Source organism: Pantanalinema sp. (assembly GCA_036704125.1).
Lineage (GTDB): Bacteria > Cyanobacteriota > Sericytochromatia > S15B-MN24 > UBA4093 > JAGIBK01.
Genome location: DATNQI010000036.1, coordinates 1 through 55,808 on the forward strand (window position 1 = coordinate 1; position 55,808 = coordinate 55,808).

Below are 55,808 nucleotides of genomic sequence, written 5' to 3' on the forward strand. Positions count from 1 at the left end.
GTCGTCCGTGGCGACGAGAATTTTCATTGCAACCTCCTTCAGGGCTGATACCATCATTGTCCGCCCTCGCCTCGTTCGGGGATTCCGAATAAACTACGCGATGCCCCTCGCGCGGCATGGGGCGCTGACGCGAAGAAGAACGAACGGAGACGCCATCACGTTGAGCACCCACTATCTGCACACCAAGCTACGCGTTCACGACCTGGAGGCGGGGATCCGATTTTACCAGGAAGCTTTCGGCTATGAACTCCGCAAGCGCAAACCAGGCCCCGAGGGCAGCGAGATCGCCTTCGTTTCGCTTCCGGGCGACCAGACCGAGCTGCAGCTGGCCTATTACCCCGATGGGGACGCCTTCGAGGTGCCGGCCCTGATGCTGCATATCGCCTTGAAGGTGAGCGACGTCGAGGCGGCGGTGGCATCGGCCGTCAAGGCCGGAGCGACGCTGCGATCGGGGCCCTACGCGTTGCCCTCGGGTTCAAGGGTGGCCTTCGTGCGCGATCTCGACGGTTACGACCTCGAGCTGATCCAGAAGAGCGAGTAGGAGGAACGATCCCGGTGCGTTTGATCAACCAGCACGATATCCCGTGGCAGGAGAAGCGCTCCAAGAGCGGCAAGTACCAGCTGGCGCAGAAGGACCTGTCCCTGGCGCTGGGGGGCAAGAAGGACACCGGTACCTGGGGCGGCGGCCATCCTTTCGACGTCGCCTTGGTGAGAGTCCCGGAAGGAGCCAGGAACTGGCCGCTGCACACCCACACGACGCAGTGGGAGTTCTACGTGGTCCTCTCGGGGAGGGGGAGCGTCCGCTCCGACGATGGGGCGCATCCGGTCAAGGCCGGGGACTGCTTTCTCCTGGCGCCCGGAGAGTCCCACCAGATCGCTAGCGAGGGCGACGGAGATCTGATCTTCTACGTGATCGCAGACAACCCCCAGGCGGATATCTCGTACTACCCCGAATCGGACAAGTGGTTCATCAAGCCGCAGCGCAAGACCTTCCGCCTCCAGGAGGTCGGTTACTACGACGGCGAGGAGTAGCCGAGTTTAGCGAGGGGCGCTTTCTTGCGCCCTTTCTGCATTGATGAGTGGGGTCATTCGCTCGAAGAAAGGGCCGATGAAGACGCGCCGATTCATCCAGTTGACGTAAGTCATGCTTCCAGATGCAGCGACGAGCCCACGCAACACGGATGAGCCGCTGTTGTCCCAGAAGCCTTTCCCCGCATCCGGCACGAAGAGGGCATAGCCTAGCGCAAGGGCCCACGTTCCGAGCATCATGTAGGTTCCCATGTTGCAATGGAACCGTATGGTATCCACTGTTTCCAAATAGCCTTTCGTCTCCTCGCTCTTCAGGTCGGATAATGGACGCCGCGTCCCGTCTTGCATGGTTTCGAGATAAGCCACGGCATCTTGAGCGCCGAAGAACAGGCTTTCGGCTGCACGCCCGGCAAGGTACGGATCCTTGAGCATGAACGAGGCCGTGGCTGGCGCTGCCATGGCGTTCGGGACCTGAATGGACGTCAGGAGGGTCAGAGCGAGCAGTGTCGCGCGTGTTTTCATCGAACCTGAAACCTGTCTTGGTGATTGCTGCGTTTTTCTTGATTATCGTATCCGATTATATCGGTGCTCGCTCGAGGGTCCATGCTTGGCGTCCGATTGGGAAGCCTCAGCCTCAAGGCGTTCCTTGAGGAGACGGCGGCAGGTTGATCGACTCGGAAGCGAGCCGCTGCAACGGCAAGGTGAACCAGAAGCGGCTGCCGCGTCCGAGCTCGCTCATCACTTCGAGACGCCCCCCATGGGCCTCCACGATGGCCTTGCAGATGGCCAGCCCTATCCCGAGGCCACCTGCCTCGCGCGTGGTGCCCATGTCCGCCTGATGAAAGCGGACGAACAGGCGTGCCAGGACTTCGTCCGGGATCCCGATCCCCGTGTCGCTGATCTCCGTGACCACCTCGTTCCCCACGATGCCCGCGCGCAGCGAGACCTCGCCGCCGCGTGGAGTGAACTTGACGGCGTTGTCGACCAGGTTGTGGATGACCTCGATCACGCGCTCTCCGTCGATCACGAACTCGCCGGGCACGTCCACCGTCGTGCTCAGCGAAATCCCTTTCTCGGCTGCCTTGGCCTCGAGGTCGCGCAGGGCTTCGTGGACGACCGGCGCGTACTCGGTCGCAGAGCACGCGAGCTGGAATTTTCCGGCCTGGATGCGTCCCAGCTCGATCAGGTCCTTGACCTTGGCGTTCATCCGGGCGGCGCCGGAGAGCACCTGGTCCAGGTAGCCGCGTTGCGCATCGCTCAGGGGGCCCGCATCACCCTCGGCGAGCATGGTGCCGAAGCCGATCACCGAGCTGAGCGGGGTGCGAAGCTCGTGGCTGAGGGTGGCCAGAAACTCGTCCTTGTGGCGGTCCGCCTGGCGCAGCGCACGGTTGGCCTGCTCGAGCTCCTGAGCCCTGCGGGCAAGTTCGCTTTTCGTTCGCTTGAGCGCCGCTATCTCGCTGCTCAGCCGCGAGGTGAGGCCGCTGATCACCAGCCCGATGCCCCCCATGACGGCAAACGTGAGCAGGTAGCTCAGGTCGTAGACCCTGAGGGTGAGATAGGGCTCGGTGAAGAAGAAGTTGAAGGCGAGGACCGCGAGGATCGACGCCAGGGTCGCTGCGCCGAGGTCGCCCCGCAAGGCCACGGGAAGCAGGCCGAGCAGGTAGAGCATGATGAGGCTGGCCTCAGGCACCCTGCCGAACAGCAGCCTGTCCACGAGGGTGCAAAGCGCCATCGCGCCGAAGGCCCAAGCGTACGCGCGCCAAGGCGGCCGATCCCCGGCCTCAGAGGGACTGTCCGCCCCGATCCAACCGGTTATCCAGGGCTGAACCCGTGCCGCCTCGTCGGGCTTTTTCCCGGGCATCGGCGGCCTATTTCAGGACCTGAACGGGGCCGTGGTCGTCGCAGTGCCCCTCGTGCTCGTGGTGGAGTCTGCCGTTGACCACCCGGTCCTGGTGATCGCCGTGCGGGACCATGGGCTGGCCCGGATCGTGTACGGCGCAGGCGACCTGCTGGCAGGCGTCGGGATTGCGGTCGGTGACCGGGATGCTGCCTTCGTCCCAGTGCTCGCCGTGCTGGCGATGCAGGTGGCCGTCGTGCAGGTAGCCCGTCTCGTCGGCCCACTGGACCCTCAGGTGGCCGCAGTCTTTGCCGTGCTGGTGGTCGTGGCGCTGGTGGGTCTTGCATGCGGTGGTCATCGTGAAGCCCTCCTTTTCAGTGGCGGATGGGGTGCGGGTGGCGCGCGACGCGCGCGATCTCGTCCAGGAGCGCCGGGATCCCCGTGCCGTGCAGGGCGGAGATCAAGAGGGGGCGGCTCACCTCGCCCGCGAGCGAGCGGATCAGCGTCGGGGCGTCGATCATGTCGCGCTTGTTGATGACCGTGATGATCGGCTTGCCCGCGACGCCCAGCTCGTCCAGGACCTCGAGCACCGTCCGCACCTGCTGCTCGACCTCGGGATGGCTGCCGTCCACCACGTGGATCAGGGCGTCGGCCTCGACCACCTCCTCGAGGGTGGCGCGGAAGGCCGCCACCAGCAGGTGGGGCAGGTGCCGGATGAAGCCGACCGTGTCCGAGACCAGCGCCACGTCGCGACTCGGCAGCACCAGGCGCCGGGTGGTCGGGTCCAGGGTCGCGAACAGCCTGTCCTCGGAAAGCACCGAGGCCCTCGTCAGGGCGTTCAGGAGGGTGGACTTGCCCGCGTTGGTGTAGCCCACGAGCGCGAACTGCGGCAGGTGGGAGCGCCCGCGGCGCAGCTGGGCCCGGTGTCGCCTCAGCGCCTGGACCTCCCGCTCGAGGTGGGTGATCCGCGCGCGGATCCGGCGGCGATCGCTCTCGAGCTTCGTCTCGCCGGGGCCCCGGGTGCCGATGCCGCCGCCCAGGCGAGAGAGCGCCTCGCCCGTGCCCGTCAGCCGAGGCAGGCGATAGCTGAGCTGCGCCAGCTCCACCTGCAGCTTGCCGTCCCGGGTGTGGGCCCGCTGGGCGAAGATGTCGAGGATGAGCGCGGTGCGATCGACGACCTTGACCCCCACGATCCGCTCGAGGTTCGCTTGCTGGCTGGGCGAGAGCTCGTCGTTCACCAGCAGCGTGGTGGCGCCCTGCTCCTGGCACATCAGGGCGAGCGCCTCGGCCTTGCCGCTGCCGACCAGCGTCGCGGGATCGGGGCGGTCGCGCTTCTGGAGCACCCGCCCCAGCACCTCGGCCCCGGCGGTCAGGGCCAGCTGGTCCAGCTCGTCCAGGCTCGCCTCGGCGGCCCCGGGATCCTGGTCGGGCGTCTGGAGGCCGACCAAGAGCGCCTTCTCCTTGCCGGTCTCGACGGCGATCGCGCGGTTGTAGCGCGCGAACTCTCGCTCGATCTCGTCCACGAGGAAGGCCACGTCGACGGTCTCGAGGGTCTCGCGCAGCGAGCGGGGCTCGTCGAGGCGCCAGAGGTGGCCCTCGGCGTCGGCGAGCGGCGAGAGGGTCGCCATCCAGACCAGGGAGCGCGTCAGGTCGGTGGCCTCGGGCTCGACGACGGCGATGAGGTCGAGCCGGTGGCGCTGCAGCAGCACCAGCTCGGCGCGCCCGATGCCGCCGCCCTTGCTGCGCACGACGACGAGGCGATCGCCCGAGAGCCGGGCCGCCCCCAGCCGCTCGATCTCGCTGGGCAACTCCAGGCGCCCGTCTCCGACCACGACGCGCTGCAGGTGGCCGCGGCGGGAGACCTGGAGCGCGATGTCGCGGTTGAGGCGCTGCGCGATTTCCGCGGTCCTTTCCACCAGCTCGTGGGTCACCAGCTGACCGGGCGGCACGCGCCGCAAGGTCAGCCGTTCGAGGACGCGCAGTTCGCTGGGCTTCAGGCCACGCAGGTTTCCGGACAGCCTCTCCATCGGCACCCGCCCTTTCTTGCTGCTGGGGCGCGAGAATGTGCTGCGGAGTATAGGTGCTCCGGCGCGGCCCTACCACCGATGCCAGGCCGCTTTGCGCCGGGCGCGGGTCAGTACTGGTTGAGGGTGCCCCACTGCCGGGCCTTGCGCTCGGCCAGGGCGAAGGCGGCGATCCCGAGGCCCAGGAAGACGGCGGTGTTGATCGCGAGGCTCGTGACGGCCCCGCTCGCGAACAGCTTCGAAAGCGGCACGCCCGTGACGGCGAGCTCCTTGAGGACCAGAAGGGCCTTGGTGAAGGGGAAGTTGTTCACGAAGCCCGACATCCAGCCCGGCAACGCGTTGAGGGGCAGGATGGCCAGGCCGAACACCAGCATCACCGCGAACTGGGAGAGGGTGGCGACCTTCTTGTAGAGCAGGGCCGCGCCCCCGAGCATCAGGCCGATGCCCTCGGTGCCGAGGTACATCAAGGTGAGCAGGATGGCGAAGCCCGGCACGTTCAGGTGGAAGCGCACGCCGGTGACGAAGGTCGCGATCGCAAGCACCAGGGCGAAGCGCGCGAGCATCTCGACGTACGAGGCGAGGTCACGCATCAGGACGATGACGACCAGAGGAGGCGGGCTGAGCGCGGCCTGCTCGAGGGTGCCGGTCTGCACCTCGTCGGCCAGAAGCTCGGTGGCGTTGCCGATCCCGTTGATGGCGATGTAGGTGATGAGCAGGCCCAAGAGGCGCTCCATCTGACCCGTCTCGAAGCCGGGAAGCGCCGAGGCCCCCATTCCGCCCATGGCGCCGAAGCCGAAGTAGATCATGAAGGCGAAGCCCAGGTTCCACACCAGGCGGCTGACGAGCTCGAACGGGTAGCGGGTGAGAAGGATGAACTCGCGCTTGAGTTCGGCCCAGAAGAGGTTCAGGTAGCTCATGCGATCCCTTCGATGACGCGGCGGTAGATGGCCTCGAGGTTGGTCTCGTGCTGCTGGATGCCGATCAGCTCGACGCCGCCCTCGCGCAGCGGGTCGAGCGCGCGGTAGAGGAGGCCGGCGTCGCCTTCGGGCAGGGTGAAGCGGGACACCCCCGCCTCGCTGGTGAGATCCAGGCCGCCCAGCGACGCGATGGCCGCGCGCAGCCCGGGCGAGAGCTCGCCGCGCAAGCGCACGTCGTAACCGGGCGTGCGGTGGGCGTCCATGAGCTGGTCGAGCGATTGCAGGGTGGCGAGCTTGCCGCCCGCGATGATGGCGATCCGGTCGGAGAGCGCCTGGGCCACCTCCATCTGGTGGGTGGTCAGGATGATCCCGCAGCCGTCGTCGGCGATCGCGCGGACCGTCTCCTTGAAGGTCGACGCCGCCACCACGTCCAGCCCGAGGGTCGGCTCGTCCAGGAGCAGCACGCGCGGCTGGTTGACGAGCGCGATGGCGATCGCCACGCGCTGCTGAAGCCCGCGCGAGAGCTCGCCCACCCGCTTTTTCAGGTGATCCTGAAGGTCGAGGCGCTCGATCAGGGTGTTCGTGCGGTCCTTGAGCCCGGGCACCCCCTTGAGGGCGCCGAAGTAGTGCAAGTTCTCCTGGATGGTCAGCTTCCAGTGAAGGTTGCGGTTGCCTTCGAGCACCGCGCCGAGTCGCTGGACGGCCTGCGTCCGGTGCTTCACCACGTCGATGCCAGCCAGGGTGATCCGGCCCGAGGTCGGCAGCAGCAGTCCCGCGATCATCTTGAGGGTCGTGGTCTTGCCCGCGCCGTTGGGGCCCAGCAGGCCGAGGATCTCGCCCGGCTCGACGTGGAAGCTGACGCCCCGGACCGCGGTGTGCGCCGCTCGGCCCAGGCGGGCGGGATACACCTTCTCGAGGTCCTGGATCCGGAGACCCGCTTCGACGGCGAGCGGGGCGGCGCCGGCGACGGCCGGCTGGGTGGCAAGGTTCATCTGGTGGCACACGCTTTCAGCTCGGGGACATCCCCCCATCATAGCCGAAGGCGGGCGTACAAGGAAGCTCCTTATCTTTTGTCACGGGAAGGTCGAGGGGCGTACTCGCTTGCTGCCTGCGATCAGCGCGAAGACCACCAGGCCGACGGCGAACACGACCGCCCAGCCGATCGGAGGCGTCCGCTGCTCTCCCGCGATGGCCACCAGGCCCCACACCAGCGCTGCGTCGAAGGCCCAGTCCCGATTCAGGAAGCCCATCGCGGCGCCGAGCCCCCCCATCGCGAGGATGGCGAGCGCCGCCCAGGCCACCGGCGGCAGGAGGAAGGACCGCACGCCCATTTCGTCGGTCATCACGCCCGTGACGCTTAGCACGGTCGCGATCGAAAGCCATCCGAGGTAGAGGCCGAGCGGCCAGCTGACGCAGAGGCGCTGGGCCACTCCTTTCGCCTGCTCGCCCTGGAAGCGCCGGTAGGCGAAGGCGGCGCCTGCGAGCATGCCGATGACGAGCCCCATGGCAAGCGGCATCTGCTCGTAGGCGATTGCCACGGGCCACAGGGCGCCGCAGGCCATGGAGACGAGCATGGGGGCGCGGGTCTCGGCGAGGCGCGCACCGCGCGGGTGGATGGGGATCCACTGGTAGGCGGCGTAGGCCCCGAGGCCCAGGAAGATGAGCCCCCAGATCGAGAAGGCGTAGGGCGCGGGATCCAGGTAGAGGGGGGCCCTCGTCTGGCTGACCTCCTGGATCGTCCGGGGCAAGAGGGCAGAGCTGAACGCGTTGAGCACGAGCATGGCGAACCACGCCCCGAGCACGCCGTAGCGTAGCCAGGTTGGCCCTTGATGGCGCCGGGCCTCTTCGAGGAAGCTCGGGTACCAGATGTGCCGAAGCACCGGGGTCTTCTTCTGAGGAGACTTTTGCATGGGGGCCTCCTTGACGCGAAAGTCGCCTCAGTATGGCTCCGATGGGGCAGGGTTCAACGGGCAGACACCGGTCCTTGGGCTATCATGGAGGCGCTGGTTGCCGACAATCGAAGGGAGGGCCCGTCATGGCTGCGCGTAGCGAGTGGGAGAAGATGGTCGAGGGCGAGATCTACGACGCCTACGCGCCCGAGCTGGTCGAGGGCCGCAAGCGCGCGCGCGGCCTGCTGCGGCGCTACAACGCATCGACCGAGGAGCAGGGGCCCCATCGCCTCGACCTGCTCAAGGAGCTGTTCGGTTCGATCGGCGCTCGCCTCGAGGTCGAGCCCCCCTTTCGCTGCGACTACGGCACCAACATCCACGCGGGCGACGGGGTCTACATGAACTTCGACTGCCTCATCCTGGACTGCGCCGAGGTACGCATCGGCCGCAACGTCATGTTCGGTCCCGGCGTCCACGTCTACGCCGCATGCCATCCCGTGGAGGCCGAGATCCGGATCCAGGGGCCGGAGTTCGCGCGCCCGGTCACCATCGGCGACAACGTGTGGATCGGCGGGCGCAGCGTGATCTGCCCCGGAGTGACCATCGGCGCGAACACCACCATCGGGGCGGGAAGCGTGGTGACGCGCGATATCCCGGCGAACGTCGTGGCCGCGGGCAACCCCTGCCGGGTGATTCGCTCCCTCTGAGGCGCCCGAAGGCCCGCATTCTCGCGCTGCACGCTACAATGGAGCGTCACCGCCGCTTCACAGGACGGACCATGAACTCCCACCAATCCCGCACGCTCGGCTGGATCTTCCTCTACGCCCTGCTCGTCGTCGCCACCTACGCCATGCTGCGACCCTTCTGGGAGGCCCTCGCGTGGTCGTTCATCCTGGCGGCGGTCTCGTGGCCCCTCTACAAGCGCCTGCACGGCGTCCTGAAGCAGCGCGACACCCTCGCGGCCGTCGTGATGAGCCTGGGGGTGATCGCCATCGTCGTGGTGCCCATGGCCCTCATCTTCAGCTCCCTGTTCGCCGAGCTGGGCCCCGCCTACGCCATTCTCAAGAACCTGCTCGTCTCGCCGCCCGCGCCGCCCGACTGGCTCTCTCGCGTGCCGGCCGCCCAGCAGGCGTGGCTGGATGCTGCCCAGGCCCTGCGGCACGGGTCGGTCCTGGGCAAGGACCTCCTGTTGCCGCTCCTGCGCCCGGGCACCCAGGCCCTCGCGCTGGTGGGCGCCAACATGGGCCAGGCGGGCCTCGCCTTCTTCACCCTGTTCTTCCTGTACCGCAACGGCGATCGCTACTTCTCCCAGGCCAAGGCCGTCCTCTCCCACCTGCTCGGCGAGCGTGCAGAGCGCCTGCTCAATCCCACCAAGGAGGCCATGCGCGCCGTGTTCGCGGGCGTCATCCTCGCGGCGGTCGCCCAGGGCATCGCGGCGGGCCTGGGCTTCGCGCTGGTCGGGCTGCGCGCGCCCATCCTGCTCGGAGTCGCCACGAGCCTGCTGGCGCTGATCCCCTTCGGGGCGGTCCTCATCTGGGGCACGGCGGCGGCGGGCCTCTTCTTCGCGGGCGCGACCGTCAAGGCCCTCATCCTGGTCGCCTGGGGCGTCGTGATCGTCAGCAGCGTGGACAACCTGGTCCGGCCGCTCGTCATCTCGGGCACCTCGCGCCTGCCCTACCTCCAGACCTTCTTCTTCATCCTGGGCGGCCTGGCCGTGTTCGGCCTGGTCGGTCTCTTCATCGGGCCCGCGGTCCTCGCGGTCTGGATGGTCCTCTGGGACGAGTGGGTGGAGGCCGGCAAGCGCGAGGCATGAGCGCCGGCTTCTCCAGGGTCACCGTCTCGGAGCGCACCGCGGAGCTTCTGCGGCACGAGCTTCGCGGGCTGGCGAGCCGCGTCGACGCCCTGGTCCGCATCGCCTGGAACTTCCACCAGGGCGGTCGCTGCGCCCCCGGCAAGCAGATCCGCCACCTGAGCGACGGCCTGTACAAGCTGCGCCTCACCGCGGCCCTGCGCATCCCCTTCTTCTTCTCGCAGGGCCCCCAGGGGGTCGCCCTCCACTTCGGCGACATCGGATCCCACGCGGCCGGCGAGGTCTGGCACCGGCAAGCACCGGTCGTCGCGATCGCCGAGGCCCTCCAGGTCGCGCCCGAGCCCATCTCGATCGAGTTCGCCGAACCCCTGTCCTCCCAGCGCCCCTGGCCCATCCGGCGCGTCTGGGATCCCGACTGGGACGAGCGCCGACGCCGCGAGCCCGATGCGGGGCTCTTGCTCGATCTCGACGAGGACCAGCGCGCCGTCGCCCTGCGCCCGGGCCCGGTCCTGCTCAAGGGCGGGGCGGGCAGCGGCAAGACCACCGTCGCCCTCTACCGCCTGATCATGGGGCAGACGAGCAGCGCCAGGGGGCAGCTCTACGTCACCTACACCCCCCAGCTCAAACATCACGCCGAGCGGCTCTACCGGTGCCTTTCCCCCGGGCGCGATCGTCCCGTGCGCTTCATGACCCTCGAGGAGGTCTGCCGCGCGATCCTGCCCGGCGAGGCCGACTTCGCGCCCGAGCGCCGGCAGACCCTCTCGACCTTCAGGCGAAGCCTCTTCGGACGCCTCAACCGCTTCATCGGGCGCGACCCCGAGCGCTACTGGGAGGAGATCCAGGCCGTCATCAAGGGGGACGAGCAGCTGCTCGCGACCCCCGAGCGCGCCTACCTCACCCGCGAGGCCTACTTGCAGAGCCCGCTGCGCACCTCCGACGAGCCGGAGGCCTTCTACCGGGTCTTCGAGGCCTACCGTGCGCTGGGGGGCTGGGACGACCTGGACCTGGCACAGGCGGCCTACCGTGTCATGGCCAGCGGCCACAACCCGCTGGGCACCTTCGACGAGCTGGTCATCGACGAGGCCCAGGACCTGACGGCTTTCCACCTGGGCATCCTCATGCGCCTGTGCGCGCGTCCGGACGGCTTTTTCCTGGCCGGGGACACCCAGCAGGCCATTCACCCCGGCCGCTTCGACTGGCTGCGCTCGCGCGAACGGCTCTACCGGTACTGGCAGATCGGCCTCGGGCGCGAGGCGGTCCTGCAGCTGCCCACCAACTACCGCTCCCCGGCGAGCGTGGTGGCCCTCGCCAACGCCATCTCCGCCTGGCGCGGGCGGGCCTTCGGGGATCCCGACGCGGCCCCTGTCGAGGCCATCAAGCAGGGAAGTGCCGTGGCGCGCCTGAGGCCGGGCGAGATCGGTCCTCTGCCCCCACCCGACCGGCTAAGCGCCCGCCTGATGATCGTCGTGGCGGACGAGGCCGCCAAGGAGGCCCTGCGCCCGCGCTTCGGCGAGGCCCCCCTCTTCACCGTCCACGAGGCCAAGGGACTCGAGCGCGAGCGGGTCGTCCTCTGGAACCTGCTCGAGGCGGACCTCGAGGTCTGGCAGCGCAGGGAAGCGGCGGACTCGCGCTTCCGGTACGCGATCAATCGCTTCAACGTGGCGATCACCCGGGCGACCGAGCAGCTCATCATCGTGGACGCCTTCCTGCCCACGGGCTGGGAGCCGCTCTCGACCCTCCCGCTGCTCGAAGGGGAGGCGGCGCTCGAGTGCCTGCAAGGCGCCATGGACGCCGCCGACGAGGCGCCGGCCTTCATCGCCGAGCGCGCCGAAGAGCTCGAGGCCCACGGCGCCCACGCGCAGGCGGCCGCCCTCTTCGAGCGCCTCGGCGCCTGGGAGCGCGCGGCGGCCTGCCATGAGGCCCTGGGGCGGTGGGACGCCGCCGCCCTGTGCTACGAGCACGCCGGAAAGTTCAAGAAGGCCGCGGCGTGCGCGGTCGAGGCGGGCCTCTGGCGCGACGCGGCCACCTACTTCGACCTTGCGGGCGACAGGCGTCGCGCTGCCGAATACCTGCTCGCGGGGGGCGCCTGGCAGGAGGCCCTGCCTCGCCTGCAAGCCCTGGGGGACGTCGCCGGCGTGGCGCGCTGCCTCGAGAAGCTGGGAGACGACGAGGCCGCCGCGCGCGCCTACGAGCAGGCGGGCGACCAGGCGAGCCGGGCCCGGTGCCTGGGCCGGATCGGGCAGGACGAGGCCGCCGCGCGCCACTTCGAGGCGTGCGGCGCATGGGCGCAGGCCGCGGCCCACTACGAGCGCGCGGGCAAGCCGATCGAGGCCTACGCGGCCTACTGTTTGGGGGAGGAGTGGCGGCAGGCCGGGCGACTCATGGCCCAGGCGGGGGACTGGGAGGCGGCCCTGCGGCACTTTAGGAGCGCCGAGGCGCCCTTGCTCGCCATGTACGCCGCCACGCGCAAGAACGACAAGAAGGCCCTCCTGCGCGCCGCGGAGCGCTTCGCGATCGCTTCGAGCGCGGAGCCCGCCGTCAGCGACAGGCCCGCCCACGAGGCGATCGCGTTCTGGCGGGCCCTGATGAGCGAGGACTTCTCCTGGGTCTGGGAGGCCGACGCGCGCGAGCTTGCGCCGGTGGCCTGGCGCATCTTCGGCGAGGTGTTCGCAGCCCAGGCCGAGCGCGCGCGGCGCATCGACTGGGCGGCGCTCGACGCCCATGTGGCGGCTGGTCGCTATGCCGAGGCCGCCGACCTGCTTTCGCGCGCCGGGCGCGTCGAGGCCGAGGCCTTCATGCGCGCTCGGGCGGGCGAGGGCTACTCGACGTAGACCGCGGTACCGCTCGCGCTCACCATGATCATGCTGCCGTCGGCCCCGATCGTCTCGTAGTCGAGATCGACGCCGACCACGGCGTTGGCGCCGGACTTGCGGGCTTCCTCGATCATCTCCTTGACGGCGATGTCCTTGGCTCGTCGCAGCTCCTTCTCGTAGGAGGCCGAGCGGCCGCCGACGATGTCGCGAATGCTCGCGAAGAAGTCCTTGAAGATGTTGGCGCCCAGGATGGCCTCGCCGCTGACCAGGCCCAGGTACTTGGTGATCTGCTTGCCGTCGATGCCGGGGGTGGTGGTGACGATCATGGTGCGTTCCTTGCGGTGAAGTGAGGGATGCACGGTCATCATACTCCAGGCGACGCCCGGGGCGCGACTTGCTAGAATGGTCCAGAGGCGGAGGAGGGAATATCGCTTGATTTCGAGGCTGTTGCGCAGGGTCGGATGGTTTTACCTGCTCGCTTTCGGGGTGGCGGTGCTGGCGCTGCTGGCCTTTGCCAGGCTCGCCGACGAGGTCCTCGAGACCGAAATGGTGCGCTTCGATCACGCCGTGCTCGCCTGGGTCCAGGCCCACGTGTCGCCCGAGTTCAGCCCCTGGGTCGTCGGCCTGAGCTGGATCGGCTCGGTGCCTGCCATCGCCCTGTTCGGCGCCCTCTTCGCGCTGGTCCTGCTCGCGCGCGCGCAGCGCCTCGATGCGGCGACGCTGGTGGCGGTGCTCACCGGCGGCGGCGCCCTCACCTTCATCCTCAAGCACGTCTTCAGGCAGGCGCGCCCCACCCACTTCCCGTCACTCGGCGGCGAGACGACCTACTCCTTCCCGAGCGGCCATGCCCTCATGTCGGTCTGCTTCTTTGGCTATCTGGCTTACTGGGTGGTCGCCCAGGCGCCGCGCGAGCCCTGGCGCTGGGTCGTGGCAGCAGGCTGCCTGGGTATTTCGGGCCTCATCGGCCTGAGCCGCCTTTACCTGGCCGCCCACTGGCCGACGGACATCGTCGCCGGGGCCCTGGTGGCCGTATTCTGGCTCGCCTGCTGCCTGTCGGGGCGGCGCTGGATGTCCACCCGCCAGCCGTAGCGCCGAGGCAAGCCCGGTGCCTCGATGGCAAGGCTCGCACAAATCCCGAGAAAAATTGGCATCGGGGCGCTACAGCCTTCGTGCGGCGCGGCGCACCATGCACGGGTCCCTATGAGCTGCGAGGCGAGGATCCATGGTTGCTTGGGCGCGGATGTGCGGCTGGTTGCTCGTCGTCATCGGCCTGGCGCTCGATGCGGCTTGCCGCGAGGGGGCGCCACGCGCCGATGGCAAGGTGCGCCTGCGCCTGTCGGGCTACGCGGGGAACCCCGCCGAGACCGATCTCATGCGCGAGCTCGTGGCCGACTTCAACGCCTCGCAGCGCGAGATCGTCGTTCGCTACGAGCCGGTGCCCGGCCAGTACTACCCCAAGCTGCTCACCATGCTCGCGAGCAGGACGGCCCCCGACGTCTTCTACCTCGACATCCTGTACTTCCAGCCGTTCCTCGCCAAGCGCTCGATCCTCAGGCCCCTGGACGACTTCCTGGCCTCCGCCTCGACCAGAACGGGCGACTTCGTCCCCGCTTTGATCGCCGCCTTCAGCGACAAGGGCAAGGTATACGGCATCCCCAAGGACTTCAACACCCTGGGGCTCTACTACAACCGCAAAAGCTTCGATCGCGCGGGCCTCGCCTATCCGACCGACCGGTGGGACCTCGCGCGCTTTCGCGAGGCCGCCGAACGCCTGACGCGGCCGCAAGGGCCCGCGCCCCGCAGCGGCTTCGCGATGCCCCCCGACAACGCGGATCGCTTCCTTCCCATCGCCGCCATGTTCGGCGCGACGCTGTACGCCCCCGACGGGGCGTGCGCGATCGCAAGCCCCCAAGGCGTGCAGGCCCTCACCTACTACGCCGCTCTGAGGCGCACGGACCGTTCGGCCATCTTCCCGTCCGAGGTCGGCGCAAGCTGGACGGGCGATGCGTTCGGGCGGGCGCAGGCCGCCATGGTCTTCGAGGGCAGCTGGCTGACGCCCTACCTCGAGGAGTCCTTTCCACGGCTCGACTACGGCCTCACCCAGCTCCCCCGAGGCCCCGCGGGCCGCAGCAACTTCCTTTTCACCGTGGCCTACGTCATCCCCCAGAGCGCGAAGCACCCCGAGGCAGCCTGGAAGCTCATCGCGTACCTGACGAACGAAGCCTCCCAGGAGCGGATCACCTTCGCGCTGCCCAGCCGCAAGGCGGTGAGCGAGCGCTTCGTCGCGAAGCACCCCGAGTACCGCGCGATCCTCTCGGCAGCGGCGTACGCCAGGCCCTACGCCTTCGGGCCCCGGGGCAACCGGGTCAACGATCGCCTCGGCCTCGCGGTGCAAGAGGTCCTGCTCGGGGTCAAGCCGCCCAAGCAGGCCCTTGATGACGCGGCCGCGGCCATCGATCGGATCAACAGGCTCTGAGCGCCATGGGCAAGCGATGGAGCGAGGCGATCGCGGGGGTCGTGTTCCTGTTGCCCTTCCTCGCGGTGCTCGTGGTGTTCGTCGGGTGGCCGCTCGTGAACGCGCTGTGGCTCTCGTTCCACTCCTACGACCTCTTCTCTGCGCCGCGCTGGGTCGGGCTCGAGAATTACCGCTTCCTCCTGAACGAGCCCGACTTCTGGATCAGCCTGCGCAACACCACCCTCTACACCCTGGTGGTCGTCTCGCTCCAGACCGCCTTCGCCCTCTTCCTCGCGCTGCTCATGGATCGCGAGATCCGGGGCAAGACCCTGTTCCGGGTGGCGCTCTTCCTGCCCTCGGTGACGAGCTCGGTCGCGATCTCGCTGATCTTCATGTTCCTCTTCTTCAAGAACGGGGGCCTCAACCAGCTCTTTTCCTGGCTGCGCCTGGATCGGCTCCTCGCGCTCTTCGGCCTTGCGGTCCCCGTCGACTGGCTCGGGGACGTCCACACGGCCCTCGGGGCGATCATGGCGCAGAACGTCTGGTCCACGGCGGGCTTCTTCATGGTCGTCTTTCTCGCGGGCTTGCAGGACATCCCTGAGACCCTCTACGAGGCGGCGCGCCTCGACGGGGCGAATGCCTGGGGCCAGTTCCGGTACGTCACCCTGCCGCTCTTGCGCCCGACGACCTTCTACGTGACGACGATTGGCCTCATCGGCTGCTTCCAGGTCTTCGACCAGGTCTACATCATGACGGGCGGCGGTCCGCTCAAGTCCACCCTCACGATCGCGTACCTGCTCTACCAGGAGGCGTTCATGAACTTCAACATGGGCTACGCGTGCGCGATCGCCTTCGTCCTGGCGACCCTCATCCTCCTCTGCACCCTGCTGCAGCGCCGGCTCCTGGGGGACTGAGCGATGCGCCGCGCCCGGGCGATCCTCCTCTACGCCGTGCTTGCGATCTTCGCGCTCGCGTCGGTGTCTCCCTTCGGCTTCGCGCTGCTCACGTCGCTCAAGGAGCCCGGGCAGGCCTTCTTGCCGGGCGTGTGGCCGCGTCCTCTCACCTTCGAGAACTACTTCGAGGTCGTGCGGACCATGCCGCTCTTCCTGCGCTGGGTCTTCAACAGCCTGCTCGTCGCGGTGGTCTCGGTCGCGCTCCTGCTGCTCCTGAGCCTGATGGGCGGCTTCTCGCTGGCGCGCATCGCGTTTCCCGGGCGCAAGGCGCTGTTCGTGGTGCTGCTCGCCTCGATGACGATCCCGAACCAGGTGCTTTGGATCCCGAACTACGTCACCCTCGCGCGCCTCGGCTGGATCGACACCTACTGGGGCCTCGTCCCGGGGCTGGTTGCGACCCTCTCGAGCGGGATCTTCATGGTCGCGCAGTTCCTCAGGGCCCTGCCGGTGGAGCTCGAGGAGGCCGCCACCCTGGACGGCCTCTCGCGCTACGGCATGTTCTGGCGCCTGATCGTGCCCCTCACCGGCCCCGTTGCCGCCACCGTGACCATCACGAGCTTCATGGCGAGCTGGAACGCCTTCGCCTGGCCTCTCATCGTCCTGAACTCGCCCGAGTGGTTCACGCTGCCGGTCGGCCTCAACTTCTTCAAGGGCCTCTACGTCACGCGCTGGACCCTCATCATGGCGGGATCCATGTTCAACACCCTGCCGGTGCTGGTGGTGTTCGCCGTCTTCCAGCGCCACTTCATCAAGGGGGTGGCCGCCACGGGACTCAAGGAGTGAGGAGGGTGCTAGAATGGTCTCTCACCCGTTACTAGCAAGGATCGACCATCGAAATGAACGTCATCGACACAGGCATCCCCGGGCTCATCGTGGTCGAGCCCAAGGTCTTCGGCGACGCGCGCGGCTTCTTCCTCGAGACCTACGCGCAGATCCGCTACGGCGAGGCCGGCATCGCGGGGCCCTTCGTGCAGGCCAACCACTCGCGATCGCGCCGCGGGGTGCTGCGCGGGCTGCACTACCAGCTGGTGCAGCCGCAGGGCAAGCTCGTGAGCGTCGCGCGCGGCGCGGTCTACGACGTGGCGGTGGACGTCCGGCGCGGCTCGCCGACCTTCGGCAAGTCCTACGGGACGGTGCTCGACGACGTGACGCACCGCCAGATGTACGTGCCGGCGGGCTTCGCGCACGGCTTCGCGGTGCTCTCCGAGGAGTGCGACTTCCTCTACCAGGTGACGGACTACTACCACCCCGCCTCGGAGCAGGGCATCGCCTGGAACGACCCTGCACTCGAGATCGACTGGCCGATCCAGGACGTGCTGCTCTCCGACAAGGACCGCCTGCACCCGCGCCTTGCGGACCAGGATCCCGACAAGCTGCCCGTCTGGGTGGGCTGAATACCGCACGCAAGCGAGACCCTCGGTGCCTTTGCCCCGGACCCTCTCCCTGCAAGCGCTGAACCGCGCGACGCTCGCGCGCCAGCTGTTGCTCGAGCGGGCGAATGCGCCGGTGGTCGAGGCGATCGAACGGCTCGCCGGCATGCAGGCGCAGATCCCCAAGCCGCCGTTCGTCGGTCTCTGGAGCCGCCTTGCGGACTTCAGGCGTTCGGCGCTGTTCGATGCCTTGCATCGCAGAACGATCGTCCGGGCGACGATGATGCGCGGCACCCTCCACTACATGAGCGCCGAGGATTATCTCGGCCTGCGCCCCGCCTTGAGCGACTTCCTGGCCCAGGCCTTGCGGGCCACCCTGCGAACGCGCCTGGACGGCCTCGATGTCGCCGGGGTGGTCGAAGCGGCGCGCGGCGTCTTTGCGGAACACCCCCATACCTTCACGGCGCTGCGCGACCGGCTCATGGAGCGCTTTACCGACGCTGACGAGCGGGTCCTGGGCTTCACCGCGAGGATGCACCTGCCGCTGGTCATGGTGCCGGACGGCTCGGCGTGGGGATATCCGGCCGACGCCGCCTTCACCCTTGCCGAGGGGTGGCTTTCTCGGCCCATGGGCACCGACGAGGGGCCAAGTGAGCTCGTCCGGCGCTACCTGGCCGCCTTCGGCCCCGCCACGGTGGCCGATGCGCAGGCCTGGTCGGGCCTCAAGGGCCTCAAGGAGACCTTCGAGGCCCTGCGGCCCGAGCTCGTCACCTTCCGCGACGCGCGCAAGCGCGAGTTCTTCGACCTGCCGGACGCGCCCCGGCCCGCCGAGGACGTCCCGGCCCCGGCGCGCTTCCTGCCCGAGTACGACAACCTGGTCCTGGCCCATGCCGATCGCACGCGGCTCGTCGCCGACGTCCATCGCCCCAGGATCGTGACGAAGAACCTCAAGGTCCTCGCGACCTTCCTGATCGACGGCGCGGTGGCCGGCACGTGGCGGATCGAGCGCAAGGCGAAGGCGGCGACGCTGGTGGTCGAGCCCTTCGAGCCCCTGAGCGCTTCTCGGCGAGACGAGCTCGAAGCCGAGGGGGAGGGCCTGCTTCGCTTCTGCGAGGAGGAGGCGCGCACGCAAGACATCCGCTTCGCGTCGCCCTAGCCCGGCTTTGCTTGACAATTAATCTACGTAGAACTAAAATTCAAATTAGTTCTACGTAGGATTTTTCCTGAAAGCATCGCTCGGAGACCCCCGCCGTGAGAGACCCCCGCTACCCCGTTTCCCAGGACGTCTCGCTCTTGCCCGTGCACCGTGCCTTGCACGCCTGCGTTCAGCAGTCGGGGCGCGTGATGACGCGCTTCGTCGAGGCGCGGGGATTGACGTCCTCCCAGTTCGACGTCCTGGCCACTCTGGGGGACACGGCGGGCATGACCTTCAAGGAGCTCAGCCTGCGATCGATGGTCACCGGCGGGACGCTCACGCCGGTCCTGAACCGCATGGAGGCCAAGGGCCTCGTCGCGCGCTGCAAGGGCGAGCAGGACAGCCGCCAGACCCTCGTGCGCCTGACGCCCGAGGGCCAGGCCCTCTACGAAGAGACCTTCTTGCCCTTCATCGACTTTGCGCAGGGCTACCTGGACCGCCTCACCCCTGATGAGCAGACGCAGCTGAGCGCCCTGCTGGACAAGCTCGCTTGCGCCTTTTGCGAGGAGAACACCCATGACTAGCCCCACGACCCGGATGCCGACCCTTTACATCCCGCACGGCGGCGGTCCGTGCTTCTTCATGGACCCCATGCCCGGCGCTCCCGCCGACATGTGGGAATCGATGGCGGCCTACCTGCGCGGCATCGCCTCCGCCGTCGGCGTCCGGCCGAAGGCGGTGCTCGTGATCTCGGGTCACTGGGAGGTCGAGCGCCCGACGCTCAACGTGGCCCCGAAGCCGGAGCTGCTCTACGACTACTACGGCTTTCCCGAGCACACCTACCGCCTGAAGTATCCCGCCCCCGGCTCGCCCGAGGTGGCCGCGCGCGTGCGCGAGCTGCTCGCCGCAAGCGGCATCGAGTCGGGCGAGGATGCCACGCGCGGTCTGGACCACGGCGTCTTCGTGCCCTTCATGCTGATCTATCCCGAGGCGGACGTCCCGATCGTGCAGCTCTCGCTCCAGGCGAACCTCGATGCGGCCGATCACCTCGCGATCGGCCGGGCGCTCGCGCCGCTGCGGGACGAGGGCGTGCTCATCGTCGGCAGCGGCATGAGCTACCACAACCTGCGGGCCTTCTTCGGCGAGCAACCGGAGGCCAACCGCCTCGCCGAGGCCTTCGACGACTGGCTCAACGACGCGCTCGGCGATCCGTCCCGGGCCTCGCGCGACGCAAAGCTTTCGAGCTGGCACCTGGCGCCGGGGGGACGCTTCTCCCACCCCCGTCCGGAGCACCTCATCCCGCTGATGGTGGCCGCGGGCGCCGCGGGGGACGACCCCGCCTCGCGCACCTACAACGACCGGTTGTTCGGCAAGGCGGTCTCGGGCTTCCAGTTCGGATGAGCCACCCTCCTTCCCCTCGCCTCCGTCTGCCTTCTCGCGCCGCCAGCCCACCGGGCTGGCGGCATTTCTCTTTCGTGGTCGATCGAAATTTACTTGACAAGGAGGCACTCAGGTAAATATGATTGCCTCACAACCAATCGGTTGACTGAACGAGCGGAATAAAGGAGGCCAGAGATGTACTGCCGGAACTGCGCGATTCGCCCCGCCACCGTCTTCTACCGCATGACCCTCAACGGTCGCCAGCAGGCTTGGCACCTCTGCCAGTCCTGCGCGGAAGGCCTCGCCGGCGGGAGTGCCCCTCAGGCGCCGAGCCACGCTCCTTCCTTCCAGTCACCTGAGCCCGTCACTGTCAATTTATCCGATGAGGTTCGCGTCGCCCTGGGGGCCGCGAGCGCCTGGGCCGCCGGGCGCGGCTGCCAAGAGGTGGGGCCCGAGTTCGTGCTCCTCGGCATGCTGACCTCGGGGGCGGGGCTGCACCTCAAGGAGGCAGGCGTCCGCGAGGCCGAGGTCCGCGCGGCCATCGAGCGCGCCCATCCCGAGCGCCCGCCCATCGGCGTGGAGAGCGTCACCCTCTCCCCTCGGACCAAGCAGGCGCTGCGCCTGGCCGCCCAGATCGCCCACCAGCAGGGCGCTGGCTTCATCGCCAGCCACCACCTCCTTTCCGGCATCATGGCCGAGGGGGAGAGCCTCGCGGCGCAGCTGATGGCCCGGGGGACCCGTGACGGCCAGGCGAACCCCGGGCCCCAGGCGAGCCAGGATGCTGCGGATCTGCCCTTCACCCAGGACCTCACCGGCCGCGCGAGGGCCGGCAAGCTGGATCCGATCATCGGGCGCGACCGGGAGATCGAGCGGACGATCCGCATCCTGAGCCGCAAGACCAAGAACAACCCGGTGCTCATCGGCGAGCCGGGCGTCGGCAAGAGCGCGATCGCCGAGGGCCTCGCCCAGCGCATCGTCGCGGGCGACGTGCCGGAGCCGCTCAGGGACAACCGGGTGCTCTCGCTGGACCTGGGCGCCCTGCTCGCCGGCACCAAGTACCGGGGGGACTTCGAGCAGCGCGTCAAGGAGCTCATCGACTCCCTCAAGGAGGCCTCGGGCAAGGTGATCCTGTTCATCGACGAGCTGCACACCGTCGTCGGCGCGGGCGCCGCCGAGGGGGGCGCCGACGTGGCGAACCTCCTGAAGCCCGTCCTGGCCCGCGGGGAGCTGCGGTGCGTGGGGGCCACCACCCTCGACGAGTACCGCAAGCACATCGAGAAGGACGCCGCCCTGGAGCGCCGCTTCCAGCCGGTGATGGTCGACGAGCCGTCGAGCGACGAGGCCCTCGCGATCCTGCGCGGCCTGCGCGACTCCTACGAGGCGCACCACCGGGTCAAGATCGCCGACGAGGCCCTGGTGGCGGCGGTCCAGCTCTCCGAGCGCTACGTGGCCGATCGCTTCTTGCCGGACAAGGCCATCGACCTGGTGGACGAGGCCGCCGCGATGGTCAGGCTCCGCTCGAAGTCGGGCCCGGATCGCCTCAAGGAGCTGGAGGCGAAGCTCGCCGAGGCCACCCGCGAGAAGGAGGCCGCGGTGATGGGCGAGCGCTTCGAGGAGGCGGCCAGGCGCAAGGAGGAGGTCGATCGCCTGAGCGCCGAGTTCAACGCCGCGCGAGAGGCCTGGAAGGCCGAGACGGCCGTCGACACCCCCGAGGTCACCGCCGAGGAGATCGCCGTGGTGGTCAGCGAGTGGACGGGTATTCCCGCCACGCGCCTGACGCGCTCGGACGTCGAGCGCCTGCTTGCGGCCGAGGCTCACCTCTCGCGGCGGGTCATCGGGCAGCGCGAGCCGCTCTTCGCGATCGCCGAGGCGCTGCGCCGCGCGGGCAGCGGCCTCAAGGATCCCAACCGCCCCATCGGATCCTTCCTGTTCGTCGGGCCGACGGGCGTCGGCAAGACGGAGACGGCCCGGGCGCTGGCCGAGTTCATGTTCCACGACGAGCAGGCGATGATCCGCCTGGACATGAGCGAGTACCAGGAGAAGCACACGGTGAGCCGCATGGTCGGATCGCCTCCCGGCTACGTCGGCCACGACGAGGCGGGTCAGCTGACCGAGGCCGTCCGGCGCCGGCCTTACGCGGTGCTGCTCTTCGACGAGATCGAGAAGGCCCACCCCGACGTCTTCAACCTGCTGTTGCAGATCCTCGACGACGGGCGCCTGACCGATAGCCAGGGCCGGACGGTGGACTTCAAGAACACCGTGGTCATCATGACCTCGAACGTGGGGGCCAAGCACATCATGACCCCGGCCCCCGGCTTTAGGACCGCCCCCGAGTCGAGCGAGCCGACCTGGGATCAGCAGCAGGACAAGGTGCTGGAGGCCCTCAAGACGGCCTTCCGGCCCGAGTTCCTCAACCGGATCGACGAGACCATCTCCTTCAAGCCGCTCGAGAAGGAGGACCTGCTCGCGGTGGTCGACGTGCTCATCGGCAAGACGGCATTCAAGCTGAGGGCCCAGGGGATCGCCCTGGAGCTCAGCGAGGCGGCCAAGACGGCGATTTCCCAGGAGGGCTACGAGCCCGCTTACGGCGCCCGTCCCTTGCGCCGGGTCGTCCAGCGCCGGATCGAATCCCCCCTGGGGCGCCAGCTGCTGGATGGTCGCTTCGTCGCCGGCGACACCGTCGTCGTCGATCACTCGGAGCAGGGCTTCACCTTCGAGAAGGCGCAGGCCCCGGCGAGCGTCTAGCCAGGTTGCTCGAACTTCGCGCGATCGCCCGCCGGGTAAGCCCGGCGGGCGATCGCGCGGGCTTGCGCTTCACGCGCGGGCGCTACGACCCTGCTAGCGGCGAAGGTGCTGGAAAACGCGCTGGTTCCAGGTGGTCTGATCCAGGATGGTGGGCGAGCGGTCGTCCTCGCGCTGGGCGATGACGCGGCCGAAGGCCGTGGGCGCGCGATCGCCCAGCGCCTGGCCCGACCAGCCGGCGAAAGCGGGGGAATCCCCCAGGAAGGCCATGAGGGTCTGACGGTTGACCTCCACCGCGAGGTCCGCCTCGGGAATGACGATGGTGTCCACCTTGGGGTCGGTGACGAAGTAGGCGATCATGGCGCTCCTCTCGGGTGTTTCCGCGTCCCCATGATACCAGACGGCCAGGCCTGCGCTTCCGGAGGGGTTGACTCTGGTTCTGGTTCGAACTACCCTGAATATTGTTCGATGTAGGACTAATTTTGCGGGAATGATCCCTGCCGGCCCCCGACGCCGGCCAAGGAGGGAATCGACATGGCGACCACGACCCCATCCGGCGCGTCCCCCGCGGCTCCTCCTTCCGACGCCCAAGGCCTCGCGCGGCTCCTGCGCCTGGCCGAACGGGACAGGCAGCCCATCCCCCCCATCACCGAGCGCCTGCCAGGCCTCGCCCCGCGCGTCGCCTACGACATCCAGCAGGCGCTGGTGGGGCAGTGCCTGGACGAAGGGGCCCGGCTCGAAGGCTACAAGCTCGGCTTCACCAGCCTGGCCAAGCAGGCGGCCATGGGCGTCCACGAGCCGATCCACGGCACGCTGCTCTCTGGGGGGCGACCCCGGGCGCGTGCGGGTGATCCTGCACGAGGTGCCGCCTGAGAACTGGGGGGTCGGCGGGGTGCCGCTCGCGCCTCCGGGGCCAGGCGAGAAGTGACGAATCGAGGAACGCCATGAAACTTGCCATAAACGGTCTTCCCACCCATGTCTTCGAGGCCGGCGACGCCAGGGCGCCGCTCGTCGTCGCGATGCACGGGATCGGCTCCAACGAGGACGACTTGCCATCCGCTTACCAGCCGATGGCGGATCGCTTCGCGCTCGCCTTTCCCCGGGGCCCCTTGCCTCATCCCCCGGGTTACGCCTGGTACCCCCTGATCCGCTTCGGCGTCCCCGAGGAAGGGTCCTTCGCACAGGCCCTCGAGACCCTGGATGCCTGGCTCGACGAGCTGCGAGGGCTTCCCGGCATGGCCGAGCGTCCGCTCATCCTCTCGGGCTTCAGCCAGGGCGCCATCATGTCGCTCTCTTACGCCATTCGCCATCCGCAGAAGGTGGCGGGGGTGATGGCGTTCAGCGGCTACATCCCCCAGCTCGCCCTTGATGCCGTCCCCGAGGGTACCGCGATCGCTGGCGGAGTGCGGGTCTTCCTCACGCTGGGCAGCAGAGACAGCCTCTTCCCCTTCGAGTGGCTCGGCGAGACCAAGCGCCAGCTCCAGGCGCTGGGGATCCGGCCCGAGGTGGTCGCGCACGACGGCGGGCATGAAATCCCGCGTCCGGTGATGGAGGCCGCGACGGCCTGGTTGGGCCGATCGTTCCCGACCTGATCGCGTCGGCGCTGAGCTAGCCGGTCGGTGTGAAACGATACGTCCGCTTGATTCCCCGCCCCCCGGTGGGGCGGGGCTAGGGGTGGGGGGATCAAAACGTTCCAGGTCCCTCACGAAGGCAAGAGGAACTTGATCGTATCCCCCCACCCCCGACCCCGCCCCACCGGGGGGCGGGGAGAACTCAGGCAGATGTTTGATTCAGGCAATACGTGCCTAGGCGAAGGAATAGGCCGCCATGCTGAGGAGCCCCCAGCTGTAGCTCTCGTGGATCAGCTCGCCGGTGCCCTGCGCTTCGCCCGCCCCGGCCGCCACGAACAGCGGCAGGATGTGGTCCGGGGTGGGGTGGTTCCGCGCGGCGCTCGGCGCCTGGTGGAGGTAATCGAGCAGCTCCTCCTTCCGGCCCTGGGTCACCGCCGATTTCAGCCAGCGATCGAAGGAGGTGACCCACTCGGGCGGCGTGGTGTCGTGCATGTAGCGACCCAGCTCGAAGAGGTTGTGGGTGGCGGACCCGCTGCCGAGCACCAGGATCCCCTCGTCGCGCAGGGGTCTGAGGGCTTCGCCCAGGCGCCAGTGCTCGGCGGGGCTCCGGGACGGCTGGATCGAGAGCTGCACGACCGGGATGTCGGCCGCCGGGTACATGAGCTGCAGGGGGATCCAGGCTCCGTGATCCAGCCCGCGGCTCGGATTCAGCGCGGCGGGGAAGCCCGCGGCCACGAGCTGCTCGGCGACTCGCTCGGCGAGCTCGGGCGATCCCGGGGCGGGGTACGTCATCCGGTAGAGGGCGTCGGGGAAGCCGCCGAAGTCGTGGATCGTCGCGGGCTGCGCGGCGAGACTCAGCGTGGGCGCGCCGGTCTCCCAGTGGGCCGAGATCGCGAGGATCGCCTTCGGCCTGCCGATACGCTCGCCCAGGCCCGCGAGGAAGTCGTGCGCCGGGATCCGATCGATCGCGATGGTCGGGGCGCCGTGGGAAACGAACAGAGCGGGGAACCTGGTCATTGGGGCCTCCTGGCGGCCGCGAATGCGTCCGGTCAATATAGTCCTATCTCGAACTATTTGAGTATAGTTCTACGTAGTATTAATTGTCAACGGTGCCGGCCCCTCTTCCCGGGCGAGGGGACGAACACCGGCATCTGGCCGGGACGATAGGCCTGGCGCGCCCTCTCGATCGCTAGGGGCCGAGTTGCTTGCGGTAGCTCGAATGGACGAGGTCGTGGTACGCGGGGTGGCGCTTGATGTAGCCCTGGAAGAATTCGCAGGTCGGCACAACCTCGAGGCCTTTCGCCCGGGCGGAATCGAGCCCGGCCCGCGCCAGGGCGCTGCCGATGCCCCGGCCCTCGAGCTGCTCGGGGACGACGGTGTGGGTGAATTCGATCCCCTCGGGGACCAGGCGGTACTCCGCCACCGCCAGGTGGCCGTCGACCTCGACCTCGAAGCGGCTGTGCTCGGCGTTGTCGCTGGGCGTGACGTCATGGGTGTTGCTCATTCGGATCCTCGGCGTTCGTGAACGGTGTAAAACGGGCCCGGCGTCGCCGCCGCCCGCATCAGTGTACCCGCTCGGGATGCCGGCGGAACCCGGGAGATGCCCGTAATGGGACGATCCTGGGTTGATCTCGAGGGGGGATGGAGCCAGCATGGGCGCGCCCAGAGGCTGAAAGGAGGCAGGTCATGGCAGTCCAAGCGGCGATTTTCGAGAAGCGATCGTTCAAGGCGCCGGACGAGACCCGGCCCTTCGACAAGGGGCAGGTGGAGGTTCTCGCGTTCGCCGGCTCCACCATCGGGAAGATAACGCTGCAACCCGGCTGGCGATGGTCGGAATCGATCAAGCCCATCGCGAAGACCGAGTACTGCGAGGAGGCGCATTTCAACTACGTCCTGTCCGGGCGCTTGCACATCCAGACGCAGGACGGCCGGAGCCTGGAAATGGGCCCCGGCGACGTGATGAAGGTAACCGAGAAGCATGACGCCTGGGTGGTCGGAGAGGAGCCCTTCGTGGCCCTCGAGTTCACCGCGGCCAGGAGCTATGCCAAGCGCTAGTCACCTTGAAAGGTGTCTCGAGCGTCACGCCCCGTCATCGCGGGGGACCGCCCGGAGGAGAGCCGGGCGGTGAACCAGGCGGTCCGCTCCCGGGCCCAAAGCTCGGAGGGCCGCCACTCGGCCCGCCACCGCCCCCCTCGTTTCCGGAGGGACCTCCGCTCGGGCGTGCCCCGCCGAAAGGCGGGGCGCCCGGCGTGCTTTGAGGCGCCTGCAAGGTCTGGGTCGCTCCGGCCGTGGCCGCAGCGCCGGGTCGGGCGCCGTAGGCCGTCGGCACGTTGAGCGTGCCTCCGGGTTGCGCGACCATCGGGGCGCCGCCCCAGCCGCCACCCGGCCCGCTCGAGTCTCCGGGCCAGCCGCCGCCCCAGCCGCCCCCGGGGCCCCCCCAGCCGCCAGGCCAGCCACCGCCCCAGCCCATGTTGCCGATGTAGGCCCAGCCGAAGCTCCAGACGTACATCCAGCCGGTGTAGCTGAACGGGAACCAGACCCAGACCCATCCCCACCAGGGCAGGCGGGTATAGACCCAGCCGCTGAAGCTGAACTGGCCCGGGTAGACGTAGCGCCAGCCATTGTCATGGTAGACCCACTGGGACTGCTGGGAGAACAGCGAGCCGTACTGCTGGACCTGGTAGCCCCCGAGCTTCGACGCCGGGGGGGCCGCCGGTCGGGGGGCCGGCCCGAGGGCCTGGGGGGACAGGGCGCACGAGGCGCAGAGCGCCAGCGCCGTCGCGCCCGCGAGCCCGCGAAGGAGGGTCGTGGCCATTGGAGTCCTTCCTGTTCGCCGGTCCCAGGACGGATCGGTCCGACGTTCGACCGGGTGGTGGGATGAACAGCAAGACCATGGCAGGGCACGCGTTTTGGGGCAAGGAGCAAAAAAGGTGATCCGTGCCCGGAGAACCGGGCCGGATCACCCTTGCGTTTTCGGCGTCAGGCGCTCGGCTCGCCCAGCATGGCGAAGCGACGGACGCTGTGGATGGAGCTGCCCTGGCCGAGCCACTTCTCGTAGTCGGGGGTATCGGGCTTCAGCTCCAGGACCTCGATGGCCTGCAGGTCCAGGTTCTCCCAGGTCACGCTGCCCGATTTGCCCAGGTTGTTGTAGGTGCCGTAGGCGAGGCGCACGGTGCCGTCGTCCTCCACCCCGAGCACGTTGACGGTGTGGTTGACGATGCCGTTGCGGTCCCAGTCGTAGAAGAGGATGTCCCCCGCGCGCAGATCGTCGACGTCCACCTTGCCGGTGGCGCGATCGTAGCCGGCGATGCCGTCACCGTCCGCGTCCTTCACGGGCCTGGCGTATTGCTTGGCGAGGTTGTCGGCGTTGATTGCCGGCAAGAAGTAGTTGGGCCCGTTCACGTTCGGCAGACCGCCCGGTGCGTCGGGGCGATAGACGTGCCAGGTGCCCTTGTCCCCGAAGGGGTTGGGGAGCCCGTTCTCCTCGCAGAAGTCCGTCAGCAACTTGGCCGCCAGATCGGCGCAGTCGATCTCGACGCCCTTGGCCTGCAGAGCCGCGGTCTGACGCGCGACGAAGGCGCCGTAGGCCTCGGCCGACGCCTTGCCCTCTGGCTTGTCCTGCGGCTTGCGCGGGGTGGGTTCGAAGCGATCGGGTTTCAGGGTGCTCCCGGCTTCCTGCCGTGCTTCCTTGGGAGGCTGCGCCGGCGCGACCGGGGCGCTCGCGGGCAGCTTCAGGACCATGCCGGCAGAGAGGCGATTGGGGTTGCTCCCGATGACGGCCTTGTTGAGGTCGTAGAGCTCGGGCCACCGCTTGGCGTCGCCCAGCACCTTGGCCGCGATGCGCGAGAGGGTCTCGCCGGGCTTGACGGTGTGGGTCGATTTGGCGCCCGGGCGCGGGGTGGGCGCCTTGTTGCCGTTGATGGGGGTGGGCATGGTGCGTCTTCTCCTGGGTTCGCCGGCTGCGATGAAGGGCCTTCGAGGATCGTTTTCCCGATCCTGACCCGAAAATCGATAAATAGCGCTTTAAGGATGGACTAAATTCCGCGCCTCGTTCGACGCGAAGGGGCATCACTGGCTTTGAATCCTCAAGAACCTGTCATCTTGGTGTTCGTTGTTGTGATGTGTATGACTGTATATGGGTATGACCACAATGTTATATGACTTTTTCGTGCCGATTCAGGCGCGCGACCTGGCGCCAGCGGGTGACCGGACAGCCGATTCACGCATCAGGCCCCGGATTTCCCGTGGCGCCGCACCGGGGGACAGCACCGACGAGCCGCGTTCCGCCGGCTCCGATCGAGCGACAGGAGGCCTTTCCGTGAAGCTGCCGAAGCTGAAACTCCAGGGCCAGTTGATGCTGCTGTGCGCGGCGATCGCCGTGGGTCCGATGGTCACCATCGGCCTGATCTTCATCAATCAATCGGCCCAGACCATCGTACACCAGGCCGAACAGGAGCTCAGAAGCGATCGCAAGGCCGCCCATGAGGTCTTCGCTGGCCAGATCAAGGCCCAGCGAGCGCTCTTGAGCGGGGCCAGCGACCAGGCCGCCATGCTTCAAGCCGGTGCGGACGCGCAGCTTTCGTTTCTGCGAGGCCTGCAGCGCCGCGCCAACCTGGACAGCGTCCTGCTGACCGACGCCAGCGGGCGCATCATCCGGGGAGTCTCGGGCAACGGCGCGAGCGTCCAGGGCGAGGTCGCCTGGTCCGAGCTGACGCGCCAGGCGCTGGCCGGGGAGCGGCCGGCCGGGTTCGAGGTCGTTCCCCCCGAGTTCCTCGCGGCCCATGGCCTGGGCGAAGCCGGCGCGATCAAGCTCATCGACACCCCGAACGCCCGCAAGCCGGCTTCCACCGTCGAGAGGCGCGGCATGATGATCCGCGCGGCCGCCCCCCTGGTCCAGGGGGGGCGGGTGATCGGGACGATCCAGAGCGCCCAGCTGATCAGCAAGCGCTTCGAGCTCGTGGACGAGGTGCAGGCCGAGCTCGGGGTGTCATGCACCGTCTTCCTGGACGACATCCGCGTCTCGACCAACCTCAAGAAGGCGGACGGCGCTCGCGCGATCGGCACCCTCGCCGCCACGCCGATCACCGACCGGGTCCTCAAGGGCGGTTCCGAGTTCAGCGGCCGGGCCTTCGTGGTCAAGGATTGGTTCCTGACGGCCTACGAGCCGATCCGTGACGTCATGGGCAACCGCATCGGGATCCTCTTCGTGGGCATCCCCGAGGCGCCCTTCGTGGCCATGCGAAACACCATGATCGGCCAGGTCGCCCTCGCCGCCCTCGTGCTGGGGCTCATCGCCGGCCTGCTGGGGCTCTGGTACACCCGCGACCTCCTGCGTCCGATCCGTCAGCTCAACCAGGTCGCCGAGGGCATCTCGGTGGGGGAGCTGGGCCACCGGCTGAGCATCGCGCGTCAGGACGAGCTCGGCGAGATGGCCCAGTCGATCCAGCGCATGGTGGCCTACCTGCAGGAGACGGCCTCCGCGGTGGAGGCCGTCCGTCGCGGCGACCTGGAGAAGCGGCTCAGCCCGAAGAGCGACCGTGACCAGTTCGGTCACGCCATCGTGGCGATGGTTCAAGGCCTGCGCGAGATCGTTCAGCGCGTGCGCTGCGCGGCCGACACCCTGGGGGACAGCTCGCAGCAGATCCGCGGCGCCAGCGACGGCATGTCCCAGCTGGCGACGGCCCAGGCGGCGAGCACCGAGCAAACGGCCACCACGATGGAGCAGATGGTCGAGAGTATCCTCGCGATCGATTCCAGCGCCCAGAGTCTCGGTGGGCAGGTGAGCGAGGTCCGGGGGCAGTCCGACCAGCTCGCCAGCGCAACCTCCCAGACCAGCTCGGCGATCGCCGAGCTGGCCGCGAGCATCCAGGAGACCGCCGGCAACGTGGCCCACGCCAACCGGATCTCCGAGCAGACCACGGCCGCCGCCGTGGCGGGCGAGGATGCGGTCATCAGGACCATGTCCGGCATGCGCGCGATCGCCGAGACGATGCATGGGATCCGCGCGACGATCGAGGTGCTGGAGCAGCGCTCCGGCGAGATCGGCCGCATCCTCGAGGTGATCGACGACATCGCCGAGCAGACCAACCTGCTGGCGCTCAACGCCGCCATCGAGGCGGCCCGCGCCGGCGACGCGGGCCGCGGCTTCGCGGTGGTGGCCGACGAAGTTCGCAAGCTGGCCGAGCGCTCGGCCCTCGCGACCAAGGAGATCGGCGGGCTCATTAAGGGCATCCAGAACGAGACGGCCCAGGCCGTCGGGGTCACCCAGGAGGGCACCACCCGGGTCGAGGAGGGCACCCAGCTGGCCACCCGGACCAACGAGGCCCTGAGGCGCATCAAGGAGGCCGCGCTGGAGGCCAAGCGACTGCTGGACCAGGTGGCCATCGCTTCCAGCGAGCAGGCGCGGGCCAGCGCCCATATCGTGACCACCTCGGAAGAGATGGCCGCGATCAACCTTCGCGTCTCACAAGCCGTCGCGGCCATGGACCAGCTCACCCGCCGGGTGATGCACGCCACCGGCGAACAGCGCCAGGCTTCCCAGCAGGTGGTCACGGCGGTCGATGAGCTCAGCTGCCACGCCCGGGAGTCGGCCGAGGCGAGTCAGCGGGTCGCTCGCACCGCCGGAGAGCTCAGCCGGCAGGCTCAGGCACTACAGGGGGCGGTCGGGTTCTTCCACCTTTCGGCGGAGCCCGATCCGTGCCAGCTGGACGTCACGATCAAGCGGGTCCTGGCCCTGCCCCCGCAGAGCTAACTCAGAGCCTGCGCTCGAGGGACTGCCGCTTGCTTTCATAGGCCCTTCCCAGGCCCAGCTCGAGGGCCAGGTCGCAGAGGCCGAGGGCCTGCTCGATTTCTCCGGTGTCGGCCAGCAGGGCGATCCCCCGCTCGCAAAAGCGCAGCTCCGGCAGGTAGGCCTTGAACTCGCGCTGCGCCTCCTCTTGCGCCGAGGGCATGTAGCGCTGCGCCTCGGCGACCGCCTCGAGGGCCCGCTCCTCGTCGCCCGCCAGGTAGCTGGCTTCCACCAGCAGGTCGTGGGCGAAGAATTTCACGGCGTTGGGAAGGCTGTGCTGGGCGGAGATCACCTTCTCGAGGTAGCGCTGCGCCTCGGCGGGGCCGTGGCCGTTCGCTTCCTGGTGGCCGCTTCGCAGGTCCTGAAGGACGTCGGCGGGTGTCTTGCGCTTGGGCTCCTGGCGTTTGGACATGGCGTGGGTCTCTTTCTGTGTGGATGGGCGGTCTCGAAAAACCGGGACTGAAATCGCGACCCCGGTGGGCTCGCGGACAGGGCTTTACCGAGCGGGCATCACCAGGCGCAGACCCGGTAGTCCTTCAGGAATACCCCGAAGAACGGCTTTTCCGGGCTCTCGGTGCCTTGCGCGACGGGGTGGTAGATCCGCGAGGCGCCGTCGATGATGTCGAGCGGCGGAAAGAAGCCGCGCTCGCCCTGCCCGCGCTCGCGCTTGGGGGTCGGGTTCTCGTCGGTGATCCAGCCGGTGTCGACGCTGGTCATGTAGATGCGATCGCGCGCGAAGTCGTCGCCCGAGGTGCGCGTCATCATGTTCAGGGCCGCCTTCGCCATGTTGGTGTGGGGGTGGTAGACCGTCTTGTGGCGGTTGAACTGGCCTTCCATCGCCGAGACGTTGACGATGAAGCGCCGCTCGAACGAAGACCGCGTCATCAGGGGTTTCAGCCGGCTGTTCAGCAGGAACGGGGCGGTCACGTTGATCAGCTGAACCTCGAGCATCTCGGGGGCGCTGACCTCGTCGAGCCTGAGCATCCAGCTGTTGCTGCTCCGGGTGTCCAGGCGCTCCTCGTTGTCCACGAAGCGATCGACGCTCATCACGTCCCGAAGGGCGGGCAGGGCGGCCGAGCCGTCGGTGAGCGCCATGGTCGACGAGACGGGCGCCTCCTGGACGACCAGGCGGCGGGCTTCCTGCGGCAGAAGCTCCATGGGGCGCTGCTCCTGGGCGAGCAGCTCCGAGTAGAAGCCCTGCGGGCGGCGTACGGTCTGGGCGGCGTTGTGGATCAGGATCTCGAGCGAGGGCTCCGTCTGGAGGAGATGCTGCGCGAAGGCTTCAACGGAGGGGAGGTTGCGCAGATCGAGGCCGTAGAGGCGGAGCCGGTGCAGCCATTCGGCGGAGTCCGGCTCGGCGTACAGGCGGCTGGCGGCGGCGTGGGGAAAGCGCGTCGTGACGATCACCTTCGCCCCGTCGCGAAGCAGCTTCAGGACGGTTTGGTGCCCGATCTTCACCCGTCCGCCGGTCACCAGCGCGGTTTGCCCCGTCAGGTCGGCACGCAGGTGGCGCATGCGAAAGTTGAAGGCGGCGCACGACGGACACAGCAGGTGGTAGAAGCCGTGAACCTCGGTGAAGTCCGCCTTGCACACGTAGCAGGTTTCGGGCTGGTTGAGGGTCCTCACGGCCGTCGAGGGCAGCTGCAGCAGGGGCGAGGCCGGGCTCAGGGCGTCTCGCTGGATCTGCACCATGGCCGTGGTGGCCTGCAGCTCGCGATCTTCGCTCTGCTGCCGCTGCCGCTCGGCGTTCTTGTCGAGCCGCTTGCCCTCTCGGTAGACCTTGGCGACAAGGCTATTCAGGCGATCGCTTCGCGCGATGGTGCCGCGCGAGTCGGCGATGCGCTGCAGGACGCTGAGACAGGTTTCCAGTTCGTCGGGGGAAATATCCAGGGGGAGCCTCCACAAGCTTGAGCGTCGGCGCGATGGCCGTTCCCAGTGATTATACGCTACCAGGGGATCCGCTCATCCAGGGTTCCCCCCGCCGTCGCGTCCCGCAAGCCTCATGGCCGCTGGCGCGTCAAGCCAGTGGCACCACGGGCAGCTGGATTTCGAGCAGGACATCGTCGAAGTCGGGGTGGGTCAGCTCGCGACCGAACAGGTGAAGCTCCCGGTACGGCCCGGCCGAGGCAAAGCCGTTCGACCCTGCCCATAGGAAGAGGGCCAGTACCGCCTGGCCCGCATCCATGAAGCGGCCGCGATGGATCACGCTGGCGACCTGCGAATGGGCCGGCAGCTCGTAGATCCGCAGGCCGTCCGGGACCTTCCGGGCGGTACCGGAGACGGCGGTCGCCGCCTCCATGTCGAAGATCTCCTGGTCCATATCCGGGTCGTGGTACAGCACGAGCTCGGGGGACTGGGGCTCGAGGCCGGAGGCTTCGACCTTCTCGTTAAGTCGCTTGAAGAGCCGGCAGCGATCGGTTGCCATCGCCGCGAGGTTCGGAATCACGCCCCGCAGCGACGCGATTCGCAGCGTGGCCTGGGACTTGAGGACCACCTCGTAGGCCGGAAGCTGTCCCTCCTGCTCGATCTGGCGCAGTCTCGCCTCGACGCGGGCCAGCCGGGCGTGGCCCTCGGCGAGCTGACGCGCAAGCTCTTCCTGCTTGGCTTCAAGGAGGCCGCGCAACGCTTCGGCGGGCAGGTCGTGGGCCAAGAGGCTCGCGATCTGCTCCAGGGACAGCCCCAGATCCTTGAGGGCCAGAATGCGGTTCAGTCTTGGCAGCTGGTCGGCGCGGTAGTAGCGATAGTCCGTGAAGGTGTCGACGTGCGAGGGCTTGAGCAGGCCCATCTCGTCGTAGTGGCGCAGGGTACGGACCGATACCTGCCCCAGCTGAGAGAACTCCCCGATCTTGAACACGCCCATCGACCCCCCATTGACCCTCTCGCTACGGCAGACTCCATGCTAGCCAAACATGCCGCTGACTGGCAAAGCAGGCGCACCACGCATTCGAGAAAGGCGATTCCCTCATGACCCCTTCGAACCTCCACGTGATCATCGGCGCTGGACCACTCGGGCTGAGCTTGGCCGAGCAACTCCTCGCCCAAGACAGGCGCGTTCGCCTCGTCAGCCGGCGTGGGCGCCCTCTCTCGGGGAGCCTGAGTGCGGCGGAGGTGCGCGCAGCCGATGTGACTTCGTTCGATCAGGTGCGGGCCGCTTGTGAAGGGGCAGGCGTCATCTACCACTGTGCCGTCCCGCGCTACACCGATTGGGTCGAGCAGTGCGTCCCCCTGATGGCAGGCATCCTCGAGGGCGCAGCCGCGAGCGGGGCGAAGCTGGTGTACGGTGACAACCTCTACGCCTACGGCCCCGTCACCGGCCCCATTCACGAAGGCTTGCCTGCCGCGGCCACGGATCGCAAGGGGATGGCGCGCGCCCGAGTGGCGGACATGCTGCTCTCATCCCATCGCGCCGGCCGCGTGCGCGGGACGATCGGGCGTGCGTCGGACTTCTATGGGCCCGGCGTGTCGACGTCGACCATGGGCGATCGCGTCTTCCGGGCGCTACTGGCCGGACGTCCCGCGGACCTCGTCGGCAATCCGGACCAGCCGCACACCTATACCTACATCGAGGACTTCGCGCGAGCCCTCATCGTGCTGGGCGATCGCGACGACGCCCTCGGGGGGATCTGGCACGTCCCGAACGCGCCGACCCTGACGGCGCGTCACTTCATCGCCAAGGTGGGCGCTCAGCTGGGGAGCGCTCCCGAAATCCGGGTGGCGCCGGGCTGGCTCATCCGGGCGATGGGCGCCTTCGCTCCCATGGTCCGCGAAGTGGCCGAGATGCTCTACTCCTCCGAGCGGCCCTACATCGTCGATCACGGGAAGTTCGAGCGAGCGTTCTGCGACATCGCCACCTCGCACGACGAGGCGATCCGTAAGACGCTCGACTGGTGTCGCGCGCAGCCGGAGATGCAACCGTAAGCGAGCTCGCCCTAGGGCGAGGCGAATATTCCTGCTTCGTCCAGGCGGTGCAGCGACTCCGCGTCCAGTTGGAGCCTGAGCGCGCCAAGCAGGTCTTGGGCCTGGGCGACCGAGGTCGCGCTCGCGATGGCCAAGGTGATTCCCGGTCGAGTCCATCGTGGTAACCCAGAGGAGAGTCGCTCGGGGAAAGATCACCCTCCCAGCACGATGGTGGACAGGTGACTGAAGTGGTGGATCTCGTGGGTGGGAGCGCAGGCAGGATCCGCCTTGGCCGGGTTGTACCAGCAGGTCGCCAATCCCTGCGCCGCCGCCCCGGCGATGTCCGTGTGCGGGTTGTCCCCGACCATCAAGACCCTGGCGGCATCGGGCTGGCCCATCAGGCTCAGGGCGTGCTGGAAGATGGCAGGCTCGGGTTTGACGTACTGGATCTCATCGGAGATCACGAGCGGCTCGAACCAGTCGCTCCAGCCATGCCGCACCAGGCGCCCCCGCTGCGTCTCGCTGAATCCGTTGGTGATGATCCCCATCCTCACTCGCCCTCTCAGCTGGGCAAGGGTCTCGCGGACCCCCTCGAGGGGCTCGCTCATGGCGACGATTTGCTGCAAGAAGGCCTCGTTCATGGCCTGGGCCGTGACGCCGGCGAGCGGGGCAAAGGGGGCGAAGCGCCGCTCCTGCAATCCGAGCGAGTCGATCTGCCCGAGGTGATACTGCTCCCAGAGGTGGTGATTGAGCGACTTGTACTCGGCCAGCAGCGATTCGGTGGCCGGCACGCCGTGCAAGTGGAGCATTTGCGTCAGCGCCTTGCTGGCGGGAAAGTCGAGCAAGGTTTCGTCCAGGTCGAACAGGACCCAGTCATACAGGGGAGTGGCCATTTGTTTCCTTTTCAGTCTTTCCTCGCGCGTTGCAGGCCGAGCACCTCGCGCAGGGCGAGCTCCATCTCCGCCTGCAACGGTCCCACGCCACGCAGTTCGAAGGGGCCGCCCACCAGGCGCTTGTGCTTGATGTCCAGCAGCGTCTCGCCCGTCTGGGCCCGGACGGCTCGGAGCTGGAACCTGACGTCGCTGTAGGTGCTCCAGAGCACGGGAATCGAGAGGTAGAGCTGCGGCCCGAGCTCCTCGACGGTGATGGTCACGACCGTGTCGACCCCGGCCTGCCTTGCCTCGGCGAGGCCGAGATCGGCAGTTGCTGACCAGCGCGCGAAGGGGCGGATCTCCGCGACCCGCGAGGCGGGCAGGTCACGGAAGACCGCTTCGATGGCTGCTCGGGCGATGCGCTCGCGAGATTCGGGCTCCTTCTGATCGGGGCGCCAGCGCGTTTCCGGCCGCACCGAGATCACGCCGAGCGATGCTCGAGCCGGTTGATATAGCGGCGCTTCGCCTTGCAGCAACTCGTGCTGGACTTGCACGGAGGCGCACCCCCCGAGGAAGAGCGCGGTAACTGTGACGGCGATGAACGATCTGATCCGAAACATTCTTCCTCAGCTCGGGGCGGCTTGAAGCCACCTCCATGATTGTTGCAGGATGCGAGTCTCCCCCTGCTCGCATTATCCCACATGGCTTTACTGATATTGATCTACCTCTGGGGTGTGGGAAGATAATATGCCAGCATCGAGATTGAGGAGAGTTGATATGAAGACTTGGCCTGATCGTCGCATCCAGGATCTCCTGGGAATCGAGCTACCGATCCTTCAGGCACCGATGGCCGGGGGGGCCTCCTCGGAAATGGCGATCGCCGTCTCGGAAGCCGGTGGCCTCGGGGCGCTTGCCTGCGGCATGTTGACCGCAGAGCAGGTGCGGCAGAAGCTTGGCGCCATCCGCGAGCAAACGTCCCGGCCAGTCAACCTCAATTTCTTCTGCCACCAGCCAGCAACGGCCGATCCGGAGCGCGAGCGGGCATGGAGAGGGTGCCTGGAGCGGTATTACCGGGAACTTGGCCTCGCTCCCGATGTGCCGGTTCCGAAAATCGACCGTGCGCCGTTCGATCAGGCCCTGGCCGAGCTCGTGGCGGAGCTCAAGCCCGAGGTCGTCAGCTTCCACTTCGGCTTGCCTTCCCGGGACCTCTTCGACCGCGTCAAGGCGGCCGGGGCGAAGGTCTTCTCGTCCGCGACCACCGTGGAGGAGGCAACCTGGCTCGAGAGTCGAGGATGCGATGCCATCATCGCTCAAGGTAGCGAAGCCGGCGGGCATCGCGGCATGTTTCTCACGCAGGATCCTTCCACCCAGATCGGGACGCTGGCCCTCGTGCCACAGGTGGTCGATGCGGTGAAGGTCCCGGTGATCGCAGCGGGCGGTATTGCCGACGGGCGCGGAATCGCGGCGGCGTTTGCGCTTGGTGCCGCGGCGGTGCAGATCGGGACGGCCTACCTGCGCAGTCCTGAAGCGACCATCACGGCGCTCCATCGAGAGGCCCTGAAGACCGCCAAGGCCGACCAGACGGCGCTCACCAACGTCTTTACGGGAAGACTGGCGCGCTCGATCACCAATCGCTTGGTCCGTGAGGTTGGCCCCATTTCGGTCCGGGCACCGGAATTTCCTCTGGCCGTGGGGGCTCTCGCCCCCTTGCGCGCTCGCGCCGAGCAGGAGGGTTCGGCCGATTTCAGCTCGCTTTGGGCTGGGCAGGCGTTTCACCTGGCCCGTGAGCTTCCGGCTGGAGAATTGACCAGGCGGCTCGCGGAGGAAGCACTGACGGCATTGCGATCGCTGAATGCGCCTCGGGAAGTCTTTCGCTGAAGCCGCGACCGTGCTCTTTCATTTCGATACGGGCGGTTGTGCGGTAGGATAGCAAGACATCATCGGGAGGTGCGTCATTTCGGGATTCGCGATCGCAACAACCGGCCTCAGCAAAGCATACGGACGCTTCTTTGGCTCTGCTCACCTGGCGGTGAGCGACTTGAACCTCACCGTGCCTGAGGGAACCGTTTTTGGGCTCCTTGGGCCCAATGGTGCGGGCAAGACCACGACCATCATGATGCTCCTCGGCATCATCCGACCCACGGCGGGCAACTTCAGCCTCTTCGGGCGTCCAATGAGCGACGTGGCCGTCCGGAAGCGCGTCGGCTACGTGCCGGAGAAGTTTCAGCTGCCCGGTCTGCTCAAGGCGGCGGAGTTCCTGCGCTTTCATGGCCGGATGCACGGTCTGGGCGGCGCGAGCCTGGAGCATCGGATCGTGGCCTTGCTCAATGAGGTGGGGCTCGGCGATCGCGCTTCTTCTCCGATTTCCAGCCTTTCGAAGGGCATGCAGCAGCGCCTGGCATTGGCCCAGGCCCTGCTCAACGATCCGGATCTCATCATTCTCGACGAGCCCACCTCGGCTCTCGATCCCATGGGGCGCATGGAGGTGCGCACCATCGTCGAGGGCCTGCGGGCACGGGGTAAGACGGTTCTCTTGAACTCCCACATCTTGGCCGACGTGGAGCAGGTCTGTGACAGCGTCGCTATCTTACAAAAGGGGAAACTGGAGCGCCAAGGCCCCATGAAGGTCCTCACCTCCCAGGCCATCACCCTGCATCTCAAGGTCGGGGGCCTCACGGCCGGCTTGCAGGACCAGCTCAGCAAGCTTGGCGAGAACTTCCGCATCGTATCGACCGGCGAAGTGACCGAGATGGAGCTCATGCTTCCGAGCGAGGAGCTGGTGCCCCACATCGCCGAGATCGTTCAGGCACAGGGCGGCCGCATTTATGCGTTGAGCCCACGCCAAGAGAGCCTGGAATCGCTCTTCATTCGCGTGGTCAAGGAGGGACGACAAGCATGATGACCATCGCCTTCCTGACCATGCTCGAGCAATGGCGCCAGCGCACGCCTTGGGGCTTCCTCGTCGTCGGGGCCCTCATGGCGCTGCCGGCCCTGCTCCCAGTGGACGGCATGCACGTCAACGGCGCCCAGATGCAGGGCATGGGCATCCTCGACGGCCTTTTGGGCTTCGCGCAGTTCGTTGCGGTCTTTCTGACGATTGCAACGGCGAGCGGCCTCGTGGCCAACGATCGCGAGCGCGGCACCCTCCTCCTGCTCATCACCAAGCCGCTGCCCCGGTATCAGGTCCTGTTGGGCAAGCTCGCCGGCGCTTGCGCCTTCATGCTGCTGGTCTGGCTCTGCTGGGGGGCGATCGCGGCACTGGCGCTCGGTTTCAAGTTCGGTAGCGCCATCATGTTGCCGACTCTGACGGGCTTTGCGGCTTCCTGCCTGACCTCCTGGCTCCTGATCGCGTTCTGCCTCTTCTGGTCGTGCTTCTTGCCCGCGAACTCAACCATGGGCCTCGGAGTCCTGGGATGGCTGGCGGCGACGATCGCACCCAAGATCGCCATGGCGGCGAACGCTTGGGGCAAGCCGATCGCCGCGCGGGCCTTCGAGGGCCTGCACTGGGCCCTGCCCACGGATGTGCTCTCCGATGCGGCCAAGCAACTCGCCGCTGGCGAGACGCCGGAGAAAGCGGCTTACGCGGCAATTCTGGCGATCGCTGCGTGGTGGCTCGCTTCGACCCTCGTGTTCTCGCAGCGTGACTTGGCGCCCCGCGACTAAAGAACTCTTATTCGCCTAACCGAACCCCAAAAGCGTCGGGATGGTGGAAATCCGGCTGGGTGCCGGGGTGGGACAAGGCCCAGTAGGTAACCCGGCCTCCAGGCTCCGCGACCACCGTCGAAACGGCGAGCAGCCATGGGGCGGCTGCCAGCCCCAGCTCCGTCGGATCGATGCAGACCGAGACCTCGCAAGCCTCTGGCCGGTTTGAGACCGTGAAGGGCAGGGCTTCGAAGGCCGTCTCATCCGTCATGCCGGCGCGGTAGTCGTCGAAGTGAAAGACGTTCCAGTGACCTGCCGGAGACAGGTTGAACTCCCAGTAGCCGGGGCGTTCCGGGCTGGCGAGGAAGAACTCGAAACAGGTTTCCTCCCAGAGCTCGCGTCGTCGCTCGGGGCGCGCCGCAGGCAAAGGGAGCGCGAGCGAACCAGGAGGGCCTTCGAGCCGCCAACTCAGGTGGAGGGCCGCACCCTCGCGCCGGGCCTTGCCGCAGACCCGCACCCCTGCCGGAAAGGGCAAGCCTGGATACGGCTCGAGGACGAAGTCGGTCGGCTTCATCGCAGGGCCTGGATGAGGCCCTTCAGCTCCGCGAAGTGTTCGTGGATGCTCTGAGCAAGCCTGAACTGGACGAGCGCGCGGGCCAGATTCCGACCACGGCGGGCGACCTTGAAATAGACGTCACCTTCGAGGTGATCCGTGAAGAAACGCAGGCCAAGCTCGAAGGCAATGAGTCGGACCGATTCGGGAAGGTAATCGAAATCGGCGTCGTCGAAAAAGCCACGGGCGACCGACAGATAGCCCTCCAGCACGGCCTTGCCGAGCACCGGGTCGAACCGCACGTCCTGCCAGCGATCCGTCTCCTCACCATCCGGGTTGCATGACGAACGCAGGCAGTCGCCGATGTCGTATTGCACGAGACCCGGCTTGATGGTGTCCAGATCGACCATCGCGATGGCTTTGCCCGTGACGTCGTCGAACAGGATATTGTTGACCTTGGGATCGCCGTGGATCGGCCTAAGGCGCAGAATACCCTGCTCGCGAGCTCGCTCGAGGACAGGAACCCAGTCCCGGTGTTCCTCGATGAACCGGGCGCACCATTCTTCCTCGGTCGAAAGCGAGGCGCCAGCGGAAGGAGCGACCTTGTCATAGTGGGCGAGGTATTCCGGGGCGATGTGAAAGCCGGGAAGGGTGTCCGCCAACTCCGCGATGGGAAGATCGCTGAGCAGGGAATGGAAGGTGCCGAGGGCGTATCCGACCTCCCAGGCTCGGTCGGGATCATGAACCGTATCGACCGTCTGCGAACGTCCGATGAACCGCAGGGCACGCCAGTAAGAGCCATCGCTCGCCAACCAGTGATCGGAGCCTTCGTTGGTCTGCAGGACGTGGGGAACCTCCCACCGACGACCGGTGGCGGGGTTCCCAGGCTGAGTCCGCTGCTCGAGATGCCTCGATATCGATCGGATGTTGCTCATGACCAGGTCGGGCTGCTGGAACACCCTGGTATTGAGCTTTTGCAGCAGGAACGGCTCTTCAGTGCCGCCTTCCGGCGTCACCAGGTAGGTCTTGTTGATGTTTCCGCTCCCGTATTCCCGGATCGTGGCGATCCGCGACGGGGGAAGGTACCGGGAGACAACATCGTTCAGAAGGGTGGTTTCCTGCATTCCAACACTCATTAGTAGTTCTTTCTCATCGGACGAAGTGAGCAAATGATACCCTGGCAAGGGGTGCCCCGCAACACTGACCCGGGCCGGAAATCCGCGTCAGGCTTCGGCGAGTTCGAGCGGTTCACGGATCGTTCGCTCGGAATCCGGGCACCGGTCAGGTCCTGAGCGCGCCGATACCGTATTTCCCCGCAGCGAGCCGCCCTCACCCTACACCTTGCGCCACGTGTTCCACTCGGCCCCCAGTCTCGCTTCCAGGCGCACGTCTTCCCCGCTGAACGGATGCCGCAACTCCAGCCGGTAGGCGTGCAGCCACAGTCGCTGCATGCCCAGCTTCGCTGCGAGATCGCGGTTGAGCGGTCCCTTGCCGTGGGTGGCATCGCCGATGATGGGATGGGCGATGTGCTTCATGTGCCGGCGCAACTGATGGCGTCGACCGGTCAGGGGGGACAGCTCCACCAGCGCGCAGCGGGTGGTAGGGAACCGACCTTGCGGCAATGGCAGCTCATACCGCTCGAGAGTCCAAAAGCGGGTCAGGGCCTGCTGAGCCTCCTCGCGCCGGTCGTGTCGGTCGTCGGGAATACGGCGCAGGGGATGGTCGATCAGGCCCTCGTCGGCCGGCCATCCGCGCACCACGGCGCGGTAGGTCTTGTGCAGGCCCTCACCCGCTTCGAAGGCCTGGCCAATCGCGCGGGCACCCAGAGCGTCCAGGGCGAACAGCAACACGCCGCTGGTGCCCTTGTCCAGCCGATGCACCGGCCAGACCGGTCGGCCCAGTTGGTCGCGCAGCATCTGCAGCGCAAAGCGGGTCTCGCCCGCGTCCAGGCCGGTGCGGTGTACCAGCAGCCCCGGCGGCTTGTCCACCGCCACCAGATAGTCGTCGCCATAGAGAATCGAGAGCATACGATAGGCGGGGGCGAAACGCCTAGCGCCGGCGGCGCAGAGCGATGGCGGCAGGAATCCACTCCGGGGGATAGCTGGAGGTGCAGCCCTTGGGGATCGGGCGATCGTCCCAGCGTCCCAGCCGCTCGCCGGCTGCGATGGCCTTCTCGGTGTGCGACGCATGGTACACCCCGATCATCACCAGGCACATGTTCATCGCTTCTTTCTTGGGCCTGGGGGTCGCCGGGAGTTCCGTTTCGATCTTTGCCATGAGCGCGTCGAGATCGAGGGTGCCCTTCTTGTCGTTCTGCACGGCCGAAGTCATGAGGTTCCACCCGGCGCGGCCCAACAGTAGATCGGCCGAGTCAAGCCACCTTGAACGTAAGGCCCCGGCCAAGTTCGACACCTCCAGGACGTTGCCTGTCAGCTTGTCGAGGATCGGCGGCGAATCGCAGCTTTCGGCCAGGCGGATGCAATCCTCTTCGGTCAACTGCTTGGGATCCAGAAGCATGGTCGCCAGGACCCGCGCCTCGAACCAGCCGGAATCCCAGAGTGCGAGGCCCAGGGCGTGTTGCTTGTTGAGCCCCTTGGCCAGCACTCGAAGGTCGCCCATCTTGTTGCCGAATACCTTGTCCCCGACCCCTTGCTTCGCATAGATCTTGCGGACCGAGGCCAAGCCTTTTGCCTCCAGATCGGCAAGGATCTCCGCTGCGCTTGGAATTTCCTGAGTCGTTTTTTTCTGCATACCTAAACTTACCATCCATTCGAGTTTCAGCCGAGCCTGAACGAGCAAGGAGTGCAAGGCTGTAACGCAATATGCTTGACCATCTTGGCCGTTGGTGTCGTCAATCCAGTGACGTATCGTCTGCTCATAAAAAGGAGGGGCGGCGATGCGTGAGGTGGGCCCGGAATACCTGTCCCGGCGTCAGGTTTTAGCGAGCGGTTTAAAAGCCTACGCCCTGCTCTCAGCCAATCTATGGCTTCTGGGTTGCGCCCGATCCTCCGAGGGGACAGGCTCTCTGGCGATCAGCCAGGGAGCTGAAACCTGGGCTGCCGGCGGCACCTCCGCAATGCGAGGGGCCTACCCCAATCCCTTTCAAGGGCGCGAGAGCGAGCCGTGCGTCCTCACACCAGATCTTACGGAAGGTCCCTGTCACGCCGCGACCCTGAACCGGAAGGACATCAGCGAGGGTATATCCGGCCTGCCGATGCGCTTGAGCCTGCGCATCATCCGCGCCGATGATTGCACCCCGGTCCCCCGTGCCACCGTGGATGTCTGGCATGCGAGCCCTGCGGGCTACTACTCGGCGTTCCCAGCAGGAACCATCTGTAATCCTGGCGGTACCGATGCGCAAGCCGACCACTTCTGCCGCGGGGCCCAAAGCACCGACGCCAGCGGCCTGGTCGATTTCGATTCGGTCTTTCCCGGATGGTACTCCGGCCGCACCACGCACGTTCACTTCATCGTGCGGGTTGGCGCTCAGGCGTACCTCACCTCGCAGCTGTTCTTCGAAGACGCTCTCAGCGATGAGATCTTCAGCGCTCACCCCGATTATCGTGGCCGTCCACGGCGCGATACGACTAATCAAACGGACCCTGTCCTCGCCGGCAGAGAGATCGGTCCCTTCTTGCTTCAGACGGCTCGAATGGCAGATGGGGCCTTGCATGCATGGAAGACGATCGCCCTAAGCGGACGCTAGTGGCTTTTCTTGGCTCACCGCGTCGAGCAGCAGCCTTGCGGCCACCATCGCCCCGTCGGTGTGGATCGTGCCGGCCACGGCGGTCGCTCTTGCTCGGGTCTCGGGGGCCAGGGCTGTTCTGAGCGCGGCTGACAGGGACTCGGGGGTCGGCGTCGGACCGTCGTGCGCAGCACCGATGCCCAGGGCGGCCACCCGGCCGGCCCAGTACGGCTGATCCGCTATCTGGGGGACAACCACCTGCGGAGCGCCGGCTCTGGCGGCCGTCGTCGTCGTGCCTGCGCCGCCGTGGTGCACGACGGCGGCTACCCGGCCGAACAGTGCCTGGTGGTTGACCTCGCCCACGATGAAGCAGTCGTCACGGCCGTCGATCAGGGCCAGGTCGGCCCAGCCGCGGGAGACGAGCACGCGGCGGCCCTGCGCGCGGATCGCTTCGATGGCCACCCGCGCGAAGTCCTTCGGGGCGCGCATGCTGCCGAAGCCCACGTAAACCGGTGGTGTGCCGGCGTCCAGGAACGCCATCAATTCGGCCGGGAGTGGACGTTCGTCCGGCAGTGCCCATGCGCCGGTCTGTACGACGTCGCTGTTCGCCGGATCCTGCCACGGGGCCAGAGTCGGGTCCGCCGCCAGCAAGGCGGGGGTGAACGCGTAGTCGTAGACACTCTCTACCGGTGGAAGGCCGATCGACGCCCGGCGGGTGTTGAGCGCCGCACCGAACAGATCGTTCGCGCTCTGGGCGGTCAGGTCCCACAGCACCCGGTTGTCGGTCACGTCCGGTGGCAATGGCCGGCCCGGAAGCGGCATGGGCCGTTGGTGCGGCGATGGCAGATAGATGGGACAGTAGGCTGCACACACGTAGCGGATGCCGAGCTTCTCGGCCACCGAGCGCGCGCTGGCCATGACCGGTAGCAGGCCGGACGCCACCAGCGCATCACACCCCTCGGCCGCCCTGGCGACCGTGTCGAAGTACGCGGCCATCAACTCGCCTGCGATCCGGGGTACGTCCGCCGCCGTTGGAGGCGTCGCCCCGTGCACCAGTGTGTGCACCGGCGGGCCTGCCGGCACCAGGGGCACGCCGACCTCGGCCACGCGATCCGCGCAGTCCGGCGGCGCGCACATCCGCACCTCCGCGCCGAGCGCCCGCAACCGCACCGCGAGTCCCAGCAGTGGTTCGACGCCGCCGCGCGAATCATACGTCAACAACAGCACACGCATTTCGCAACTCCCATTTACGCAAGTTCTGACAGGCCCGCGATTATGCGGCACGACCCCGGGCTTGCCGCAAGCCCCCCTGTAGGGTGTAACATGGAAAGTGGGGAGGGGTAGGTAACCCCTTTTTCCTCATCATCGTCCGCTACCCTAGCCGGTCAAATTTACGAGAGGTTGTCCTGCCAATGCCCACTTCCAAGGATGAAACCCGCCAAGCTGCTCAGCAGTCCAATGCGGAGGTCGAGAAGCTTTACGAGAGCTGCTGCGGTTCTTGCGGTTCGCCCGTTCCGACGAGTTCGGGCGTTTCACTTGAAGACTTGACTTCGGATCCCAAAAAGGGCTGAACCGGGAAACGGGCGCAGCAAGTCCATGAGGCTACTGACGTAGCCTCACGGACTGAGCATGAAAAGAGGAGCGGTGGGTCCCGAGGTTCGGGGGCCCGTCGCTCCTCTTTTCACGCTCGTCCCCAGGGTGGTTTGGAAGGTGAAGTGGCGCGAGCGTATTTTGGCTTGCCGGGCGCCTTGGTATCGCGTCCAGTTACTTCCGTCCAGAGCCGAAAATTCCGAGCTTACCCAAGTCTGGGTCCCGGTGTGCAACCAGGAACGGGAACCTGCCCCTCGGGTTCGCCCGGGAAGAGGCGACGCTTGAGCCAGAGCGAGACGTAGACCAAGGCTACCAGGGATGGGACCTCGATGAGGGGACCGACGACTGCCGCCAGGGCCTCCGACGACGCGATGCCGAAGCTGCCCACCGCCACCGCGATGGCGAGCTCGAAGTTGTTCCCCGCCGCCGTGAAGGACAGGGCCGCGGTTTCCTGGTGGTTGAAGCCCAGGGCCTTGCTCACGGCGAAGGCCAGGAAGAACATCACCAGGAAGTAAAGCACCAAGGGGATGGCGATGCGGACCACCTCCATCGGCAGGCCCACGATCTTCTCGCCCTGCATGCTGAACATCAGCACGATGGTGTAGAGCAGCCCGACCAGGGCCGTCGGCCCCACGCCATGGGGTGTCGTGCGAGTTTAGCGGGGGCGACTTATTGGCCCCTGACTCGCCACCGGCTCGTATGTCCTGCTGAACGGTGCCCGATGGACGTTCCCTGATGATTCAAACGTCCTGCTGGATGGCATAGCGCTTCGGAACGTCCACCGAAGCGCTTGGTATCCCTGAGTCGCAGCCTAGGAGCCCGAACACCCAAAACGCCTCCACCCCGATGACCCGCCACGCACGCGTGTCCATCCGTTCACCTCCTCAGCGAGAAGGGGATTCCTTCCCTTGGCGCATGATGGTCACGTTCGACGGCCCTTTCAACATGCACCCTTCCCTTGATTCGGTGGAGCGGCCAGGATCGTGCCGCCCGCCATCGCTTGCCGGAAACGGTCGGTGTGACGAGACGACGTCCTGGCCCTATCGAGACGGACGTACGTGTTCATGGTTCGTGAGGCCTCACGCTGGGCGTCCGTAAGGGTTGCCCCAGCGGGGGTGATTGGCCGGTTGAGGCGTTCCGCTTCCTCCAAGGCACTGACCCAGTGGTGCAAGGTCCAGCCGTAAGGTTGGAAGAACTCGGCACCTCCTTCGGGAGCGAACCGGGGTACGTTCGCTGACCCGGCCTCTTGGGTGTTCCAGCTACGGACGACGAAGGGAAGCATCGCCGGGTGAAGCAGGTCCGTCAGCCAGGTCTGATACCCGGGTACGCCCGCCAGATCGATGGCAAGCTCCGTGACCATCGCGAGATCCAGGTAGAGAAGCAAACCCTCGGTCAGCACCAGGACGCCATTCGAAGCGTTGCCTATCGAAGCAAAGAGTTTCCGCCTGGATTCAGCCTCCGACAAGTCGAGGGCTACACGCTCAATCCTGCATGCGCCGGGTTCATTGGCCAGACAGGACTCCTTGTAGGAGACGAGGTTAGGAAGGTCGACCTCGATCCACCGAAAGTCCCGGGGCAAGGCAAGCCGATAGGGACGCGTGTCGAGTCCGGCAGCCAGGTTGACGACGGTATCGATCCCCCCCTCCGAGATACGGTCCAGGATCATCTTGTCGAACGATACCGTCCGAACGACCAGGGAGGACACCGTAGACCCACGCCCCTTGCTCATGGCCTCCTCGATGGCGGGTCCTCTCTCACCGGCAAGGCGCTTGGCCAGGTGATCGTTGAAGAGTGCGTCGGGGCGTTCGCTCTCCACGGCCCGACACCAGGCCGCCCAGCGGGCGGTATCTGAAATATCGCGGATGAGGGGGGAGCTGGAAGACACAGGTTCGGTCAAGGTAAGGCTCTCCATTCAAGAAGGGCCTTTTATCGTAGCTCACCTCAGAGTCCGATGGAAAGAAAGCGGCCAGCCCGTAGAAGCCAGGCTGGCCGTCTATTCTTTCCGCTTGCGAGGAGTCGGAGCGGCGGGAACGCTACCCCAACATTTATCACCTCCGCCAGACCTTCCGCCTGAGAGCTTCCGGGACCCAAGGTGCCGAATTCCAGCTCGTACCGGACAAGGCAAAAGGTCAGTTGGTCCAGCCCCCGCGTGTCACTCGTCTCGCAGCGGGACTAGCTGTTTTCCAAAAAGCGGCGTCACCCCCCAAGTAGGCCCAACTGCAAAGTGTCGAGATAAAAGGCAGGTCGTTCACGCTATGGGGACTGCGAGCACCGAGCATCAGAGCATGCAACCGGCAAGTAGGGTCGGTGCCGATCTCGACCATTGCACCCGAAGGTTCACGGCTACTACCTAAAGCTACTGGCAAACCGCCGTTAACGAGCTCACTCCTTCATCGTGCCAATCTCAAGTCGGATCGATGAGGTGGTGGTGACCGTCGTGTCTACCGCGCTGGGTGCAGGACCAGCCCTGTTCGACTCCCCGGGACTGTCGCAGCGCCGTTTCCGGCATGCCCGTGCCCATGTGCTCCATTGAATCCGAACGACTTGGCCACCTGGGGCCACGTCGCCGGTTGGAACATCACTTGGCGAACGGTCCGTCGGTCACGGGCTCGCCGAAAGCGGCCAGGGCCTTTTCCTTGTTGGGTAGGACCGACTTTACGGCCCCGTAGAGGCTACCCACCACGGCCCCGAGGGCGGCGAACGGAACCTCGATCGAACCGGGGCCAAGCATGGCCGAGAAGGTTTGCCGCCCGCCTTCCACGGGGCGGTTGATCTCGTCGTCTTTCTTGACGATCGTCACCGGCTCGCCGTTGATGGCATGCTTGCGGTCATGCAGGTTCAGCTTCGCGATTTCCTTCATCTCGCGCCCGGACGCGATGTAGAGGTCGCCTTTGTAGCTGAAAGCCAGGTCATCGGCGCCATTGAGGCGCATTGCCTTGAGCGCCTCGGCATCCTTGCCCTTTTGGACCTTGATCAACTGGTCGGGACGGAGCGCGAGGCTCGCGGAAGCCTGCCCGGCCAGGCTGGTCCAGGTCTGCGAAAGCTTCAAGTCAGAGCCCATGAGCGATCCTCCCGCCGAAAGGTGACACTGCGGCCGAAGCCGGGGACCGGCTGGCAACGGAGTTATCGAGCCGTTAGCTGGTCGGGATTCTTGTCGATAGTTTAAGATTTGTGGAAATATCAGCGAGGGTTTGGCGCGGGCAGCGCGATGGCCGGGGCCCGAGAAGGCCTTGGCAGTACTTTCGCTTTGCGCGGGCTCGACCGTTGAGTGGGCTTGGCGATGGCTCGCCGCTGATAGGCACAGCAACTTCACTCTCTATGGCTCGGGCTGCCCCCTCAATTGGGTTTCCCCCGGTTACGTGGACAGTCTTCCTTTTACTTTCGCGCGACCCACCTCAGCTTAGAGCCGGCGCTCCAAGGATTGCCGCTTGCTCTCGTAAGCCCTTCCAAGCCCCAATTCAAGGGCCAGATCGCAGAGGCTTAGCGCCTGCTCGATGTCGCCGGCATCTGCCAAGAGACCGATGCCTCGCTCACAAAAGCGCAATTCAGGCAGATAGGCTTTCAGATCGCGCTCTGCTTCCTCTTGCGCAGAAGGCAAGTAGCGCCGCGTGGCTTCGACCGCCCCAAGCGCCCGGTCCTCCTGGCCCACCAAGTAGCAGGCTTCTACGACGAAGTCATACGCGAAGAATTTCACCGCGTCGGGCAAGCTGTGCTGTACAGACACGACTTTCTCAAGGTAGCGCTGCGCTTCGGCGGGCCCATGGCTTGTCGCTTCTTGGTGACCGGTCCGAAGATCCTGAAGGATATCGGCAGGCGTCTTGCGCTTTGGCTCTTGGCGTCATGCAACAAAAGACAAATGCCCTGTCGCTAGAAGCACGACAGGACATTCATCTTGTTTCCCCCGGGTTAGCGGCGAGACCGTCAAGCCGGGTGACACACATGGTGCCACAACCGTCCAAGACCTGGTCCACAAGCTACTCCTGGTGGCGTAACTCGAGAGCAACTACCAACCTGTAGTCACGCGCTCCCGGCGCTTCACCCCTGCCGAGATTGCGACGGGGCGAGAACCTCGGTGGTGCACGGCGTGGCCTTGTCGTCGCCTGGGCTCTGGAAGAGGCAATCCTTCTCGTCGATGATGACCACGGCCGTGTGGCAGCGGGGGCAGAACAGGTTCTTGGCGTCCGTGGTGAAGGTGAGACGGCTTTTGCACTTTGGGCAGATGCTGCCGCTGACCTTGCGGCGGCCCTTCTTCCTGGCGGTGAGGTCCATAACTCCGGGCAAGTAGAGGTCGATGTCCTCGGGGAAGCTCAGAAACATGTCGTACTTCAAGTCGGTGGGGATGGATACTTCGAGGATGCCGATCCCGACGAGCAATATGGGCGTGATGTGGGCGGCGGGGTACTTCTTAAGTTCATTCAAGGGCTTGAAGCCGAGGACATCCTCTTCAAGGTTCATGATGGGGCAGTCGAAGGCAGTCTTGTTGCGGTAGAGGTTGATCTCGATGAGGTCCGGACCGAAGTCCATGACCTCATCGAAGTCGATGGGTGAGGCCCAGGACCTCACGTCGTAACCCGCCACGCTCAAGGGTCCTGCCGTCAGCCTCGCCAGGGCTAAGAAGTCGTCCAGGATGGCAATCTTGGCCACTCGCCCCTCCCCTCTCGTCGCTTGGTCCTTACGGTTCGACTTGCACCATACTGGCCCGTTCCAGTGAGAAAGTCATCGGACGGGCTAGCTCTCCCCCCCCCCACACACACAGATCGCTGTGATGTGCCTCCTGTCTAGGTGGCCTGACACCTAAAAACTGATTCAGCCAGAAAAAGTAGTGCCCTCATCCAATTGATAGCAAAAAGAAAGATGGCCAGCCCGTAGAAGCCAGGCTGGCCATCTATTCTATCCGCTTGCGCGGAGTCGGAGCGGCGGGATTCGAACCCACGACCCCCACTACCCCAAAGTGGTGCGCTACCAAGCTGCGCTACGCCCCGAAATGTCTCTCGGAAATTTGTTAACCGTTCGGTTAACTGGGGTTATGCTTGGCTTGACCAAGCAAATTAAATATAACAAACCGTGCGCCGATTGGCAAGGGGGTATTGAGAGGAAATTCAGAAGTTGCCTCGACTTTACGGGGGATTCACCCTGGAAAACCTCATGGGGACAGGGGTTGAGTTCGATCGCCTTCGAAGGCCGGATCTTCCAGCACATCCGCATGCTCGCCCGGTGCCAGGATGCGGGCGCGCAGGTCAGGCACCGAGAGGGGCCTGGAGTGCGTCGCGCGTCCCATCGGGCGAGCGAGCGTCACCGTCCCCTTCCCGATGACCTCGGCCTTTCCGTCGGACGTCAGGATCAAGGCCGTCCCTGGATCGATCCCGATGCCCAGGGCCGGCGCGTGAAGGACCGTCGCATCGACCAGCCGTCCGAATCGTCCTCGCTCCGAGAAGTGCGTGTCGACCACGATGTCCGGCAGCAGGCCGAACCCCGCCCCGACCGTGGCCGAAGCCGCCTCCGGCCCGTCGCCGAGGATGGCGTGGTCGCCCCAGACCATCGCCCCGGCGCTGGTCCCCGCCACGACCGCGCCGCGTCGCCAGGCCCCCTGCAGGGCCCCGAGCCAGGCGGGCTTGCCCAGCCTGGCCAGGATCCTGCTCTGGTCGCCGCCCGAGAAGAAGAAGCCCGTGGCCTGGTGGAAGGCCGCGGCCTGGCTCGCGGTCGGTTCGTCGACGGGGATGACGACCTGCACGTCCCTGGCCCCGAGCTGCTTGAAGTACGCCTGATAGGCCTTGCCGGAAGCCTCCGGGGTGCCCGAGGCCGACGGGACGATGACCAGCCGGGCCTTGTCCGCGCCCGCGAGGTGCAGGATCCGGCGCGCGATGGTGTCCTGGTCCGCTCCGCCGCCAATCAGGACGAAGGGGCCGCCCCGGAAGGCCGCGGGCGAATCCTCGGCGGCGAGGGATGGGATGCCCACGAGGATGAGGCAAAGTGAGCAGGCAAGGATGGCGGCCGGATGCATCGAGACCTCTCCTGTTCTTGAGGAACGCCATGGCTTCGCTGGCGCTCACCCCCAGGATATCGTATGGCCTGGTGGGGGCGTGTTGCTTTCGCTGAGGCCAGAGATTGCGAGGAGATTGACCCGTGCGGATTCTCAGCGCTTCGGCGGCCATGGGGCGGGTACCGCGGGGGCATGCCCGTCCCCGCTCCACGGCGTCGGACGTGGCTTCGGCCTGGGGGTGGGCGCCGGGGATGGCGTGGGCGACGGAGTGCCCGCCTCGCCCTCCAGGGTCAGGGCCGTCCCGAGCCGGGTCCCGAGCGTCTCCGGGTCCTGGGAGGCGCCCGCCACGACCTGGACGGCGAGGCGATCCGCCGTCTGGACCACGGAGGTCATCAGGGCGTTGCCGCTCGAAGCACCCTGGAACTGGCCATCGAAGCGCTGGCTCGCCTTCTCGGTGATGCCCGGGTCGAGCTTGCCGAGGGCGCGGGCGAGCCTCGGTCGCGCGATCCCGGCGAAGCCGGCCCCGAAGGTCACGCCCTCGGCTTCGCCCACCGAGAGAGCCCCGGCGACAGGCGCGACGGTGCTGCCTGCCGAGAGGGTTAGCCCCCTCGTGACCGCGGGACGGGTCGCGGTGGCGACGAGCCCGAAGATGCGTCCCCAGGCGTCCTTCACGACGGCCTGGAGCACCACCGGCTCGGAGGCTGCGGGGATCGCCAGGGCGAAGTGCCCGTCGGGGCCGGTGCGCGCGCGAGAGAGCACGCGGCCGCTCGCCGGATCGACGGCCTCGACGGTCTGCGCCTCGGCGAAGGCGGTTGCGACGTGATACGCCGGAGCCAGCGGGATGCTGTTGGTGAACGGGGTGCTGTGGGTGAAGGGCGTGCCGTTGGTGAAGGTGGGGGGCAGCACGAGCTGCCCCTCGAGGTGGCCCTCGCCGGTGGCGGGGGCTTCGGGCGGGTGGCCGCAGGCACCGAGCACCGCGATCGCGAGCAGGCCGCAGCCCATGAGGTGCGCGTGCTTCACCGGCTCGCCCCCTTCGTCGCGAGGCGCGCCTCGAGGGCGAGGGCCTCGACGCGCTCGGGCTTGGCGCCCAGTTGCTCGAACACGCGCAGGGCCTGCGCCAGGCTCTCGCGGGCGCGATCGCGCTGCTTGCGCGCGACCTGGAGATGGGCGGCCTCCAGGTGGCCCCGGGCGATCTCGAAGCGCGAGCCCACGTGCTCCAGGTGGTTGAGGGCCACCCCCAGGGCCTCCTGCGCCTCGGCGAGGTTTCCCTCGAGCCGCTCCAGACGGGCGAGCTGGAGGTGGGCGGCGCCCTGCTGCAGGACGTTGCGGGTGCGGCGGGCGTCGTCGAGCGCCTGGTGCAGGAGGCGCCGGGCCTCTTCGGTCTCGCCCGCGACCAAGAGGGCCTGGGCGAGACCGAGGAGGCCTTCGCTCCTCAGCTCGGCAGCGCCCGAGACCTCGAGGAGGCGCAGCCCGCGCCGGAAGCCCTGGATCGCCTCGTCGATCTTGCCCGCGCGCAGCCAGGCCCAGGCCAGGGCGCAGCGCGAGGCGCCGGAGCCGAAGCGATCGCCCAGGTGGGAGCGCAGCGAGAGCGCTCGCGCGTGGTGTGCCTCGGCCTCGCGGAAGTCGCCGCGGTTGGCCGACAGGTTGCCGAGGTTGTTCTCGAGCGCGGCCTCGCGATCCTCCGCTTCGAGCTTGCGGTAGTGCCCGAGGCTCTCGCGGTAGCAGAGGTCCGCCTCGTCCCAGTCGCCGCGATCCAGGTGGACGTTGCCGAGATTGTTGAGGCTCGCGGCCTGAGCGGCTTGATCGCCGGCCTTCTTGCGCAGGGAGTAGGCCGCGGCGTGGGCGAAGAGGGCCTCGTCCAGGCGACCCAGGCGGTAGAGGTTGATGCCCCGCAGGCTGTGGGCGAGGCCCTCGAGGCTCGTTCCGGCAAGTGGCGCGAGGATGCGCTGGGCCTCGGCGCACAGATCGAGGCTGGTCGGGTAGTTGCCCAGGTAGTGGTAGATCCACGCCTGATCCAGGGCGAGCTTGGCGCGTTCGTCCGGCGTCAGGACGCCCGCGAGCTCCCGGCTCGCCAGCTTGTAGTGGGTGAGGGCGCCCGAGAAGTCCCCGCGCGCCACGCACAGCTCTGCGAGCAGCCTGGAGAGCACCCCGAGGGCCTGCTCGCGCCGGCAGCTCCCGCGGCGCAGGTTCGCCTGGCTGATGCCGTGGCGCAGGGCCACGCCCTTCTCGTCGACGCTCTTGCCGTCCAGCTCGCGCCGCAGGATGGCCTCGAGGCTCTGGACGTCCGCGATCTCGCGATCGATGAAGGCGCTGATGAACGATTTCATGCGCGTTTGGGGTTGGGGGATATCGCTAGGATGGCCATAGGACGCCATTCTAAACCGGCGGTGCGGTCTAAAAAAGAGACGACTAGGCGTTTTTTTGCTGGGGCTAGATCAGCAAATCGAGCAGCATGCCCCGGATCTCGTTGATGGAGGCGGCGATGTCGATGGCATGCGCCTGGCCGCTCAGGATGCCGTCCGTGAGCGCGGCGAGCTTCTCGTCCAGCTCCTTCAGGATGATGAGCGTCCGGTTGCGCCGGTCGGTCCGCTTCTCCACCTTGCCCAGCTTGTCGTTGACCGACTTGAGGAAGCGCCTCACCGCGTCGCGGAAGTGGGCCACGTGCGCCGGGGTCGGGCTCTTGAGCAGCAGCTTGGCCTGCGCGTCCACGTCGGCGATGAAGGAGTCCACGGTACGGGGCTGAGCACCCGCCCGGGTGGCCTCGAACTGCTGGGCGAAGGTGCCCGGGGCGCTCGCCGCGCGCGCCGAGCCCGGCCCCAGCGGGCCGATGCCCTTGCCGGGCTCGTTCGGGAACATCTCGCCGATGCGGATCATACGGGTCTTGTACCCGCTAAACCGCTTAAGGATTCTCTAAGGACCATCGCTTGTTTTGCCCCGCCCGGATTTGCTAGGATCGATCCCCCCGAACTTGCCAGAAGAGGTTGCCATGTCCCAGCTCGCGCTGATGTCTCCGTTGCTTCAGGGCCTCAATGCCGATCAGGCGGCGGCCGTGACGACGATCGAGGGCCCGGTGCTGGTCATCGCAGCACCCGGCTCCGGCAAGACCACGGTCCTGACCCGGCGCCTGGCCTACCTGCTCCAGCAGGGGGTGCGCCCCGAGCAGATCCTGGCGGTGACCTTCACCAAGAAGGCCTCCACCGAGATGACGCAGCGCCTGGCCAAGCAGATCGGCTCCAAGGACATCGCGAGCCGCATGACGGTGGCGACCTTCAACTCCCTGGGCCTCAAGCTCCTGGAGGGCAACTACCGGCGTCTCGGCTACACCGTCGACAAGCCTCACCTCTTGCTCGAGGGCACGCAGCGCGCCCTGTTCGACGTCCTCTTGCGCGAGCAGGACGCCATGGACATCAAGTACGAGGAGCTCGGCGCCTACATCTCGCTGGCGAAGGCCACCCTCACCGAGCCCAACCGGGTCAACCGCCTCTCGGCCGACCCCAACGAGGCCCGGATGGCCGACCTGTACAAGGCCTACCAGCTGCGCATGATGCAGCAGAACCTGATCGACTTCGACGACCAGATCCGGCTGTCGGTCGATCTGCTCCTGACCCAGGACGACCTGCGCCGCGAGATCCAGGCGCGCTTCACCCACGTCCTGGTCGACGAGTACCAGGACACCAACCGCGCCCAGTACACCCTCCTGCGCCAGCTCGCCGCCCCCCACGACAACCTCTTCGCCGTGGGCGACGACGCCCAGGGCATCTACGGCTTCCGCGCCGCCGACATCGACAACATCCTGAGCTTCTCGCGGGACTACCCCCAGGCCCGCGAGATCTACCTCGAGACCAACTATCGCTCGACCCCCGGCATCATCAAGCTCGCCAACAACCTGATCGGCTTCAACGCCAAGCAGATCAAGAAGACCATCAAGGCGGCCCGCTCCAAGGACGGCCAGCGGATCCGCAACCTCAAGGTGCTCGACCAGTTCAACGAGGCCTCGGCCATGGTCGAGTCCATCAAGGAGCTCTTCCTCGAGGGCACCCCCCCCGAGGAGATCGCCGTCCTCTACCGCACCCACGCCCAGGCCCTGCCCATCATCTCGGCCCTGGTCGAGGCAGAGATCCCGTTCGTGGTCAAGAAGAGCGGCAGCTTCTACGACCAGGCCGAGATCCAGGACATGCTCAACTTCCTGCGCCTGGCCCTGCCCAAGCCCCATCCCCTGGTCGAGGTGGCCTTCGAGGGCCTCTTGCGGCGCCTGGGGGTCTCCAAGGACGCCATGTCGATCCTCAAGGTCGAGGCCGAGCGCCGCGAGGGCTCGCTGTGGGCCGCGGCCGAGCTCGCGGATCGCCTGCCTTTGGGCAGCATCCAGCAGCGCAACCTCGTCGTTCACGCGATCCGGATGGTCGTCGGCTGGCGGCGCCACCAGGGCCCCATCGCCGAGCTGATCCTCAAGATCCTCCAAGAGACCCGCTACCGCGACACCCTGCAGGGCAAGAAGGGCGAGCAGGCGCGCCAGAAGCTCGACTGCCTCTCGACCTTCCACGAGCAGGTGACGCGCTGGGCCCCCAAGAGCCTCTACGACCTCTTCAACACCATCGATCAGCAGATGCGCCCCAAGAAGGCCAAGAAGAACGAGGCGGTCCAGCTGCTGACCATCCACTCCAGCAAGGGCCTGGAGTGGGATGCGGTCTTCGTGATCGGGATGGAGGAGGCGACCCTGCCCTACCAGGTCGCCCTCGACGAGGGAAACCTCGCCGAGGAGCGGCGCCTCTGCTACGTGGCCATCACCCGGGCGCGCCGCTTCCTCCAGCTCAGCCACTGCCACGAGCGCAGCAGCTTCGGCCAGAAGAAGAGCGTGGTGCCGAGCAGGTTCCTCCACG

The 55,808-nt window shown here is 67.1% G+C and carries 57 protein-coding genes and 1 tRNA gene (1 of these 58 running past the window's edge); 24 read left to right on the forward strand and 34 right to left on the reverse strand.

The window, feature by feature from the left end; translation table 11 throughout:
- The first annotated feature begins 160 nt into the window (after positions 1–160).
- Complete coding sequence (locus V6D00_05655; GenBank protein ID HEY9898648.1) at positions 161–541, forward strand: VOC family protein; 381 nt, start codon at positions 161–163, stop codon at positions 539–541.
- Positions 542–555: 14 nt separating this feature from the next.
- Positions 556–1,032 carry a cupin domain-containing protein gene (locus V6D00_05660; protein ID HEY9898649.1) on the forward strand — a complete coding sequence of 159 codons (477 nt, stop codon included), beginning with the start codon at positions 556–558 and terminating at the stop codon, positions 1,030–1,032.
- 6 nt (positions 1,033–1,038) lie between these two features.
- Here the strand turns inward: V6D00_05660 and V6D00_05665 are convergent, their stop codons facing one another.
- The 7 genes from V6D00_05665 to V6D00_05695 form a co-directional block, all read right to left on the reverse strand.
- Complete coding sequence (locus V6D00_05665; protein HEY9898650.1) at positions 1,039–1,551, reverse strand: hypothetical protein; 513 nt, start codon at positions 1,549–1,551, stop codon at positions 1,039–1,041.
- Between the two features lie 112 nt (positions 1,552–1,663).
- Entirely contained in the window at positions 1,664–2,890 is a 1,227-nt protein-coding gene (locus tag V6D00_05670; GenBank protein ID HEY9898651.1) for an ATP-binding protein, read from the reverse strand.
- A gap of 7 nt (positions 2,891–2,897) precedes the next feature.
- The gene (locus tag V6D00_05675) at positions 2,898–3,224 is read right to left on the reverse strand and encodes a hypothetical protein (GenBank protein ID HEY9898652.1); all 327 of its coding nucleotides are present in this window, start codon (positions 3,222–3,224) and stop codon (positions 2,898–2,900) included.
- Between the two features lie 16 nt (positions 3,225–3,240).
- A complete protein-coding gene (hflX, locus tag V6D00_05680) occupies positions 3,241–4,893 on the reverse strand; it encodes a GTPase HflX (GenBank protein ID HEY9898653.1) in 1,653 nt (550 codons plus the stop codon).
- 107 nt (positions 4,894–5,000) lie between these two features.
- Complete coding sequence (locus V6D00_05685; protein ID HEY9898654.1) at positions 5,001–5,807, reverse strand: ABC transporter permease; 807 nt, start codon at positions 5,805–5,807, stop codon at positions 5,001–5,003.
- Positions 5,804–6,799, reverse strand: coding sequence for an ABC transporter ATP-binding protein (locus tag V6D00_05690; GenBank protein ID HEY9898655.1), 996 nt, complete (start codon positions 6,797–6,799; stop codon positions 5,804–5,806). The genes V6D00_05685 and V6D00_05690 overlap by 4 nt, the downstream gene beginning before the upstream one ends.
- A gap of 81 nt (positions 6,800–6,880) precedes the next feature.
- On the reverse strand, positions 6,881–7,717 hold the full coding sequence (locus tag V6D00_05695) for a hypothetical protein (protein HEY9898656.1): 837 nt from the start codon (positions 7,715–7,717) through the stop codon (positions 6,881–6,883).
- A gap of 125 nt (positions 7,718–7,842) precedes the next feature.
- Between V6D00_05695 and V6D00_05700 the strand changes: the two genes are divergently transcribed.
- The 3 genes from V6D00_05700 to V6D00_05710 all read left to right on the forward strand — a co-directional run bounded on the left by V6D00_05700 (position 7,843) and on the right by V6D00_05710 (position 12,337).
- Positions 7,843–8,403, forward strand: coding sequence for a sugar O-acetyltransferase (locus V6D00_05700; GenBank protein HEY9898657.1), 561 nt, complete (start codon positions 7,843–7,845; stop codon positions 8,401–8,403).
- 71 nt (positions 8,404–8,474) lie between these two features.
- Entirely contained in the window at positions 8,475–9,509 is a 1,035-nt protein-coding gene (locus V6D00_05705; GenBank protein ID HEY9898658.1) for an AI-2E family transporter, read from the forward strand.
- Positions 9,506–12,337 carry a UvrD-helicase domain-containing protein gene (locus V6D00_05710; protein ID HEY9898659.1) on the forward strand — a complete coding sequence of 944 codons (2,832 nt, stop codon included), beginning with the start codon at positions 9,506–9,508 and terminating at the stop codon, positions 12,335–12,337. Before V6D00_05705 ends, V6D00_05710 begins: the two co-directional genes overlap by 4 nt.
- Here the strand turns inward: V6D00_05710 and V6D00_05715 are convergent.
- A complete protein-coding gene (locus V6D00_05715; protein HEY9898660.1) occupies positions 12,325–12,645 on the reverse strand; it encodes a heavy metal-binding domain-containing protein in 321 nt (106 codons plus the stop codon). The genes V6D00_05710 and V6D00_05715 overlap by 13 nt on opposite strands.
- Positions 12,646–12,751: 106 nt before the next feature.
- Between V6D00_05715 and V6D00_05720 the strand changes: the two genes are divergently transcribed.
- From V6D00_05720 to V6D00_05760, 9 genes are all read left to right on the forward strand, one after another.
- A complete protein-coding gene (locus V6D00_05720; GenBank protein HEY9898661.1) occupies positions 12,752–13,408 on the forward strand; it encodes a phosphatase PAP2 family protein in 657 nt (218 codons plus the stop codon).
- 151 nt (positions 13,409–13,559) lie between these two features.
- Entirely contained in the window at positions 13,560–14,795 is a 1,236-nt protein-coding gene (locus V6D00_05725; protein ID HEY9898662.1) for an ABC transporter substrate-binding protein, read from the forward strand.
- 5 nt (positions 14,796–14,800) lie between these two features.
- On the forward strand, positions 14,801–15,688 hold the full coding sequence (locus V6D00_05730) for a sugar ABC transporter permease (GenBank protein HEY9898663.1): 888 nt from the start codon (positions 14,801–14,803) through the stop codon (positions 15,686–15,688).
- A gap of 3 nt (positions 15,689–15,691) precedes the next feature.
- On the forward strand, positions 15,692–16,510 hold the full coding sequence (locus V6D00_05735; GenBank protein ID HEY9898664.1) for a carbohydrate ABC transporter permease: 819 nt from the start codon (positions 15,692–15,694) through the stop codon (positions 16,508–16,510).
- Between the two features lie 53 nt (positions 16,511–16,563).
- Complete coding sequence (rfbC, locus tag V6D00_05740) at positions 16,564–17,121, forward strand: dTDP-4-dehydrorhamnose 3,5-epimerase (GenBank protein ID HEY9898665.1); 558 nt, start codon at positions 16,564–16,566, stop codon at positions 17,119–17,121.
- A 25-nt stretch (positions 17,122–17,146) separates the two neighbouring features.
- Positions 17,147–18,253, forward strand: a complete 1,107-nt coding sequence (locus V6D00_05745) for a winged helix DNA-binding domain-containing protein (GenBank protein ID HEY9898666.1) — start codon at positions 17,147–17,149, stop codon at positions 18,251–18,253.
- A gap of 95 nt (positions 18,254–18,348) precedes the next feature.
- The gene (locus V6D00_05750) at positions 18,349–18,816 is read left to right on the forward strand and encodes a MarR family transcriptional regulator (GenBank protein ID HEY9898667.1); all 468 of its coding nucleotides are present in this window, start codon (positions 18,349–18,351) and stop codon (positions 18,814–18,816) included.
- Positions 18,809–19,633, forward strand: a complete 825-nt coding sequence (locus V6D00_05755; GenBank protein ID HEY9898668.1) for a class III extradiol ring-cleavage dioxygenase — start codon at positions 18,809–18,811, stop codon at positions 19,631–19,633. The genes V6D00_05750 and V6D00_05755 overlap by 8 nt, the downstream gene beginning before the upstream one ends.
- Positions 19,634–19,807: 174 nt before the next feature.
- Positions 19,808–22,357, forward strand: a complete 2,550-nt coding sequence (locus tag V6D00_05760; protein HEY9898669.1) for an AAA family ATPase — start codon at positions 19,808–19,810, stop codon at positions 22,355–22,357.
- Between the two features lie 93 nt (positions 22,358–22,450).
- Here V6D00_05760 and V6D00_05765 read toward each other — a convergent pair whose 3' ends face one another.
- Positions 22,451–22,714: a hypothetical protein gene (locus tag V6D00_05765; GenBank protein ID HEY9898670.1), complete on the reverse strand. Its 264-nt coding sequence runs from the start codon at positions 22,712–22,714 to the stop codon at positions 22,451–22,453.
- A gap of 174 nt (positions 22,715–22,888) precedes the next feature.
- Here V6D00_05765 and V6D00_05770 point away from each other — a divergent pair, with 174 nt between their 5' ends.
- Both V6D00_05770 and V6D00_05775 read left to right on the forward strand, forming a co-directional pair.
- Positions 22,889–23,227, forward strand: coding sequence for a hypothetical protein (locus V6D00_05770; GenBank protein HEY9898671.1), 339 nt, complete (start codon positions 22,889–22,891; stop codon positions 23,225–23,227).
- 71 nt (positions 23,228–23,298) lie between these two features.
- Positions 23,299–23,946 (forward strand): hypothetical protein, encoded by a 648-nt coding sequence (locus V6D00_05775; protein HEY9898672.1) that lies wholly within the window; start codon positions 23,299–23,301, stop codon positions 23,944–23,946.
- Positions 23,947–24,159: 213 nt separating this feature from the next.
- Here V6D00_05775 and V6D00_05780 read toward each other — a convergent pair whose 3' ends face one another.
- Positions 24,160–24,942 (reverse strand): class III extradiol ring-cleavage dioxygenase, encoded by a 783-nt coding sequence (locus V6D00_05780; GenBank protein HEY9898673.1) that lies wholly within the window; start codon positions 24,940–24,942, stop codon positions 24,160–24,162.
- A gap of 172 nt (positions 24,943–25,114) precedes the next feature.
- Complete coding sequence (locus V6D00_05785) at positions 25,115–25,429, reverse strand: GNAT family N-acetyltransferase (protein ID HEY9898674.1); 315 nt, start codon at positions 25,427–25,429, stop codon at positions 25,115–25,117.
- Between the two features lie 182 nt (positions 25,430–25,611).
- Between V6D00_05785 and V6D00_05790 the strand changes: the two genes are divergently transcribed.
- Positions 25,612–25,980: a cupin domain-containing protein gene (locus V6D00_05790; GenBank protein ID HEY9898675.1), complete on the forward strand. Its 369-nt coding sequence runs from the start codon at positions 25,612–25,614 to the stop codon at positions 25,978–25,980.
- A gap of 34 nt (positions 25,981–26,014) precedes the next feature.
- On the opposite strand, the gene V6D00_05795 is transcribed toward V6D00_05790, so the two are convergent.
- Both V6D00_05795 and V6D00_05800 read right to left on the reverse strand, forming a co-directional pair.
- Positions 26,015–26,740, reverse strand: coding sequence for a hypothetical protein (locus V6D00_05795; protein HEY9898676.1), 726 nt, complete (start codon positions 26,738–26,740; stop codon positions 26,015–26,017).
- Positions 26,741–26,904: 164 nt separating this feature from the next.
- The gene (locus tag V6D00_05800) at positions 26,905–27,858 is read right to left on the reverse strand and encodes a LysM peptidoglycan-binding domain-containing protein (protein ID HEY9898677.1); all 954 of its coding nucleotides are present in this window, start codon (positions 27,856–27,858) and stop codon (positions 26,905–26,907) included.
- A gap of 385 nt (positions 27,859–28,243) precedes the next feature.
- Between V6D00_05800 and V6D00_05805 the strand changes: the two genes are divergently transcribed.
- Positions 28,244–30,676, forward strand: coding sequence for a methyl-accepting chemotaxis protein (locus V6D00_05805; GenBank protein HEY9898678.1), 2,433 nt, complete (start codon positions 28,244–28,246; stop codon positions 30,674–30,676).
- 1 nt (position 30,677) lies between these two features.
- Here the strand turns inward: V6D00_05805 and V6D00_05810 are convergent, their stop codons facing one another.
- From V6D00_05810 to V6D00_05820, 3 genes are all read right to left on the reverse strand, one after another.
- On the reverse strand, positions 30,678–31,124 hold the full coding sequence (locus tag V6D00_05810) for a hypothetical protein (GenBank protein HEY9898679.1): 447 nt from the start codon (positions 31,122–31,124) through the stop codon (positions 30,678–30,680).
- Positions 31,125–31,222: 98 nt separating this feature from the next.
- Positions 31,223–32,617 (reverse strand): SDR family oxidoreductase, encoded by a 1,395-nt coding sequence (locus V6D00_05815; protein HEY9898680.1) that lies wholly within the window; start codon positions 32,615–32,617, stop codon positions 31,223–31,225.
- Positions 32,618–32,729: 112 nt separating this feature from the next.
- Positions 32,730–33,572 (reverse strand): MerR family transcriptional regulator, encoded by an 843-nt coding sequence (locus V6D00_05820; GenBank protein HEY9898681.1) that lies wholly within the window; start codon positions 33,570–33,572, stop codon positions 32,730–32,732.
- 104 nt (positions 33,573–33,676) lie between these two features.
- Between V6D00_05820 and V6D00_05825 the strand changes: the two genes are divergently transcribed.
- The gene (locus V6D00_05825; GenBank protein ID HEY9898682.1) at positions 33,677–34,630 is read left to right on the forward strand and encodes an NAD-dependent epimerase/dehydratase family protein; all 954 of its coding nucleotides are present in this window, start codon (positions 33,677–33,679) and stop codon (positions 34,628–34,630) included.
- Between the two features lie 11 nt (positions 34,631–34,641).
- Here the strand turns inward: V6D00_05825 and V6D00_05830 are convergent, their stop codons facing one another.
- Genes V6D00_05830 through V6D00_05840 form a run of 3 tightly spaced genes read right to left on the reverse strand, consistent with a single transcriptional unit; the run spans position 34,642 to position 36,101 of the window.
- The gene (locus V6D00_05830) at positions 34,642–34,764 is read right to left on the reverse strand and encodes a hypothetical protein (GenBank protein HEY9898683.1); all 123 of its coding nucleotides are present in this window, start codon (positions 34,762–34,764) and stop codon (positions 34,642–34,644) included.
- A gap of 57 nt (positions 34,765–34,821) precedes the next feature.
- Positions 34,822–35,502 carry a pyrimidine 5'-nucleotidase gene (gene yjjG, locus V6D00_05835; GenBank protein ID HEY9898684.1) on the reverse strand — a complete coding sequence of 227 codons (681 nt, stop codon included), beginning with the start codon at positions 35,500–35,502 and terminating at the stop codon, positions 34,822–34,824.
- 11 nt (positions 35,503–35,513) lie between these two features.
- A complete protein-coding gene (locus V6D00_05840; protein HEY9898685.1) occupies positions 35,514–36,101 on the reverse strand; it encodes a hypothetical protein in 588 nt (195 codons plus the stop codon).
- Positions 36,102–36,258: 157 nt separating this feature from the next.
- Between V6D00_05840 and V6D00_05845 the strand changes: the two genes are divergently transcribed.
- The 3 genes from V6D00_05845 to V6D00_05855 all read left to right on the forward strand — a co-directional run bounded on the left by V6D00_05845 (position 36,259) and on the right by V6D00_05855 (position 39,144).
- Positions 36,259–37,359: a nitronate monooxygenase gene (locus V6D00_05845; GenBank protein ID HEY9898686.1), complete on the forward strand. Its 1,101-nt coding sequence runs from the start codon at positions 36,259–36,261 to the stop codon at positions 37,357–37,359.
- A gap of 151 nt (positions 37,360–37,510) precedes the next feature.
- Positions 37,511–38,380, forward strand: a complete 870-nt coding sequence (locus V6D00_05850; GenBank protein HEY9898687.1) for an ABC transporter ATP-binding protein — start codon at positions 37,511–37,513, stop codon at positions 38,378–38,380.
- The gene (locus tag V6D00_05855) at positions 38,377–39,144 is read left to right on the forward strand and encodes an ABC transporter permease (protein HEY9898688.1); all 768 of its coding nucleotides are present in this window, start codon (positions 38,377–38,379) and stop codon (positions 39,142–39,144) included. The genes V6D00_05850 and V6D00_05855 overlap by 4 nt, the downstream gene beginning before the upstream one ends.
- 7 nt (positions 39,145–39,151) lie before the next feature.
- On the opposite strand, the gene V6D00_05860 is transcribed toward V6D00_05855, so the two are convergent.
- The 4 genes from V6D00_05860 to V6D00_05875 all read right to left on the reverse strand — a co-directional run bounded on the left by V6D00_05860 (position 39,152) and on the right by V6D00_05875 (position 42,427).
- The gene (locus tag V6D00_05860) at positions 39,152–39,697 is read right to left on the reverse strand and encodes a DOMON-like domain-containing protein (protein ID HEY9898689.1); all 546 of its coding nucleotides are present in this window, start codon (positions 39,695–39,697) and stop codon (positions 39,152–39,154) included.
- A complete protein-coding gene (locus V6D00_05865) occupies positions 39,694–40,800 on the reverse strand; it encodes a phosphotransferase (protein HEY9898690.1) in 1,107 nt (368 codons plus the stop codon). The genes V6D00_05860 and V6D00_05865 overlap by 4 nt, the downstream gene beginning before the upstream one ends.
- 210 nt (positions 40,801–41,010) lie before the next feature.
- A complete protein-coding gene (locus V6D00_05870; protein HEY9898691.1) occupies positions 41,011–41,703 on the reverse strand; it encodes a pseudouridine synthase in 693 nt (230 codons plus the stop codon).
- A 22-nt stretch (positions 41,704–41,725) separates the two neighbouring features.
- Positions 41,726–42,427 carry a DNA alkylation repair protein gene (locus tag V6D00_05875; GenBank protein HEY9898692.1) on the reverse strand — a complete coding sequence of 234 codons (702 nt, stop codon included), beginning with the start codon at positions 42,425–42,427 and terminating at the stop codon, positions 41,726–41,728.
- Between the two features lie 145 nt (positions 42,428–42,572).
- Here V6D00_05875 and V6D00_05880 point away from each other — a divergent pair, with 145 nt between their 5' ends.
- Complete coding sequence (locus V6D00_05880) at positions 42,573–43,382, forward strand: hypothetical protein (protein ID HEY9898693.1); 810 nt, start codon at positions 42,573–42,575, stop codon at positions 43,380–43,382.
- On the opposite strand, the gene V6D00_05885 is transcribed toward V6D00_05880, so the two are convergent.
- The 11 genes from V6D00_05885 to V6D00_05935 all read right to left on the reverse strand — a co-directional run bounded on the left by V6D00_05885 (position 43,368) and on the right by V6D00_05935 (position 53,805).
- A complete protein-coding gene (locus V6D00_05885) occupies positions 43,368–44,594 on the reverse strand; it encodes a glycosyltransferase (GenBank protein HEY9898694.1) in 1,227 nt (408 codons plus the stop codon). The two genes, V6D00_05880 and V6D00_05885, sit on opposite strands and share 15 nt — an antisense overlap.
- A 562-nt stretch (positions 44,595–45,156) precedes the next feature.
- Positions 45,157–45,585 (reverse strand): hypothetical protein, encoded by a 429-nt coding sequence (locus V6D00_05890; GenBank protein ID HEY9898695.1) that lies wholly within the window; start codon positions 45,583–45,585, stop codon positions 45,157–45,159.
- A gap of 306 nt (positions 45,586–45,891) precedes the next feature.
- Complete coding sequence (locus V6D00_05895; protein ID HEY9898696.1) at positions 45,892–46,848, reverse strand: SAM-dependent methyltransferase; 957 nt, start codon at positions 46,846–46,848, stop codon at positions 45,892–45,894.
- 681 nt (positions 46,849–47,529) lie between these two features.
- On the reverse strand, positions 47,530–48,000 hold the full coding sequence (locus tag V6D00_05900) for a hypothetical protein (GenBank protein HEY9898697.1): 471 nt from the start codon (positions 47,998–48,000) through the stop codon (positions 47,530–47,532).
- A gap of 351 nt (positions 48,001–48,351) precedes the next feature.
- Positions 48,352–48,675 carry a hypothetical protein gene (locus V6D00_05905; protein ID HEY9898698.1) on the reverse strand — a complete coding sequence of 108 codons (324 nt, stop codon included), beginning with the start codon at positions 48,673–48,675 and terminating at the stop codon, positions 48,352–48,354.
- A gap of 311 nt (positions 48,676–48,986) precedes the next feature.
- Positions 48,987–49,595, reverse strand: a complete 609-nt coding sequence (locus tag V6D00_05910) for a hypothetical protein (protein HEY9898699.1) — start codon at positions 49,593–49,595, stop codon at positions 48,987–48,989.
- A gap of 264 nt (positions 49,596–49,859) precedes the next feature.
- Positions 49,860–49,933 (reverse strand) — tRNA-Pro (locus V6D00_05915).
- A gap of 161 nt (positions 49,934–50,094) precedes the next feature.
- Positions 50,095–50,952: a cyanophycinase gene (locus V6D00_05920; GenBank protein ID HEY9898700.1), complete on the reverse strand. Its 858-nt coding sequence runs from the start codon at positions 50,950–50,952 to the stop codon at positions 50,095–50,097.
- A gap of 132 nt (positions 50,953–51,084) precedes the next feature.
- Positions 51,085–51,951 carry a hypothetical protein gene (locus V6D00_05925; protein ID HEY9898701.1) on the reverse strand — a complete coding sequence of 289 codons (867 nt, stop codon included), beginning with the start codon at positions 51,949–51,951 and terminating at the stop codon, positions 51,085–51,087.
- A complete protein-coding gene (locus V6D00_05930) occupies positions 51,948–53,258 on the reverse strand; it encodes a tetratricopeptide repeat protein (protein HEY9898702.1) in 1,311 nt (436 codons plus the stop codon). The genes V6D00_05925 and V6D00_05930 overlap by 4 nt, the downstream gene beginning before the upstream one ends.
- 103 nt (positions 53,259–53,361) lie before the next feature.
- Positions 53,362–53,805, reverse strand: a complete 444-nt coding sequence (locus V6D00_05935) for a YaaR family protein (GenBank protein ID HEY9898703.1) — start codon at positions 53,803–53,805, stop codon at positions 53,362–53,364.
- Positions 53,806–53,917: 112 nt separating this feature from the next.
- Here V6D00_05935 and V6D00_05940 point away from each other — a divergent pair, with 112 nt between their 5' ends.
- Positions 53,918–55,808 carry the 5' portion of an ATP-dependent helicase gene (locus V6D00_05940; GenBank protein ID HEY9898704.1) on the forward strand. Its footprint extends 38 nt past the window's final position, so 1,891 of the gene's 1,929 nt are visible here — the first part of the coding sequence; it begins with the start codon at positions 53,918–53,920; its stop codon lies beyond the right edge, outside the window.

Bases quoted from the DNA above. Each gene is read 5' to 3' on its own strand.
- V6D00_05665 (HEY9898650.1), bottom strand. From the start codon at position 1,551: ATGAAAACACGCGCGACACTGCTCGCTCTGACCCTCCTGACGTCCATT.
- V6D00_05670 (HEY9898651.1), bottom strand. From the start codon at position 2,890: ATGCCCGGGAAAAAGCCCGACGAGGCGGCACGGGTTCAGCCCTGGATA.
- V6D00_05675 (HEY9898652.1), bottom strand. From the start codon at position 3,224: ATGACCACCGCATGCAAGACCCACCAGCGCCACGACCACCAGCACGGC.
- hflX (HEY9898653.1), bottom strand. From the start codon at position 4,893: ATGGAGAGGCTGTCCGGAAACCTGCGTGGCCTGAAGCCCAGCGAACTG.
- V6D00_05685 (HEY9898654.1), bottom strand. From the start codon at position 5,807: ATGAGCTACCTGAACCTCTTCTGGGCCGAACTCAAGCGCGAGTTCATC.
- V6D00_05690 (HEY9898655.1), bottom strand. From the start codon at position 6,799: ATGAACCTTGCCACCCAGCCGGCCGTCGCCGGCGCCGCCCCGCTCGCC.
- V6D00_05695 (HEY9898656.1), bottom strand. From the start codon at position 7,717: ATGCAAAAGTCTCCTCAGAAGAAGACCCCGGTGCTTCGGCACATCTGG.
- V6D00_05700 (HEY9898657.1), top strand. From the start codon at position 7,843: ATGGCTGCGCGTAGCGAGTGGGAGAAGATGGTCGAGGGCGAGATCTAC.
- V6D00_05705 (HEY9898658.1), top strand. From the start codon at position 8,475: ATGAACTCCCACCAATCCCGCACGCTCGGCTGGATCTTCCTCTACGCC.
- V6D00_05710 (HEY9898659.1), top strand. From the start codon at position 9,506: ATGAGCGCCGGCTTCTCCAGGGTCACCGTCTCGGAGCGCACCGCGGAG.
- V6D00_05715 (HEY9898660.1), bottom strand. From the start codon at position 12,645: ATGATCGTCACCACCACCCCCGGCATCGACGGCAAGCAGATCACCAAG.
- V6D00_05725 (HEY9898662.1), top strand. From the start codon at position 13,560: ATGTGCGGCTGGTTGCTCGTCGTCATCGGCCTGGCGCTCGATGCGGCT.
- V6D00_05730 (HEY9898663.1), top strand. From the start codon at position 14,801: ATGGGCAAGCGATGGAGCGAGGCGATCGCGGGGGTCGTGTTCCTGTTG.
- V6D00_05735 (HEY9898664.1), top strand. From the start codon at position 15,692: ATGCGCCGCGCCCGGGCGATCCTCCTCTACGCCGTGCTTGCGATCTTC.
- rfbC (HEY9898665.1), top strand. From the start codon at position 16,564: ATGAACGTCATCGACACAGGCATCCCCGGGCTCATCGTGGTCGAGCCC.
- V6D00_05755 (HEY9898668.1), top strand. From the start codon at position 18,809: ATGACTAGCCCCACGACCCGGATGCCGACCCTTTACATCCCGCACGGC.
- V6D00_05760 (HEY9898669.1), top strand. From the start codon at position 19,808: ATGTACTGCCGGAACTGCGCGATTCGCCCCGCCACCGTCTTCTACCGC.
- V6D00_05765 (HEY9898670.1), bottom strand. From the start codon at position 22,714: ATGATCGCCTACTTCGTCACCGACCCCAAGGTGGACACCATCGTCATT.
- V6D00_05770 (HEY9898671.1), top strand. From the start codon at position 22,889: ATGGCGACCACGACCCCATCCGGCGCGTCCCCCGCGGCTCCTCCTTCC.
- V6D00_05775 (HEY9898672.1), top strand. From the start codon at position 23,299: ATGAAACTTGCCATAAACGGTCTTCCCACCCATGTCTTCGAGGCCGGC.
- V6D00_05780 (HEY9898673.1), bottom strand. From the start codon at position 24,942: ATGACCAGGTTCCCCGCTCTGTTCGTTTCCCACGGCGCCCCGACCATC.
- V6D00_05785 (HEY9898674.1), bottom strand. From the start codon at position 25,429: ATGAGCAACACCCATGACGTCACGCCCAGCGACAACGCCGAGCACAGC.
- V6D00_05790 (HEY9898675.1), top strand. From the start codon at position 25,612: ATGGCAGTCCAAGCGGCGATTTTCGAGAAGCGATCGTTCAAGGCGCCG.
- V6D00_05795 (HEY9898676.1), bottom strand. From the start codon at position 26,740: ATGGCCACGACCCTCCTTCGCGGGCTCGCGGGCGCGACGGCGCTGGCG.
- V6D00_05800 (HEY9898677.1), bottom strand. From the start codon at position 27,858: ATGCCCACCCCCATCAACGGCAACAAGGCGCCCACCCCGCGCCCGGGC.
- V6D00_05810 (HEY9898679.1), bottom strand. From the start codon at position 31,124: ATGTCCAAACGCCAGGAGCCCAAGCGCAAGACACCCGCCGACGTCCTT.
- V6D00_05820 (HEY9898681.1), bottom strand. From the start codon at position 33,572: ATGGGCGTGTTCAAGATCGGGGAGTTCTCTCAGCTGGGGCAGGTATCG.
- V6D00_05825 (HEY9898682.1), top strand. From the start codon at position 33,677: ATGACCCCTTCGAACCTCCACGTGATCATCGGCGCTGGACCACTCGGG.
- yjjG (HEY9898684.1), bottom strand. From the start codon at position 35,502: ATGGCCACTCCCCTGTATGACTGGGTCCTGTTCGACCTGGACGAAACC.
- V6D00_05840 (HEY9898685.1), bottom strand. From the start codon at position 36,101: ATGTTTCGGATCAGATCGTTCATCGCCGTCACAGTTACCGCGCTCTTC.
- V6D00_05845 (HEY9898686.1), top strand. From the start codon at position 36,259: ATGAAGACTTGGCCTGATCGTCGCATCCAGGATCTCCTGGGAATCGAG.
- V6D00_05855 (HEY9898688.1), top strand. From the start codon at position 38,377: ATGATGACCATCGCCTTCCTGACCATGCTCGAGCAATGGCGCCAGCGC.
- V6D00_05860 (HEY9898689.1), bottom strand. From the start codon at position 39,697: ATGAAGCCGACCGACTTCGTCCTCGAGCCGTATCCAGGCTTGCCCTTT.
- V6D00_05865 (HEY9898690.1), bottom strand. From the start codon at position 40,800: ATGCAGGAAACCACCCTTCTGAACGATGTTGTCTCCCGGTACCTTCCC.
- V6D00_05870 (HEY9898691.1), bottom strand. From the start codon at position 41,703: ATGCTCTCGATTCTCTATGGCGACGACTATCTGGTGGCGGTGGACAAG.
- V6D00_05875 (HEY9898692.1), bottom strand. From the start codon at position 42,427: ATGCAGAAAAAAACGACTCAGGAAATTCCAAGCGCAGCGGAGATCCTT.
- V6D00_05880 (HEY9898693.1), top strand. From the start codon at position 42,573: ATGCGTGAGGTGGGCCCGGAATACCTGTCCCGGCGTCAGGTTTTAGCG.
- V6D00_05885 (HEY9898694.1), bottom strand. From the start codon at position 44,594: ATGCGTGTGCTGTTGTTGACGTATGATTCGCGCGGCGGCGTCGAACCA.
- V6D00_05920 (HEY9898700.1), bottom strand. From the start codon at position 50,952: ATGCATCCGGCCGCCATCCTTGCCTGCTCACTTTGCCTCATCCTCGTG.
- V6D00_05930 (HEY9898702.1), bottom strand. From the start codon at position 53,258: ATGAAATCGTTCATCAGCGCCTTCATCGATCGCGAGATCGCGGACGTC.
- V6D00_05935 (HEY9898703.1), bottom strand. From the start codon at position 53,805: ATGATCCGCATCGGCGAGATGTTCCCGAACGAGCCCGGCAAGGGCATC.